This window comes from Polaribacter tangerinus (assembly GCF_038024095.1).
Classification (GTDB): Bacteria; Bacteroidota; Bacteroidia; order Flavobacteriales; family Flavobacteriaceae; genus Polaribacter; species Polaribacter tangerinus.
The window spans coordinates 1,441,787-1,499,457 of record NZ_CP150668.1; the positions used below are offsets into that span (position 1 = coordinate 1,441,787).

The 57,671-nt window shown below is 31.5% G+C and carries 57 protein-coding genes (2 of these 57 running past the window's edge); 20 read left to right on the forward strand and 37 right to left on the reverse strand.

Features of this window, described 5'->3' with window-relative positions:
• A protein-coding gene (gene tyrS, locus WHD54_RS06270) for a tyrosine--tRNA ligase (protein WP_088324258.1) crosses the window boundary here: on the forward strand, nucleotides 1–404 show its 3' portion. The gene continues 889 nt to the left of window position 1, outside the view; only the last 404 of its 1,293 coding nucleotides appear in the window; the start codon falls outside the window, past its left edge; the stop codon is at nucleotides 402–404.
• A 57-nt stretch (nucleotides 405–461) separates the two neighbouring features.
• Here tyrS and WHD54_RS06275 read toward each other — a convergent pair whose 3' ends face one another.
• From WHD54_RS06275 to WHD54_RS06285, 3 genes are read right to left on the reverse strand one after another with little or no spacing between them, the layout of a single operon-like run.
• Nucleotides 462–899, reverse strand: coding sequence for a YHS domain-containing (seleno)protein (locus tag WHD54_RS06275; RefSeq protein WP_088324257.1), 438 nt, complete (start codon nucleotides 897–899; stop codon nucleotides 462–464).
• 28 nt (nucleotides 900–927) lie between these two features.
• Complete coding sequence (locus WHD54_RS06280) at nucleotides 928–1,347, reverse strand: YHS domain-containing (seleno)protein (RefSeq protein WP_088324256.1); 420 nt, start codon at nucleotides 1,345–1,347, stop codon at nucleotides 928–930.
• Nucleotides 1,348–1,389: 42 nt separating this feature from the next.
• On the reverse strand, nucleotides 1,390–2,364 hold the full coding sequence (locus WHD54_RS06285; RefSeq protein WP_088324255.1) for an acyl transferase: 975 nt from the start codon (nucleotides 2,362–2,364) through the stop codon (nucleotides 1,390–1,392).
• Between the two features lie 153 nt (nucleotides 2,365–2,517).
• Between WHD54_RS06285 and WHD54_RS06290 the strand changes: the two genes are divergently transcribed.
• Entirely contained in the window at nucleotides 2,518–2,862 is a 345-nt protein-coding gene (locus WHD54_RS06290; protein WP_088324254.1) for a hypothetical protein, read from the forward strand.
• On the opposite strand, the gene WHD54_RS06295 is transcribed toward WHD54_RS06290, so the two are convergent.
• Entirely contained in the window at nucleotides 2,850–3,902 is a 1,053-nt protein-coding gene (locus WHD54_RS06295; RefSeq protein WP_088324253.1) for an isoaspartyl peptidase/L-asparaginase family protein, read from the reverse strand. The genes WHD54_RS06290 and WHD54_RS06295 overlap by 13 nt on opposite strands.
• A gap of 110 nt (nucleotides 3,903–4,012) precedes the next feature.
• On the opposite strand from WHD54_RS06295, the gene WHD54_RS06300 reads away from it, so the two are divergent.
• Nucleotides 4,013–5,554 (forward strand): aldehyde dehydrogenase family protein, encoded by a 1,542-nt coding sequence (locus tag WHD54_RS06300; RefSeq protein ID WP_088324252.1) that lies wholly within the window; start codon nucleotides 4,013–4,015, stop codon nucleotides 5,552–5,554.
• 362 nt (nucleotides 5,555–5,916) lie between these two features.
• Here the strand turns inward: WHD54_RS06300 and atpG are convergent, their stop codons facing one another.
• The 18 genes from atpG to trxA all read right to left on the reverse strand — a co-directional run bounded on the left by atpG (nucleotide 5,917) and on the right by trxA (nucleotide 20,439).
• Nucleotides 5,917–6,783 (reverse strand): ATP synthase F1 subunit gamma, encoded by an 867-nt coding sequence (atpG, locus tag WHD54_RS06305; RefSeq protein ID WP_088324251.1) that lies wholly within the window; start codon nucleotides 6,781–6,783, stop codon nucleotides 5,917–5,919.
• A 67-nt stretch (nucleotides 6,784–6,850) separates the two neighbouring features.
• On the reverse strand, nucleotides 6,851–8,428 hold the full coding sequence (atpA, locus tag WHD54_RS06310; protein ID WP_088324250.1) for a F0F1 ATP synthase subunit alpha: 1,578 nt from the start codon (nucleotides 8,426–8,428) through the stop codon (nucleotides 6,851–6,853).
• Between the two features lie 97 nt (nucleotides 8,429–8,525).
• A complete protein-coding gene (atpH, locus tag WHD54_RS06315) occupies nucleotides 8,526–9,083 on the reverse strand; it encodes an ATP synthase F1 subunit delta (protein ID WP_088324249.1) in 558 nt (185 codons plus the stop codon).
• A 6-nt stretch (nucleotides 9,084–9,089) separates the two neighbouring features.
• Nucleotides 9,090–9,590 (reverse strand): F0F1 ATP synthase subunit B, encoded by a 501-nt coding sequence (locus WHD54_RS06320; protein ID WP_088324248.1) that lies wholly within the window; start codon nucleotides 9,588–9,590, stop codon nucleotides 9,090–9,092.
• 84 nt (nucleotides 9,591–9,674) lie between these two features.
• Nucleotides 9,675–9,869, reverse strand: coding sequence for an ATP synthase F0 subunit C (gene atpE / locus WHD54_RS06325; protein WP_088324247.1), 195 nt, complete (start codon nucleotides 9,867–9,869; stop codon nucleotides 9,675–9,677).
• Between the two features lie 111 nt (nucleotides 9,870–9,980).
• Nucleotides 9,981–11,114, reverse strand: a complete 1,134-nt coding sequence (atpB, locus tag WHD54_RS06330) for a F0F1 ATP synthase subunit A (RefSeq protein WP_088324246.1) — start codon at nucleotides 11,112–11,114, stop codon at nucleotides 9,981–9,983.
• An 80-nt stretch (nucleotides 11,115–11,194) separates the two neighbouring features.
• Nucleotides 11,195–11,584, reverse strand: coding sequence for a DUF6168 family protein (locus WHD54_RS11870; protein WP_088324245.1), 390 nt, complete (start codon nucleotides 11,582–11,584; stop codon nucleotides 11,195–11,197).
• Nucleotides 11,577–11,795, reverse strand: coding sequence for an AtpZ/AtpI family protein (locus WHD54_RS06335; RefSeq protein ID WP_088324244.1), 219 nt, complete (start codon nucleotides 11,793–11,795; stop codon nucleotides 11,577–11,579). Before WHD54_RS06335 ends, WHD54_RS11870 begins: the two co-directional genes overlap by 8 nt.
• Complete coding sequence (locus tag WHD54_RS06340) at nucleotides 11,758–12,180, reverse strand: bactofilin family protein (protein ID WP_088324243.1); 423 nt, start codon at nucleotides 12,178–12,180, stop codon at nucleotides 11,758–11,760. The genes WHD54_RS06335 and WHD54_RS06340 overlap by 38 nt, the downstream gene beginning before the upstream one ends.
• A gap of 1 nt (nucleotide 12,181) precedes the next feature.
• Nucleotides 12,182–14,410, reverse strand: coding sequence for a tetratricopeptide repeat protein (locus tag WHD54_RS06345; protein ID WP_088324242.1), 2,229 nt, complete (start codon nucleotides 14,408–14,410; stop codon nucleotides 12,182–12,184).
• Between the two features lie 222 nt (nucleotides 14,411–14,632).
• Nucleotides 14,633–15,328, reverse strand: a complete 696-nt coding sequence (locus WHD54_RS06350) for an ABC transporter ATP-binding protein (protein ID WP_088324241.1) — start codon at nucleotides 15,326–15,328, stop codon at nucleotides 14,633–14,635.
• Between the two features lie 10 nt (nucleotides 15,329–15,338).
• Nucleotides 15,339–16,805 carry a DUF5687 family protein gene (locus tag WHD54_RS06355; RefSeq protein ID WP_088324240.1) on the reverse strand — a complete coding sequence of 489 codons (1,467 nt, stop codon included), beginning with the start codon at nucleotides 16,803–16,805 and terminating at the stop codon, nucleotides 15,339–15,341.
• A 51-nt stretch (nucleotides 16,806–16,856) separates the two neighbouring features.
• Complete coding sequence (locus tag WHD54_RS06360; RefSeq protein ID WP_088324239.1) at nucleotides 16,857–17,564, reverse strand: hypothetical protein; 708 nt, start codon at nucleotides 17,562–17,564, stop codon at nucleotides 16,857–16,859.
• 4 nt (nucleotides 17,565–17,568) lie between these two features.
• A complete protein-coding gene (locus tag WHD54_RS06365) occupies nucleotides 17,569–18,243 on the reverse strand; it encodes a hypothetical protein (RefSeq protein ID WP_088324238.1) in 675 nt (224 codons plus the stop codon).
• Nucleotides 18,234–18,893 carry a hypothetical protein gene (locus tag WHD54_RS06370; protein ID WP_088324237.1) on the reverse strand — a complete coding sequence of 220 codons (660 nt, stop codon included), beginning with the start codon at nucleotides 18,891–18,893 and terminating at the stop codon, nucleotides 18,234–18,236. Before WHD54_RS06370 ends, WHD54_RS06365 begins: the two co-directional genes overlap by 10 nt.
• Nucleotides 18,893–19,546, reverse strand: coding sequence for a hypothetical protein (locus tag WHD54_RS06375; protein ID WP_088324236.1), 654 nt, complete (start codon nucleotides 19,544–19,546; stop codon nucleotides 18,893–18,895). The genes WHD54_RS06370 and WHD54_RS06375 overlap by 1 nt, the downstream gene beginning before the upstream one ends.
• A 1-nt stretch (nucleotide 19,547) precedes the next feature.
• Nucleotides 19,548–19,886, reverse strand: coding sequence for a PadR family transcriptional regulator (locus tag WHD54_RS06380; protein WP_088324235.1), 339 nt, complete (start codon nucleotides 19,884–19,886; stop codon nucleotides 19,548–19,550).
• Between the two features lie 193 nt (nucleotides 19,887–20,079).
• Nucleotides 20,080–20,439 (reverse strand): thioredoxin, encoded by a 360-nt coding sequence (trxA, locus tag WHD54_RS06385; protein WP_088324234.1) that lies wholly within the window; start codon nucleotides 20,437–20,439, stop codon nucleotides 20,080–20,082.
• A gap of 176 nt (nucleotides 20,440–20,615) precedes the next feature.
• Between trxA and WHD54_RS06390 the strand changes: the two genes are divergently transcribed.
• Nucleotides 20,616–21,545 (forward strand): ABC transporter ATP-binding protein, encoded by a 930-nt coding sequence (locus WHD54_RS06390; protein ID WP_088324233.1) that lies wholly within the window; start codon nucleotides 20,616–20,618, stop codon nucleotides 21,543–21,545.
• Nucleotides 21,546–21,548: 3 nt separating this feature from the next.
• Here the strand turns inward: WHD54_RS06390 and WHD54_RS06395 are convergent, their stop codons facing one another.
• The 7 genes from WHD54_RS06395 to WHD54_RS06425 form a co-directional block, all read right to left on the reverse strand.
• Nucleotides 21,549–22,010, reverse strand: coding sequence for a 3-oxoacyl-ACP synthase (locus WHD54_RS06395; protein ID WP_198943161.1), 462 nt, complete (start codon nucleotides 22,008–22,010; stop codon nucleotides 21,549–21,551).
• Nucleotides 22,000–22,572, reverse strand: coding sequence for a 4'-phosphopantetheinyl transferase family protein (locus WHD54_RS06400; RefSeq protein ID WP_088324231.1), 573 nt, complete (start codon nucleotides 22,570–22,572; stop codon nucleotides 22,000–22,002). Before WHD54_RS06400 ends, WHD54_RS06395 begins: the two co-directional genes overlap by 11 nt.
• Nucleotides 22,565–22,816, reverse strand: coding sequence for an acyl carrier protein (locus tag WHD54_RS06405; RefSeq protein ID WP_088324230.1), 252 nt, complete (start codon nucleotides 22,814–22,816; stop codon nucleotides 22,565–22,567). The genes WHD54_RS06400 and WHD54_RS06405 overlap by 8 nt, the downstream gene beginning before the upstream one ends.
• Before the next feature lie 89 nt (nucleotides 22,817–22,905).
• Nucleotides 22,906–24,177 (reverse strand): beta-ketoacyl-[acyl-carrier-protein] synthase family protein, encoded by a 1,272-nt coding sequence (locus WHD54_RS06410; RefSeq protein WP_088324229.1) that lies wholly within the window; start codon nucleotides 24,175–24,177, stop codon nucleotides 22,906–22,908.
• 45 nt (nucleotides 24,178–24,222) lie between these two features.
• Entirely contained in the window at nucleotides 24,223–24,666 is a 444-nt protein-coding gene (locus WHD54_RS06415) for a 3-hydroxyacyl-ACP dehydratase FabZ family protein (RefSeq protein ID WP_088324228.1), read from the reverse strand.
• 129 nt (nucleotides 24,667–24,795) lie between these two features.
• Complete coding sequence (locus tag WHD54_RS06420) at nucleotides 24,796–26,343, reverse strand: G-D-S-L family lipolytic protein (protein WP_088324227.1); 1,548 nt, start codon at nucleotides 26,341–26,343, stop codon at nucleotides 24,796–24,798.
• A gap of 18 nt (nucleotides 26,344–26,361) precedes the next feature.
• Nucleotides 26,362–29,013, reverse strand: a complete 2,652-nt coding sequence (locus WHD54_RS06425) for a TonB-dependent receptor (RefSeq protein WP_088324226.1) — start codon at nucleotides 29,011–29,013, stop codon at nucleotides 26,362–26,364.
• 190 nt (nucleotides 29,014–29,203) lie between these two features.
• Here WHD54_RS06425 and WHD54_RS06430 point away from each other — a divergent pair, with 190 nt between their 5' ends.
• Together WHD54_RS06430 and serS are read left to right on the forward strand one after the other, a co-directional pair.
• On the forward strand, nucleotides 29,204–30,148 hold the full coding sequence (locus WHD54_RS06430; RefSeq protein ID WP_088324225.1) for a bifunctional riboflavin kinase/FAD synthetase: 945 nt from the start codon (nucleotides 29,204–29,206) through the stop codon (nucleotides 30,146–30,148).
• 122 nt (nucleotides 30,149–30,270) lie between these two features.
• Nucleotides 30,271–31,545: a serine--tRNA ligase gene (gene serS, locus WHD54_RS06435; protein ID WP_088324224.1), complete on the forward strand. Its 1,275-nt coding sequence runs from the start codon at nucleotides 30,271–30,273 to the stop codon at nucleotides 31,543–31,545.
• 7 nt (nucleotides 31,546–31,552) lie between these two features.
• Here the strand turns inward: serS and WHD54_RS06440 are convergent, their stop codons facing one another.
• Nucleotides 31,553–31,696 (reverse strand): hypothetical protein, encoded by a 144-nt coding sequence (locus WHD54_RS06440; protein ID WP_198943160.1) that lies wholly within the window; start codon nucleotides 31,694–31,696, stop codon nucleotides 31,553–31,555.
• Nucleotides 31,697–31,833: 137 nt separating this feature from the next.
• Here WHD54_RS06440 and WHD54_RS06445 point away from each other — a divergent pair, with 137 nt between their 5' ends.
• Genes WHD54_RS06445 through WHD54_RS06455 form a run of 3 tightly spaced genes read left to right on the forward strand, consistent with a single transcriptional unit; the run spans nucleotide 31,834 to nucleotide 34,197 of the window.
• Nucleotides 31,834–33,657 (forward strand): tetratricopeptide repeat protein, encoded by a 1,824-nt coding sequence (locus tag WHD54_RS06445; protein ID WP_088324223.1) that lies wholly within the window; start codon nucleotides 31,834–31,836, stop codon nucleotides 33,655–33,657.
• 17 nt (nucleotides 33,658–33,674) lie between these two features.
• The gene (locus WHD54_RS06450) at nucleotides 33,675–34,004 is read left to right on the forward strand and encodes a DUF4286 family protein (protein ID WP_088324222.1); all 330 of its coding nucleotides are present in this window, start codon (nucleotides 33,675–33,677) and stop codon (nucleotides 34,002–34,004) included.
• Nucleotides 33,982–34,197 carry a hypothetical protein gene (locus WHD54_RS06455; protein ID WP_088324221.1) on the forward strand — a complete coding sequence of 72 codons (216 nt, stop codon included), beginning with the start codon at nucleotides 33,982–33,984 and terminating at the stop codon, nucleotides 34,195–34,197. The genes WHD54_RS06450 and WHD54_RS06455 overlap by 23 nt, the downstream gene beginning before the upstream one ends.
• Here WHD54_RS06455 and WHD54_RS06460 read toward each other — a convergent pair.
• Nucleotides 34,187–35,038 (reverse strand): hypothetical protein, encoded by an 852-nt coding sequence (locus tag WHD54_RS06460; protein ID WP_088324220.1) that lies wholly within the window; start codon nucleotides 35,036–35,038, stop codon nucleotides 34,187–34,189. The genes WHD54_RS06455 and WHD54_RS06460 overlap by 11 nt on opposite strands.
• An 86-nt stretch (nucleotides 35,039–35,124) precedes the next feature.
• Between WHD54_RS06460 and rsmA the strand changes: the two genes are divergently transcribed.
• Both rsmA and mgtE read left to right on the forward strand, forming a co-directional pair.
• Entirely contained in the window at nucleotides 35,125–35,928 is an 804-nt protein-coding gene (gene rsmA / locus WHD54_RS06465; protein ID WP_088324219.1) for a 16S rRNA (adenine(1518)-N(6)/adenine(1519)-N(6))-dimethyltransferase RsmA, read from the forward strand.
• Nucleotides 35,918–37,267 carry a magnesium transporter gene (gene mgtE / locus WHD54_RS06470; protein ID WP_088324218.1) on the forward strand — a complete coding sequence of 450 codons (1,350 nt, stop codon included), beginning with the start codon at nucleotides 35,918–35,920 and terminating at the stop codon, nucleotides 37,265–37,267. The genes rsmA and mgtE overlap by 11 nt, the downstream gene beginning before the upstream one ends.
• Nucleotides 37,268–37,337: 70 nt before the next feature.
• Here the strand turns inward: mgtE and WHD54_RS06475 are convergent, their stop codons facing one another.
• Nucleotides 37,338–39,116, reverse strand: a complete 1,779-nt coding sequence (locus WHD54_RS06475; RefSeq protein ID WP_088324217.1) for a ribonucleoside-diphosphate reductase subunit alpha — start codon at nucleotides 39,114–39,116, stop codon at nucleotides 37,338–37,340.
• A 3-nt stretch (nucleotides 39,117–39,119) separates the two neighbouring features.
• On the reverse strand, nucleotides 39,120–40,394 hold the full coding sequence (locus WHD54_RS06480; protein ID WP_088324216.1) for a ribonucleotide-diphosphate reductase subunit beta: 1,275 nt from the start codon (nucleotides 40,392–40,394) through the stop codon (nucleotides 39,120–39,122).
• A gap of 360 nt (nucleotides 40,395–40,754) precedes the next feature.
• Between WHD54_RS06480 and WHD54_RS06485 the strand changes: the two genes are divergently transcribed.
• Complete coding sequence (locus WHD54_RS06485) at nucleotides 40,755–41,774, forward strand: COX15/CtaA family protein (RefSeq protein ID WP_088324215.1); 1,020 nt, start codon at nucleotides 40,755–40,757, stop codon at nucleotides 41,772–41,774.
• 25 nt (nucleotides 41,775–41,799) lie between these two features.
• On the opposite strand, the gene WHD54_RS06490 is transcribed toward WHD54_RS06485, so the two are convergent.
• On the reverse strand, nucleotides 41,800–42,222 hold the full coding sequence (locus tag WHD54_RS06490) for a molybdenum cofactor biosynthesis protein MoaE (protein WP_088324214.1): 423 nt from the start codon (nucleotides 42,220–42,222) through the stop codon (nucleotides 41,800–41,802).
• Nucleotides 42,223–42,307: 85 nt separating this feature from the next.
• Here WHD54_RS06490 and WHD54_RS06495 point away from each other — a divergent pair, with 85 nt between their 5' ends.
• Nucleotides 42,308–42,580, forward strand: coding sequence for a DUF3817 domain-containing protein (locus WHD54_RS06495; protein WP_088324213.1), 273 nt, complete (start codon nucleotides 42,308–42,310; stop codon nucleotides 42,578–42,580).
• Nucleotides 42,581–42,603: 23 nt separating this feature from the next.
• On the opposite strand, the gene moaD is transcribed toward WHD54_RS06495, so the two are convergent.
• The 3 genes from moaD to WHD54_RS06510 all read right to left on the reverse strand — a co-directional run bounded on the left by moaD (nucleotide 42,604) and on the right by WHD54_RS06510 (nucleotide 46,436).
• Nucleotides 42,604–42,846 carry a molybdopterin converting factor subunit 1 gene (gene moaD, locus WHD54_RS06500; RefSeq protein WP_088324212.1) on the reverse strand — a complete coding sequence of 81 codons (243 nt, stop codon included), beginning with the start codon at nucleotides 42,844–42,846 and terminating at the stop codon, nucleotides 42,604–42,606.
• A gap of 13 nt (nucleotides 42,847–42,859) precedes the next feature.
• Nucleotides 42,860–45,325 carry a DUF5686 and carboxypeptidase regulatory-like domain-containing protein gene (locus WHD54_RS06505; RefSeq protein WP_088324211.1) on the reverse strand — a complete coding sequence of 822 codons (2,466 nt, stop codon included), beginning with the start codon at nucleotides 45,323–45,325 and terminating at the stop codon, nucleotides 42,860–42,862.
• A 91-nt stretch (nucleotides 45,326–45,416) separates the two neighbouring features.
• Nucleotides 45,417–46,436 carry a LacI family DNA-binding transcriptional regulator gene (locus WHD54_RS06510; RefSeq protein WP_088324210.1) on the reverse strand — a complete coding sequence of 340 codons (1,020 nt, stop codon included), beginning with the start codon at nucleotides 46,434–46,436 and terminating at the stop codon, nucleotides 45,417–45,419.
• Between the two features lie 180 nt (nucleotides 46,437–46,616).
• Here WHD54_RS06510 and WHD54_RS06515 point away from each other — a divergent pair, with 180 nt between their 5' ends.
• The 7 genes from WHD54_RS06515 to sprA form a co-directional block, all read left to right on the forward strand.
• On the forward strand, nucleotides 46,617–49,235 hold the full coding sequence (locus WHD54_RS06515) for a TonB-dependent receptor (protein ID WP_088324209.1): 2,619 nt from the start codon (nucleotides 46,617–46,619) through the stop codon (nucleotides 49,233–49,235).
• Between the two features lie 85 nt (nucleotides 49,236–49,320).
• Complete coding sequence (locus tag WHD54_RS06520; protein WP_088324208.1) at nucleotides 49,321–50,619, forward strand: MFS transporter; 1,299 nt, start codon at nucleotides 49,321–49,323, stop codon at nucleotides 50,617–50,619.
• Nucleotides 50,620–50,645: 26 nt separating this feature from the next.
• Entirely contained in the window at nucleotides 50,646–51,584 is a 939-nt protein-coding gene (locus WHD54_RS06525; RefSeq protein ID WP_088324207.1) for a carbohydrate kinase family protein, read from the forward strand.
• A 9-nt stretch (nucleotides 51,585–51,593) separates the two neighbouring features.
• The gene (locus tag WHD54_RS06530) at nucleotides 51,594–53,330 is read left to right on the forward strand and encodes an alpha-amylase family glycosyl hydrolase (protein ID WP_088324206.1); all 1,737 of its coding nucleotides are present in this window, start codon (nucleotides 51,594–51,596) and stop codon (nucleotides 53,328–53,330) included.
• A 92-nt stretch (nucleotides 53,331–53,422) separates the two neighbouring features.
• The gene (locus tag WHD54_RS06535; protein ID WP_088324205.1) at nucleotides 53,423–55,714 is read left to right on the forward strand and encodes an NADP-dependent malic enzyme; all 2,292 of its coding nucleotides are present in this window, start codon (nucleotides 53,423–53,425) and stop codon (nucleotides 55,712–55,714) included.
• A gap of 165 nt (nucleotides 55,715–55,879) precedes the next feature.
• Entirely contained in the window at nucleotides 55,880–56,461 is a 582-nt protein-coding gene (gene ruvA, locus WHD54_RS06540; RefSeq protein ID WP_088324204.1) for a Holliday junction branch migration protein RuvA, read from the forward strand.
• 4 nt (nucleotides 56,462–56,465) lie between these two features.
• Nucleotides 56,466–57,671, forward strand: partial view of a cell surface protein SprA gene (gene sprA / locus WHD54_RS06545; protein ID WP_088324203.1) — the start only. 5,901 nt of this gene lie beyond the right edge of the window; the window shows 1,206 of its 7,107 coding nt (coding positions 1–1,206); its start codon is at nucleotides 56,466–56,468; the stop codon falls past the right edge of the window.

The window sequence follows — 57,671 nt, forward strand, 5'->3', positions numbered from 1 at the left end:
TACAAAAAAAATTGGGCGAAGAAGTTACCACTCTAACACATGGTAAAGATGCCTACGAAAATGCTTTAAAAGCATCTAATATTCTTTTTGGAAAATCTACAGCATCTGATTTAAAATCTATAGATGAACAAACTTTTTTAGATGTTTTTGACGGTGTGCCTCAGGCTAATGTTAGTATTACTGATGTAGAAAACGGCTTAGATATGATTGGTGCTTTAGCAGCAAAAACTAACTTTTTATCCTCTAATGGTGAAGCTAGAAGAGCACTAAAAGAAAATGCTATTTCTGTAAACAAAGAAAAAGTAAAAGAAAATTTTACCATTACTAAAACAGATTTAATTGCCAATAAATATGTATTGTTACAACGTGGTAAAAAAACATATTACTTGCTAGTAGTTCAGTAATTTTTTTTGAAATAATTAGAAAAGGGCTAAAGTTTGCTTTAGCCCTTTTTTGTTCTATTAATTTTCAACTATTTTTTGCCAGTTAATAACTGCTTGTTTTTGAAGTTGTTCAGGACCTTCTTTCTTCCATAATTTATAAGTATTTGTACCCCAAGAATTGTAAAACAAATACAATTTACCATTTCTAACTTCAAAAGTTTTGGGGTTAATACTAACCTTATCGCCATTTTTACCAATAGCATATGCACAATATCCACCAAACTGAGGGAAATATTTATTAGGGTTTTCTTTAAATAACTTTAAATTTTTTTCTGATGAAAACTTTAATTTTACACCATTATAATTGGTTGTAAATTTTTTATTTCCTTCTACTGCTTTATTCGAAAAATAGGCAACTAGATCGTAACCTTCTGCAATAAATCCTTTTTTTAAATTATAATTTTTTTGTGAAAAGACGCTGCTAGAAATTAGCAATAATACTAGTAATTTTTTCATATTAGGGTTATTTGTTTATTAATTTAGTTCAGTTTTCAGTTGCTTTTATTTTTAATAAATCTGGCTTTTCATCTAACCAACTTTCTAGCTTGTTAAAAAACCATTTGTTATAAAATAAATACAATTTACCATCTCTTATCTCAAAAGTAGTTGGGTTTATTTCTTTTCGTTCGCTGCGAGTGGCAATCGCATATGCACAAAACCCACCACACTGTGGAAAATATTTTTTGGGGTTTTCTTTAAAAAGCTTTAAATTTTTTTCTGATGAAAATTTTAATTTTACACCGTTATAACTTGTTAAAAACGAATTGTTTCCCTCTTTAGGCTTACCATCAGTAAAATAAGAAACTACATCATAGCCATTTGCTATAAAGCCTTTTTCTAAATTATACTCTTGCCCAACCAAAGATATGTTACAGAAAAATAGCAAAAAAAGTAACTGTTTCATATAAAAAGATTTTTTAAAATAGACGCAACAGCTTTCAAGAACTTACAAAACCATCAAATTACAGCCTCTAATATCTGAGGCATCAAAACGCCCTATCACTTCAAAAGAGCCATCATTATATACTTTGCCTAAGTCTTGAGTTGCTATAAAAGAGCAGGAATTATAATTTGCTAAATCTATAATATTAATTCCGCCATTTTTACCAAAACTATTTATAGTAAGAGCATCTTCGGTATCTCTTGTTAAAACTTTCATCCATGGTGGTGTTGTAAAAATACCGTTTCCTTTAGAATAAGCCTGACTTAATAACTCTGTCATTCCGTATTCTGAATGAATTTTTTCTACACCAAATCCGCTTTTTAAAATATCATGTAATTCTTGTCTAACCAACTCTTTTCTTCTCCCTTTCATGCCTCCAGTTTCCATAACTATGGTGTTTTTTAACTGAAATTTTTGGAGTTCTATTAAGTCTAATAAGGCAAAAGAAACTCCTATTAAAAGTATTTTCTTTCCCAATTTTTCAAATGCTAATAACTTTGTAGCTAATTCTTTGTAGTTATTTAAATAAAATCCGCTTTCTTCATTTTTAGATTTTCGAATTAAATCATCCACCATAAATACTAAAGAAGAGCCTTTTCTTTCTAAATAATTTGGCAACAATGCCAATACTATATACTCTTCTATATTTCCATAAAAATGGGTAAATCCTTTTAAATAACTATCTCTATAAAGTTGAATATCTGTAACAAAATGTTTACTTGTAATTGAACTAGTTGTTCCCGAACTTGTAAAAATTTCTTGTACTTCGTCTTTAGAAGATACAATTTGTCGAGACTTAAAAAACTGAATTGGTAAAAAAGGAATTTCAGAAAGCTGGGTAACGTCTGAAGGGTGTACATATAACAAATCACAAAAAGAACGATACACCTTATTGGTATTAAATTGATGTTTAAAAGTTGCTAAAGCCTTATTTTTAAACTCGTATTCGTTGCTAATAGTAAATATTTCGTCTCTCATAAATTGTTACAAAAATAAGATATATTCATTCAGTTTATTAATTATTCTTTCAGTTTAAAATTTAATTTAACGACAATTTTTAAGTCTTTACCGAAAAAAAATTAATACTTTTTTTGTTATGAGTAATTTTGAAAAAAATTAATTTCTTATTCTATGACTTTTGTAGAAAGTACTTACAGAACCTTTAGTGGTCTTAAAAAAATAGTTGAACCTAAAGTTAAAAAATACTACCAAAAAGTTATTTATAAGGATAAAAAACCAGCCTACTTTATAGATTATTACAACCTAGAAATAGAGTCGAACGCAATGATGAATAGTTTGGTGCTTTGTACTGATCAAAGTTTAGAAGAGGTTTTAAAAATTATCAGTAAAAAGAATAATGTACAACTATCTGTTCCTAAAATTTCTAGAATTGGATTTCAAAAAAGAATTAGTTCAGAAAGTACAGACCTTCGTTTGCCACCAATTCCCACAAAATGGCTTCGTTATTCTTTGTAAATTTTAACCACTAAATTTCCTTTATCATCCATTGAAGCTCGGTACATTCCGGCTGTGTTAAACTCGAAACTCATATGTCCGTTTTTATCTAAAGCCACAACACCTCCTGTGCCTCCTAACTTTGTTAATTTTTCTTGAATTACATTTTGTGTAGCATCTTTTAAGGTTTTTTGTTGATACTCCATTTGTGCAGAAATATCATAAGCCACCTGACTTCTAATAAAATATTCTCCCCAGCCAGTAGATGAAACTCCGCAAGTTTTATTGTTTGCATAAGTTCCTGAACCAATAATGGGAGCATCTCCAATTCTTCCCCATCGTTTATTTGTCATTCCTCCGGTAGAAGTACCCGCAGCAATATTTCCATTTTTATCTAATGCAACGCAACCTACAGTACCAAACTTAGCATTTTTAATATCTGCATCATAAAAAGCTACTTTTTTTGCATCGTGATCTAAGGCTGTTTGTTGCTTATGCTTAATTCTTTGCAAAGTTTTAAATCTATTTTCTGTGAAAAAATAACTTGGATCTACTATTTCTAAGCCCTTTTCTTTTGCAAAAGTAGAAGCACCATCACCAGAAAGCATTACATGATCTGAATCTGTCATAACTTTTATAGCTAATTCAATAGGACTTTTTACATCTTTTACTCCTGCTACAGCACCAGCATTTAACGTTTTCCCATCCATAAATGATGCATCTAGCTCATTGGTCTCGTCGTGTGTAAAAACGGCTCCTTTACCTGCATTAAATAATGGAGACTCTTCCATTACCTGAATTGTTTTCATAACAGCTGCAGTGCTAGTTCCTCCATTTTTTAAAATTTCATATCCTGTTTTTATTGCTTCGGTTAATTTTTCTTTATAGGCAGCCTCTTTTTCTGCCGACATATTTTTCTTCAAAATAGTTCCTGCTCCTCCATGAATAATAATAGCAAACTCATTTATTGATTTTGTAATTGCCTTATTTTGCTTGTCTGCTTGAGAGGTACAAGCAACCGAAACCCACAAAATTGAAATAATTATAAGTAGTTTTTTCATGATATTTGTTTAAAATAAAACAATATTGATTGTTTTTGTTAAATTTTTTATTAGTGAAATTATTCGTAATTTAGAGCCACTAAGTTAAACAACTAAAACAGCATTACAAAATGACAAATTTTGGAATAACAGAAACCTTAGCCGAACTAGGTTTAAAGGAAATAAATAATGGAACCTCTACAGGTTCTAATCACTTTTCTAACGGAGAAATTATAGAAAGTTACTCTCCTGTAGATGGTAAACTAATTGGCAAAGTAAAAACGACCACTAAACAAGACTATGAAAAAGTAATTAATGCTGCCACAAAAGCATTTTTATATTTTAGAGAAATGCCAGCTCCTCAAAGAGGTGAAATTGTAAGGCAGTTTGGCAATAAACTTAGACAAAAAAAAGAAGCTTTAGGAAAATTAGTTTCCTATGAAATGGGAAAATCTTACCAAGAAGGATTGGGAGAGGTACAAGAAATGATAGACATTTGCGATTTTGCTGTAGGGTTATCAAGACAATTAAATGGTCAAACAATTCCTTCAGAAAGACCTGGCCATGTTATGAGAGAGCAATGGCATCCTGTAGGAATTGTAGGCATTATTTCTGCCTTTAATTTTCCGGTTGCTGTTTGGGCATGGAACACTGCTTTAGCATGGATTTGTGGTGATGTTTGTATTTGGAAAGGCTCTGAAAAAGCACCTTTGTGCACAGTTGCTTGTCAGCAAATTATTGCACAAGTTTTAAAAGAAAATAACTTACCTGAAGGAATTTCTTGTATTATTAACGGAGATTACAAAGTAGGTGAAATGATGACAGAAGATATCAGAATTCCTCTTATTTCTGCCACCGGATCTACCAAAATGGGAAGAATTGTAGGCGCAAAAGTTGCACAACGTTTTGGTAAATCTTTATTAGAGTTAGGAGGTAATAACGCCATTATTATTACACCAACAGCCGATTTAAAAGTAGTTGTTCCGGGAGCAGTATTTGGCGCCGTAGGAACTTGCGGACAACGCTGTACCTCAACCAGAAGGTTAATTATTCATGAATCTGTATATGATAAAGTAAAAGATGCAATTGTGGGTGCTTACCAACAAATTAAAATAGGAAACCCTTTAGATGAAAACAATCACGTTGGTCCGTTAATAGACAAAGATGCCGTAAACACCTATTTAAACGCCATAGAAAAGGCAAAAAAAGAAGGTGGAAATGTATTGGTTGAAGGTGGCGTTTTAAAAGGAAAAGGATACGAGTCTGGTTGTTATGTAAAACCAGCAATTATTGAAGCCGAAAATCATTTTGAAATTGTACAACACGAAACTTTTGCACCTATTTTATACTTGATGAAATATACGGGAAGTATAGAAAATGCAATTGAAAAGCAAAATGGTGTTGCGCAAGGTTTGTCATCTGCAATAATGACGAATGAAATGAAAGAAGCTGAAAAATTCTTGTCATATGCTGGTTCAGATTGTGGTATTGCCAATGTAAATATTGGAACTTCTGGTGCAGAAATTGGTGGCGCTTTTGGTGGTGAAAAAGAAACTGGTGGCGGACGAGAATCTGGCTCTGATGCTTGGAAAGTGTATATGAGAAGGCAAACAAACACCATAAATTATTCAGATGAATTGCCTTTGGCACAAGGTATTAAATTTAACTTGTAAGAAGTTTTTAGTTATACTTGTAATTATACATCACTTATTTAAAATATAATTTTATCAACCCAACTTTAAAAAGTTGGGTTGTTTGCTTTTAAACTCAATTTAAAAACTCTCTTTTCTTTTAAATGCACTAAAAAGTGAACCTATGTTAGTATAATATCCTCATACAAAAAAGTGGCACGAAATTCTTCAAAAAAATAAAACCCAACTTAAAAAAGTTGGGTTTATTATAAATATTAACTTCGCTTACGCTGCGTTTAATTGTTCAATGCCTCAGCTGTTTTGATCATTTAACTTCGCTTACGCTGCGTTTAATTGTTCAATGCCTCAGCTGTTTTGATCATTTAACTTCGCTTACGCTGCGTTTAATTGTTCAATGCCTCCGCACCACCAACAATTTCTAAAATTTCGTTTGTAATTGCAGCCTGACGTGCTTTGTTATACGTTAATAACAACTCATCTCTTAATTCTGTTGCGTTATCTGTGGCTTTATGCATTGCAGTCATACGAGCACCATGTTCAGAAGCAAAACTATCTCTTAACGCTTTATAAAGTTGCATTTTTAAAGACTTAGGAATTAAATCTAAAATAATTTCTTCTTTAGATGGCTCAAAAATGTAATCTGAATTTACGGTACTTACTTCAGAAGTTTCGATTGGCTTTATTGGCAAATACTGTTCTACTTGCGGAATTTGAGTGGCAGCATTTTTAAATTGATTGTAGATAATTTCAATTTTATCATACGTTCCCTCTTCATACTTTCTCATTAAATCTTCTGCAATTACAGCTACATTATCAAAAGTTAAATCATCATAAATGTCGTTATTTTTTGAAACAACATTATACTCTTTTGATAGAAGATCTCCACCTTTTTTTCCAATAGATAAAATATCTACAGATGTATTGGCATATTTTTGACCTATTACTTTAATGGTTTCTTTTGTAATTGAAGAGTTAAAACCCCCACATAATCCTCTATTTGAAGTTACTACAACTAACAATACTTTAGATACATCTCTTTGGGTAGAAAAAGTCCCGCCCACATCACTATCTAAGGTAGCGCTTAAATTTTGTAATAATTCTGTAAGCTTAGACGAATACGGTCTCATAGCCGTAATTGCATCTTGCGCTTTTTTCAACTTTGCAGCAGACACCATTTTCATGGCAGATGTAATCTGCATTGTCGATTTTATAGAGGTTATTCTATTACGTATTTCCTTTAAATTTGCCATATTTTAGTTATTAGTTGTTTGTCATTAGTTAAGAGAAACACAATTACTTCTCTAAAAACACTAACTACTAATTAAAATGCTTTGAAATTTCTGCAGCTGCTTCTTCTAGTACTGTAATCGCTTCTGGAGTTAACTTACCAGACTTAAGTACATCTAAAGTATCTCTGTGCTTTGCATTTAAATAATCTATATAATCTTTTTCAAACTTTTTTACCATTTCTACTGGCACATCTTTTAACAAGTTTTTAGAACCTGCATAGATAATAGCAATTTGGTCTTCTACAGAAAAAGGATCGTTTTGTGCTTGTTTTAAAATTTCAACATTTCGCTGTCCTTTAGAAATTACACTCATTGTAGCAGCATCTAAATCTGAACCAAATTTAGCAAATGCTTCTAATTCTCTAAACTGAGCTTGATCTAACTTCAAAGTTCCAGATACTTTTTTCATGGCTTTAATCTGAGCATTTCCTCCAACACGAGATACCGAAATACCTACGTTAATTGCCGGACGAACACCAGAGTTAAATAAATCTCCATCTAAGAAAATCTGACCATCGGTAATAGAAATTACGTTGGTAGGAATATATGCAGATACATCTCCTGCTTGTGTTTCTATAATTGGTAATGCTGTTAAAGAACCTCCACCTTTTACAATTCCTTTTAAGGAAGCTGGTAAGTCGTTCATTTCGCTAGCAATTTTATCGTCATTAATAACTTTTGCTGCTCTTTCTAACAATCTAGAGTGTAAGTAAAATACATCTCCTGGGTATGCTTCACGTCCTGGTGGTCTTCTTAACAATAAAGAAATTTCACGGTAAGCAACTGCTTGTTTCGATAAATCGTCATAAATAATTAAAGCTGGCCTTCCAGAATCTCTAAAATACTCTCCAATAGCGGCTCCTGCAAAAGGTGCATAAACTTGCATTGCTGCAGGGTCAGATGCATTTGCAGCAACAATTGTTGTATATGCCAAAGCACCTTTTTCTTCTAAAGTATTTGCAATAGCAGCAACTGTAGAGGCTTTCTGACCAATAGCAACATATATACAATATACTGGCGCACCAGCATCGTAAAATTCTTTTTGATTTAAAATAGTATCTATAGCTACAGTAGATTTACCCGTTTGACGGTCTCCAATAATCAACTCACGCTGACCTCTACCAACTGGTATCATTGCGTCGATAGACTTAATACCTGTTTGTAATGGCTCTGTTACTGGCTCTCTATAAATAACTCCTGGTGCTCTTCTTTCTAAAGGCATTTCATAGGTTTCTCCAGAAATTGGTCCTTTACCATCAATAGGATTTCCTAAAGTATCTACCACTCTCCCAACAATTCCTTCACCAGCCTTTAAAGAAGCAATACGTTCTGTACGTTTTACAGTAGATCCTTCTTTAATAGAAGTAGAAGCTCCTAATAATACAACCCCTGCGTTATCTTCTTCTAAGTTCAAAACAATACCTTCCAATCCGTTTTCGAATTCTACTAGTTCACCGTATTGAACATTAGATAAACCGTACACACGTGCTATACCGTCACCTACTTGTAAAACAGTTCCTACTTCATTTAAAGTAGCTTTTGCTTCAAAATTTGTTAATTGTTCCTTTAAAATTGCTGATACTTCAGCTGGTTTAATACTTGCCATCTTATTTTAGTTTTTAGCGTAAGCTTTTGGCTTTTAACTATTTACTTTTATTTTAATTTTGCTTTTACTACTAAATGCTATCGTTGTAAAAAGCTGACTATATTTTTGGAATGTAATGACTATTGTCAAATTCCTTTTTCAATTCGTTTAAATAATTAGAAATACTAGCATCGTACTGTAAATCTCCAACACGTAAAATAAATCCGCCTAAAATAGTGGCATCAATCTCATTTACAAGTTTTGCCTTATCTCCGGTTAAAGCTTCAATTTTTGCTAGAACATCTTTTTCTACAGCTGGTGTTAAAGGGACAGCTGTTGTAACTTTTGCTTCTTTTATATGCTTATCGAAATCATAAATAATTGCAAACTGCTTTGCAATAGATGGTAACATTGCTATTCTTTTATTGTCTTTTAATAAATGAAATAAACCTAATGTTACATTACTTACTTTACCTTCAAATAAAGCATATAAGACCTTTATTTTTTCTGATGATTTAACAATTGGACTTTTTAACATCACCTCAAAAACATCATTTTCTGAAATAATTGTAGAAATAAATAACATATCATTATTTACATCAGTCTCTACCTTAGTATCTTTTGCAAGGTTTAAAATTGCTTTTGCGTAACGTAATGCTGCTCTTGCGTCTTTCATTGATACCTAGTTTAAAGTAACATCTTTTAAAATACCTTCTACTAATTGTAGCTGATCTTCTTTGTTAGATAACTCTTTTTTAATTACAGTTTCTGCAATTCCAATAGACAATTCTGCAACACTTTTCTTAATTTCTGCTAATGCAGCTTGCTTTTCTTGCTCTATAGAAGCGTGTGCTTTTTCTATTAAAGCGGCCGTTACTTCTTTTGCTTCTTCTTTTGCTTCTGCAATCATTGCTTCTCTAATGTCTCTCGCCTCTTTCATCATTGCATCTCTCTCGGCTCTTGCTTCTTTAAGCATTTGCTGATTGTCTGACTGAAGATTTTGCATTTCTTTACGTGCATTTTCTGCAGATTTTAATGCCTCTTCTATACCAGATTCTCTTTCTTCTAAAGAATTTAAAATTGGTTTCCAAGCAAATTTACCTAATACTACTATTAATACTATTAAGATAAATACTAGCATAAAAAACAACCCAGGTGAAAAATCGTTTAATAAAGTGTTCATTTTGTTACTTAATTATTTTGTTGTTGTTTAATTTAAAAACACTTTCTGTAACCAACCGTTACAGAAAAGTGTTTTTTCTTTGTTTTAAGCAGGGTTTCCTAAGATTAAAGCACCAAATGCTAAACCTTCTAATAAAGCTCCGATGATAATCATTGCTGTTTGAATTTTTCCAGCTGCTTCTGGCTGACGAGCAATACCTTCCATTGCTTTACCACCAATTTGACCTAGTCCGATTCCTCCACCGATTACGATTAATCCTGCTCCAATTAAATTGTACATACTATTGATTTTTATATATTAATTAAACAAACTCTATTTTTTATTTTATACTCTTACGAGTTTTTCAGGCTGCTCCCGAAACAAAAAAAAGCAATACTTTTAAAAGCTTTTCTAATGGTGTTCATGTTCTTCTACAGCCATACCTATAAATAGTGATGACAACATTGTAAAAATAAACGCTTGTAAAAAAGCTACTAATAACTCAATTACAAATATAAACAACGATAACACTAAAGACATTCCTGTAGATGCTACCGGACCAAAAGCTTCTTTCATAGTTACCATTAATGCAATTAAACTCATTAACACAAAGTGCCCTGCTGTAATGTTTGCAAACAAACGCACCAATAAAGAAAATGGCTTAATAATTACAAAACCAACCAATTCTATAACTGCTAAAATTGGCCTTAGTAAATAAGGTACTCCAGGCATCCAGAGTGTGTGCGCCCAAAAATCTTTACTTGCGCTAAATATGTAAATAATAGCGGTAAAAATTGCCAAACAAGCAGTAACTGCTATTTGCCCTGTTACGTTAAACCCTAAAGGCGTTAAACCTAATAAATTTAAAACCCAAATAAAGAAAAACACAGTTAATAAAAAGCCCATGAACTTTTTATATTTTTTCTCTCCAATGTTTGGTCTTGCAATTTCGTCTCTTACATATAATACCAAAGGCTCTAAAACTCTTCCAAAACCTTTAGGAATATCTCTAACCTTGTACTGTTTTGCCAAACGAGTAAAACCAAAAAGAAGTAACAAACCTGCTAATAAAATACCAACTACACTTTTTGTTATCGAAAAGTCGATTACTTTTGATGCATTAGCAGCATGATGATCTTCATCGAAAGAAACCGCTGTTTCGTTAGCATTTAATTCGTAAATTTTTGAGTGAATTTTAGCAAATTTTAAACCTTCTTTTTCTACCACCACATGACCATCATCGTTATGATGAAATTCAGAAGACATAAAGGTAACTAATCCTTTAGAAGACCAGATAATTACAGGCAATGGAAAGCCAAAGTGTTTTCTTTCTCCAGCGTTTGAGGTATATGAAAATAGTGCAAAATCATGAGAATCTTTCAAGTGATGCTTTATGTAAGCCTTTACTTCTTCCTTTGTATTTACCTGACCGCCTTCTTCTTGGGAAGAGCTTTTCTTATCGGATTCTAATGCAAAAGTTGTACTTGTAATAAGTGCTATTACTGCTATTGTAAGAAACTTGATTGTTTTTTGTGCAATCTTCATTATAATAATACGCTTTCTAAATTCGGCGCAAAGGTAAGGAATAATTCAAAACTACAAATGTTTTTTTTAAAATTAAAATTTTAGGAATTCCTCTTTAAAATGAAAATTACAAACAGCAACTCTACAAACAGAAAAATAATAGTGGTAGCTACTATAGAAAGTTTAAAGTTAGGGGCTAAATTAGTAGCTTTTACAAATGGTTGATAAAACACTGCAGTAAACACAATAATTTTTAACATGAGAGCTCCAAGATAAATAAAACCAAGCTGACCTACTAACTTTTGAACACTCTTTAAAAACAATAAATTAATACAGATTAATATTGAAAAGCCTGAGTGAAAAAGATATATTTTCTGAAGAATTTCTGCTGTATTTTTTGACACATTAGAAAACAGCATTTTGTGCGCTTCTAGGCCCAAAAAATAAAGCAAAATAAATGCTATAAGTAGTCGAACAAGTATTTTAATCATTAATTTTATTTGCTTGTTTTATAAGCGCATAGGTTGCTATAAATACCGCCAACAAGGTTACCAAACCTTTTAAAAAGGTTGTTTCAAGTAAGTTATCTAACCATTTACCAAGTAAAAAGCCTAAATAAATGGTTATACCCATTTGTAAACCTGCACCAGAAAGTGCAATGGCTTTATGATGCGTTTTTTTCGGCTTGTTGTTTTTTGTCATTATTCTGACTTAATTCTTTTAAGGCTCCTTTCATTGCACAAGTTGCATTAAAAGTAGCTCCTGGCTCTATAGATAGTTTCCCAATAGTTACATCTCCAGAAATATTAGCAGTAGCTTTAATGGTTAAAGTTTTAGATACCAATAATTGTCCGGAAAATTTTCCTTCTATATCTGCATTACCGGCTTCTACAGTGCCTTTTATAGCGCCATCTGTACCAATTATTACTCTACCAACGGTCTTTAAAGTTCCTTCTAAAATTCCGTCTATACGAAAATCTCCTTCAGAAGTAATATCTCCTATAAATGAAGAATTTTTTGCAATTACATTTCGTTCCATAGTTTTTTGATGCTGTTTTTCGCTGTTTTTGTCTTTATTATTAAACATGTTAATTATCTAATTTTTTTAAAATTATTAGGGCTTGCTTTCCTTGTGCTGTGGTAGGGTAATTAACCGCTACAAACTCCAAGGATTTTTTGTAGTTTTCTTTGGTGTCACTTTTTCCTATAGCATAGGCTTTTATCAATTGTAACTTAGGAACCAATTTCGAGTTTTTTACAAATGGTAAAATGTTAATTACCCTGTCTATTACTTCGCTATAATTCTCTTTTTTGTACAAATAATAAATGTCTTTATATAATTTTTCTGTGGCCGTTTCTTCTTTAGCATCAGTAATTTTTTTCTCAGGATTTTTTATAATCTGAGCAAAAACTGTTGTTGGATACTCTGTAAGAATTACATTTTTATAAATTGCCGCTTTCTCCTTATTGTTTAGTTCTTTATAAATTTCATATAAATGCCAATTTGCAGGCAGTATTAATTCTTTTGAACTAGCAAACTTTAAAACACTCTCCAACCTATCTATGGCTAACTTTTTATTGTTAAACTGGGTTTTATAAATCAATCCTAATTCGAACAAGCCCTTGTTTCTGTCTTGTATTAATGTGTCTATTTTTTTTGCTGATGTTGGTATGGATGCCAAATAACTCTCTAAATTATAACGTTCGTTTTTCTGTGCGACGATAGCCGAATCTTTTGTGGTTTTAGATAATTTTGCTTGAAAAGACCAACGCCAATCATCTGCCAATTGTCTTTTTCCCCATATTTTTTGAAATTCTGTTTTCCCAAAACCTAAAGATTTGATATTGTAAAAATACCATTTTCCTTTATTTATTGATTGTAAAGAATTGGTGTTTCCTGCAAACGCAATTTGGTTTAACCTTAATTGAGCTGCTTCGGCATCCTTTTTCTTTAAAGTTGCTATAAAATCTTCAAAATACTCTTTTTGTGCTTCTTTTGGCATTGCAGCAATTTTTAAAATACTGTCATTTTTAGCCACCAATTTTTCATATTTTATAAGTGATGCCAAGTTTTTATGCTTTCTTTTTACTTTTCTAACACGCAAGTTTAAACTATCGGTAGAAGTTTTTACAACACTATCATAATAACTACTTGCTAACATATAATCTGAATTTTTAAAGTAGATATTTCCTAGTTTTTCAAAAGTAAGAACTTGCTGCTTTTCTTCGGTATTTTTTGCTCTTAAAGATTTATTGTAAGTAGCAATTGCGAGAGAAATTGAGTCTTGTTTCTCATATAAATTTGCTAGTTGATAATACAATTTATTCAAATAAGGCCTATTTTCTCTTTTCTTAATTAACTTTTGAAGAGATGCTACATATGTTTCCGATATAGAATCATTATTTGCAATAGTACTTGCCAAAGCAATATTTGCATGAATTTTGTATTTGTATGGCGCCTTTTTAAATGATATTAGTTTTTGAAAAACCAAAGCTGCTGAATCTTTTTTATTTTCTTTGGCATACATTTGCCCCAAAATAAACATGTTTCTTGCTGTTTGCTCTTTATTTTTTTGTGTTCTAATAGCTAATTGTAAATGCTTTTTTACTTTTTGTAGGCTATCTGCTTTCTGATAAGCCATCGCCAAAGCGGTGTGCCCTTGTTCTTTAATTTTGTCTGGTAAATTAGACTCTAAACTATCTCTTACCTCTAGTAAAAGTTTTAATGTTTCTATAGCAAATTGCTCGTTATCCATTCTAATATTTGCCTTTGCTCTCCAGATTTTTGTTTCTGCAATTAAACTAGCATTCGGGTAGTTTGCAATTACATAATTAAATGCCTCTACTGCAGGCACAAATCTTTGGGTGTAATAACGGGCTTTACCGAGTAATAAATAAGCATCATCTATTTGACGGTTTCTTTCTAAACCATCAATATTCATGGCATGTTTTTGAATAGCTTTTACTGCTTTTTCTTCTGCTCTGTCAAAAGGAGTCGCTGGTTTTTGAGCATCTGTTGCTGTTTGTGAATTACCAAAACCTGCACCAGGTCCGCTATTTTTAAAGCTGGGCGCAACAATTTTTCGGTCATCAAAAGTAATGGGTTCTATGGGTAATTGCTCAAACCAATCATCTTTAAAACCGTCTGCTATGCCTTGTAAACCTTCTTCGAAAGCCTCTTCTCCATTAAATAATATGTTATATTTAGTTGTTAAAACATGATAATTTCTATTGATAACAGTATCTTTTTTTGTACTACATGCGTACAAAGCAACTGAAACAATAGTAACTAATAATATTTTTAAAGTATATTTCATAAATTTAATAACCTCTTTACTAAAACTAAATTCTTATGAAAATAGTATATAGTAAGGGCGTAAAAATACTAATAAAATAAGAATAGGCTAATGGTACGTATTTTTTATTAAATAGCAACGAAATAATACACACAAAAACAATACTGTAAAAGTGTGCACAAAAATAATTTTACAACAAATTACTATTATTAAAGTTAGTTTCTGTGAAGTAGTAACCGCTTTTTAAACAGAAAAATAGGCCTCTAACTCTTTTAAAGTTTCTGCAGAAGTTGCTATGTCTTTTACTAAATTTCCTTTATCTAATACCACAATTCGCTCACAAACTTCGGTAACATGGGTTAAATCATGACTAGAAATAAGCACTGTTACTTCTTTGTTATCGGTTAGTGTTTTAATAATATTTTTTAATCTTATTTGGGTAGTCGGATCTAAATTTGCAAAAGGCTCGTCTAAAATTACTACTTGCGGATTTCCCATCATTGCTGCTACAATGCCAACTTTTTTCTGATTTCCTTTACTTAAATCTCTTAAATATTTTTTCTTCCCAAGAATTTCATCATTAAAAAAATCTGAAAAATCTGCTAGAAAAGTAGTAATATCGGCATTGTTCATTCCTCGTAAATCGCCAATAAACTCAAAATACTCTTCTGGTGTTAAATAACCAATTAAAAAAGATTCATCTATAAAAGAGCCTGTAAAAGATTTCCAAGTTTCGTTTTCGCTTACTAAAATATCATTGTTTGTAATGCTACCCGTTGTTGGTCTAATTAAGTCTAATAATATATTAAAATAAGTTGTTTTTCCTGCACCGTTGTTTCCTACTAACCCGAAACTTTGTCCTTTAGGAATTTCTAAAGAGGCAATATTTAAAACAGTGGTTTGTCTGTATTTTTTTGAAAGTTCTGTAGTCTTTATCATAATGTAATCGTTAGTTATTTTGATTAAAAGCGTGTATCATTTTGTATTTAGTAGCGATGTACCTTTTGGTAATTAATTTCATAAAAACCTTATGAAAAGCTAGTCCAATAAAGCCTAAAGCTGCAATGGTGAGTGTAGCAATTTCGAAACTTACCCACCAATTTATAAGTGCAAAAAGTGCCATTGGAAAAGCCATAAGCGGTATTCCTATAAGCCACTGAACGGCTCCAGTGCCTTGATAATTAAAAGCTGCTTTTTGATCTAAATCTATTTTTTTTCTATTAAAAGACCCTCCTAAAAGCAACACGTAAGTATTTACACCTATGTTATAAATCATTGCTGCAAAATGCACTACTAAAATTTTCCATCCGAAGTATACATAAGGAATGCCAAGTAAAAACAGTACAATAACACTTATTGTCATTAATGTAAATTTAGATTTTAAATAGCGTTCGTACTTAAAATTCTGACTCATCAGCATGTTAAAATATCCACTATCCCAAGCAGGAATAAATTGTCCGAAGTTGATTAAAAAAGCACCCGTAGAAAAAACGCCAATAAAAATAAAAAAGGACTCTTTGTCGGCATAAATAGGGTTTGGATAAAATATTAACCCATATAAAAGTGCCATTATTAGCATCCAAACCGAAGATTTTGTTCTCTTGTTTCGCCACATTAAACGCAAATCGTTTTTTATAAATGGCGCTACATCACCTAGTTTGTCTGTCCAAGATAAATCGGATGCGTTTACTTGTTTTACTTTTTTAGAAACAACTTCATCTAAATAAAATAAACCTAAAAGTTGTTTAAAATTTAAACGATATAAAAACATCAACACAAGAATAGCTATCGTGGCATAAATGGGGTTTTCGTATATATAGTAAAACCATTTACCTACATAGGCAGGCAAATTAAATATTTGGTAATATTGTACTAAAAACCCACCAATTAAAAGGACTAATAAGAAGCCAAAAGCACTATTATTTTTATTGATAAGAAAGTTTAAATAATTTACAATTTGTATGAGTAAAATCATAAAAAATAACCACCCCAAAACTCCTTCTACATCATATCCTTCCTTTATGAGAACTATGGCAAAAGGAATATAAAAAAAGAGCGACATTATATTGAAAAAAGAGGCTGCAGATTTTATTAAAATATAATGAACTATCGTACTTTTTTTAATGTTTAAAGTAAGCAGTGGCTGCACATTCATTAAAGGTAGTTTTTGCATTAAAAACCTAAAAATTAAATCGCCGATTACCGCATATAATAAAAATGAGTTTACCACTACAAAAGGGTCTTGTGTTGGGTACATTTCTTTTAAGCCAAAGTATGCACCAATTCCCATTAATAAAAACATAACAACAAAATACAGTGCAAAAAAGCCAATTAGTATTTTTAAACCTATGCTTTTACCAAAAGAGGCTGCTCTGTAAAACTGTTTCCATTCTAATTTTAAAAAATGTGAAATCATAATGTTAGTATATAATTTAGTTATTTATAAGTAGTAAATATATTGTTTTTGTTACAACCCTTTTACCAATTTGTATTCTGGATACGTTTCTAACAACAATGCTTCTGCCTTTTTTGGAATTACATAGGCAGAAACATAAAAGAAAATAAGTAATAAAGTAGTACAAAATGACGTAAGTAGCAACCAGTTATTGTCTAAACTACTAAAATTAAATTTCATCATGTTTACAATATTAAATATGTTTACAAAAGCAAGGCTAGAAAACGTTTGCCTTGTGGTGCCAATCATAGCCTCTAATAAAAATACTTTTTCGTTTTCTATTTTTTTATTTTTTTGATGTTTTCTTTCGCTGTGTTGCTTTATTAAATCTGTAATACAAATAATTAAAAGTGAACCTAACACTATATATTCGGAATATGGAATTTTTAAAACCAAATAAAGACCAACAAAAATTGCTATTGTTAGAAGTAGCTTAGGCATGGTAAACCATACCTTAAAAAAACGCCATAAAATTTTACGATATCTTTTGTTCATCTGCTTTTGTTTGGCGTCTACTACATCCATAAAACCAAAAACACCAAATTTTTTAAAAGATGTATCTCTTGCTTCTTCAAAAGATAAATTGGGTTGTGTTGCCCAAATTTGCTCAATATCATTTGCCAAATGATCTACCAATTCTGTTTGAATATCGTAATGATATACATAATGTTGCCTGGTAAACTTATAGAGACTTTGTATTTCTGTTGCTGATAATTTCATGTGTTTAAACTACTATATTAGGGTATTGTTTCTGAACCTCTTTCTTGTTTTTTTGATACACAATAGCACAAGACCAATAACATAAAATTAACAATACCAAAATAACTAAGTGTATATTGTTGTGTGTAGCATTTGCATAACTTTCTTGGTTTCTAAAAGTGGTAGATTGTGCAAAAAATGAAGCTGATAAATTAACAAACTGAAAAAGAGAATTGTTCATGTTTATTTTTAAAAAAAGTGTATTAGTTTGTCTGTTTATGAGTAAACGGATTAACAGTGCAATTACAAATATTACATAGAGGTAAATAATAAGTCCGAAAAAATCTTCTGAACTACTAAACCAATTCATAATTAAATACAAAACATAAAATAATGCACCAGAGATTATAATTTTAGGTAATTTAAAAAATTGCCAAAAATGTTTTAAAGACATTTTAAAAAATTGCTTTTGTACATTGTTTGTCTTTTCTTTTAAAAGTTTACTAAAACCATTTTTTGAAAAGTTTTTATGAATATGCCGAATCTCACTTTTAAAATCTAATGTTGGATTCTCGTCTAGTTTGTTTTCTAAAATATTGGCAAAATGATCTACAATTTCTGCTCTAACATCGTAATACTTTATGCCAGAAACATAAATATAGTTATCTATTTGCAATAGCTGTTCTTTGGTTAATTGCATTTCCCTAAAAGTTTATAGTTTCTAATTACTCTTTGATGTTTTTTGTAGAAAATATAATAATTACATACAGAAAATAAATAAGCAGAAAACATACTAATATGTATTGCATTTATTTCTTTAGGGTTGCTAAGAAATACCATAGCTACTAATAAACCAAGAAATACATTTAAACTTTGTGTTTTTAAAACAAAACTAAATGTTGTTTTATGTGTGTTTGTCTTTGTAAAAAAAAGATAAAAGAAAGTAAAAAGTGCACTAATTATAACAGCTTTAAAAACTACTACAGGAAAAAATTCTATCGTGCTTTTAACTGAATAATTAAAAGAAGATAACGTAATTAATGGAAAAAAGTACGAAAATAGTAACGTGAAAAAATATTTCTTATAAATTTTTTTGGCTTTGTTAATTATAATTCTGGGTGCAGAAAAGTGTAGGCCGAAGTACAAACTAGAAGATTCATCTAATTGATGATTCCATAACTTTTTAACTTGACAAAAAGCAACTGAAAAGTCTATATTTTTATTTTCAATCTTTTCTTCAATATCTGAAATAATATGATCTAATATTTCAGACCTGATATCTAAATAATTAAAGTTTTTAACCTCTAAATATTTTTCTACTAAATAAGTTTGCCTAGCTGTTAATTGCATTATTTGTATAGTTTTTTTAGTGAATTTAACTTAATAATTGTTTTTTTATACAATCTATAACCAGAGTAAAAGGCAACATAATGAATCATCAAAAGAAAAAACCAACCTACCTTCTGAATGGTTTCTGGTAAATGACTAAAAAAAGTTGGAAAGACATTTAATATCAAAAAACTCAATACCAAATATATAGTACTGTAATCTAAATTTACAGACCGACCATACTTTTTGTTTGATGATTTAATAAACTCAATTAACACAAGTGTTAAAGGAGTGACAAATAGAGTAAAGCACACTACTTCAAATTGCTGAAAAGTAATATTTTCAGATAAAATATAAAGTAACATAGTTGCACTTAAAAAAAGAATAACATTTTTAACACACTTAAAAAAATTCAAAAACCCTTTGTGATACTCTCTTCTAAACCAAGTATTTACATTTTTCCACCCTAAGGCATTTAAGTAGGCTAAATTTCCTAACCAACCTATCTCTACCAAAGAATTCTTAAAAGCACTTTTGAAATTAATAGATTTAGAATCATGCTCAATAATAGACACAATATGGTCTATCATCTCAATTCTTAGATCCCAATATTTTATTCCTTTCTTTTTAAGGTACTCATCTATAAATACTATTTCTTTTTCACTAATATCCATCTTATTCTAAACTAAATTTCGGATTTACCAAGTGTTGCATCGTTCTTAAAAACTCTTGCATTTCGGCTAATTTATGTACCGTTTCTTTTGTGCCACTATCTGTTAACTTATAATACTTTCTTAATCTATTACCTACTTTTGCAACCTCTACCTCTAACAAACCATCGGCCTCTAATTTATGTAATGCTGGGTACAAAGCGCCCTCGGTAATTTTTAATTCTCCTTTAGTTATTTCTTTTACATGTTGTGTAATTTCATAACCATACATTTTACTATTGCTAGCCAATAATTTTAATATAATAGTTTGTAAAGAACCTTTGTATAATTTTTGATTTCCCATAGTATGGTTTGTACTTTTTAATGGCTACTATTTTTAAGTTAAAATGTAGTTTTTTACTTCTAGATTAATAATGATAAAACAAATATACATAATTTTCTTATGTATAAAACTCTTAGGTATGTTGTTTTTTTGAAAAAAAAATCCTGAAAAAATTTTTTTCAGGATTAAATAATGTTTAAAAAATGGGTAAAAACTATTTTTCTACCTTTAATACTTCTGCAATAATTTTTTCTAATTCTGCTTTCGGTAGCGCTCCATTTGCCATTTGCGGTTCTCCGTTCATAGGGCAAAATAACATAGAAGGAATGCTTCTTATTGCAAATGCAGCTGCCAACTCTTGTTCTGCCTCTGTATCTACTTTATAAATATCTATTTTACCTTCATACTCTTTAGACAACACTTCTAATACTGGGGCCAAGGCTTTGCATGGGCCACACCAATCTGCATAAAAGTCAATTAAAACTGGTCGTTTTCCTTCAAACTTCCATGTTTTATTTTGTTCGTAGTTAAATACTTTCTCTAAAAATGTTGCTTTTGTTAAGTTTTCTGTCATTTTACTTTCTTTTCTTCGGCATTTCCGAAATTCGTATAAATTGTACTTTTACAAAAATAGTCGTTTTTAATAGACTTCAATTACAAACTAATAAGTATAATTAAATTAACGCCTTTTAAGCAGGTTAATAGCATACAAAAAAGCTATGATTCCTATAAAATTATTATTTTTACAATATGCTAAAGGTTACCAATGTTAGTTTTTCTTATTCAAAGAACAAACCTGTTTTAAAAGACTTTAATTTCTCTCTAAAAAAAGGGGAACATTTGTGTGTTATGGGAGAAAGTGGTTGTGGAAAATCTACACTTTTAAAAGTAATTTATGGTTTGTTAGATTTAGAAAAAGGAAGCATTTTTTGGAACGAAAATCGCGTTTTAGGGCCCGAACATTACCTAGTTCCCGGAATGGATTTCTTTAAATATGTAGCACAAGATTTTGACTTGATGCCTTATATCTCTGTAACGGAAAATATAAAAAAATTCCTATCGAGGTTTTACCCAGAAGAAAGTGAAAAACGAACTCAAGAGCTTTTAGAAGTAATAGAAATGAAGGCTTATGAAAACACTAAAGTTAAAAATTTAAGTGGAGGCCAAAAACAACGGGTTGCCATTGCAAGAGCTTTGGCCAAAGAACCAGAACTATTGCTGCTAGATGAACCTTTTGGTCAAATAGATAATTTTAAAAAAAATACCTTAAGAAGAAATTTATTTTCTTACCTAAAAGAAAAAAATATTACTTGTATTGTAGCTACGCACGATAAAAATGACGCTCTTTCTTTTGCAGATAAATTGTTAATTATTAGAAATAATAGCATGCTAGAACATGCTAGTCCGAAAGAGATTTACCAACACCCAAAAAATAGGTATATAGCCTCTTTATTTGATGATGTAAATGCTATTTTTTGGAATAACAAAAAGGTTTTGTTATACCCAAATCAACTAAAAATAATTGAAAAATCTAAGCATAAAGCAATTGTTAAAAACGCCTACTATAAAGGTGCTTATTGGCTTTTAGAAGTAGATTATAATCAACAAAAAATATTTGTAAATCACCCAAAAAACATTTCAGTTAACGAGCAAATTTACCTTCAACTTACAGAGGTTTAATGCTTAATAAATACCTTTAATTTTTATCTGCTTTCCGTTTATATTTATAACCTCATTTTGTTGCTTTCCTAACAATAATTTACCTAATGGTGATGCCGCAGAAATTGCATAAAATTCTTGATTATCTACTACTAATTTACCTGCAGAAATTAAAAGAAAATAAGTATGTAAATCTGTATAAATAATACTTCCTAAATGCACATTTTTAGCATTTTTATTATGGTTTCCTGCAGCAGAAAACCGTTCTAGAACAAGCTTCATTTTTTGAACATTAGCAAGCTGTAACCCTGCCTTTTCCATTTCTAACTGCAACATAGCCCTTCCTGTTTCATGCTTATCTCCGGCAGAGCTTTTTGTTTCTGATAATAATGCCTTTCTGTTAGAAGTAATAATAGCGTTTATTGTTTGTAATTGGGTATTTACAAAAGTGGCACAAAGAGCAAAAAGTTGTTCTTTAACTTGCATAATTTCCTTTTAAAATAGCATAAGCAGCAAAATTACCGTGGTGTGATTTAGAAATAGAAATTGTGTTTTCTGTTGAAGCTAGATAAAGTTTTGGTACCCCTAATGTAGATTTTTTAATAAATGATTTGTTAGAAAAGTTGGCTGAAATTTTAGCATTTAAAAACTCAGAAGAGTTTGTGCCTTTTTCCAAGCTACAAATGGCAAATTTTACATTGTCTAGAATATTATTTGATGCTATTGTATGAATATATGCTGATGTTATTTTCGAAGAGGTAAAATAAGTGTAAGTGTCTATAGAAACCACCCCTGTTCTTTTGGTTAGCATTTTGCTAACAAATTTTTTAGGAGCAAAAAACCTTTTTTCCACTTTTTGAGTATAGCATTTATAGGCTGCTTCTTTCATGCTCCAATACAATAATACTTGTAAAAAAGGTCTTTCATGCATCAAAATACTATGAATTTCTTTGGGTGTAAATTGTTTTTCTAAAAAGCCTTTTCGCATCCAGTTTGTTTGCGACTTTGCTAACTTTATATCAACAATATCATTGCCTACATTACTCATGTAACTTTTGCTTAATTACCGCTATTGTTTCTTTTACAGATAGCATTTTTTCCATAGAATCGTTATCTATTTGTATATTAAAAGCATCTTCTACATCTAAAATAATATCAACTAAATTGGCAGAATTTATTTCTAAATCATTTATAAAATCGGTGTTTTCGTTTATGTTTTTTAAAGCTTCTTCATTCTGAACATATGGTGTTACTATAGCCGTTAGCTTTGTGGTAATTTCTTTATTTGTCATTTTTAAAATTTTCTATTGTTCCTGCAAAAAAGGAAAAAATATTATCTACTAATTTAATAATTAAAAATAACCTTTTTAAAATAAAGAAGCTATGAATACTTTTTAAAAATAACACAGGCATTTACATCTCCAAAACCAAAGCTTGCTTTTGCAACAATCTGTAACTCTTTTTTTAACATCGCTGTCGGTATTTTGCTAGGAGAAATAAGCTTGGTGATTTCAGGATGAATGTCGTCGCAATTTATATTAGGAAACACAAATTGTTCTTTAATTTGCAAAACTGAAGCCACAGACTCTATAGCGCCAGAGGCCGCTAAACAATGACCAATCATTGATTTTAATGAGTTAATTAACGGAAAATTATCTTCATTTCTTTGCAAAGCTTTTGTCCAATTTTCTATTTCCAAAGCATCTTTAGTTGTAGCAGTTAAATGCCCATTTATAAGATCTATATCATTGGCAGCTATTTTAGCATCTGCAATTGCATTTGTAATACATTTTTGAACCGCTAAAGCATTTGGTGCCGTTAATGTACCTCCATTTCTTTGCCCACCAGAATTTATATTTCCACCTAAAACCTCTGCATAAATAGGTGCGTTTCTCTCTAAAGCACTCTCTAAAGACTCTAAAACTAGCGCACCGGCACCGCTTCCTGGTACAAAGCCAGCCGCTGTTTTACTCATTGGTCTTGAACCTTTTTCTGGATTTTCGTTATATTTATAACTCATTACTCTCATAGCATCGAAACCTCCCCAAGTGTACAAACTACTATCACTAGAACTACCCACTAACATTCTTTTTGCTTTGCCTGCTTGTATTCTTTCAAAACCTAATAGTAGTGCTTCTGTACCAGTAGTACATGCCGACGAGTTGGTGGTTACAATGTTTCCAAGACCTAGAATTCCACCTAAATAAGCAGATACTCCGCTTGCCATTGTTTGTACGACAGACGTGCTACCTAAACGTCTTACATTTAGGTCGTCAATCTTGTAAATAGCCTCTCTAAACTTTTCTATCCCAGAGGTTCCTGTTCCAAAGATTAGGCCCGTATCATAATCTAAATCTGATTTTTCATCAACTATAAAACCGGCATCTTTCCATGCATCTATACCTGCCATACACCCATACAAAATAGAGGTGCTATGAAAACCTCGTAATTGTAAAGGAGTTAAATATGCTGCTTTTTGGGTTTCGGAAACACTCGGAATTCCACCAATACAACAAGAAAAACCTTTGTCTTTTAAATGCTGATGAAATGCAATGCCCGAAACACCTTTTTTTAAAGAATCTGTAAAGTTTTTTAAACCCACTCCGTTCGGTGCCACCACACCTAACCCAGTAATTACTACTCTATTTTTCATCATGCAACATCGTTTTTAAAATTTATACAGATTTTTTAAATCCATTTATTCTACTATAACCATTCCAGCTATTTCACCTTTACAAACTAGTTTACCTTTTTCATTTTTCATTTTTACATGGCATTTTAATTTATTGAATCTAAAATATTCTTTTTCTGAAACTACCGTTATTTTTTCATTCGGATAAACTGGTAAAAAAAAATCTATTTTACTTGATGTAAGGGCTATTTTTGGCAATTTTTTTTCCGATAGGATTGCTTCTTTTAGAAGAAAAATACCCAAACAAACAAGCCCTATCTGCGCCATTGTTTCGGTTAAAATTACGCCAGGTGTAACAGGATTATTTTTAAAATGACCTTTGTAAAAATAACTGTTCTCGTGAAATGTATAATTGCCAGTAACTCCATTTTCTGAAACTTCTGTAAGCTCATCTACAAATAAAAAAGGCTTTTGATAAGGTAATTTGGCAAAAATCTGCTTGGTAGTCATTTATTCTCTATTATAATCAATTTCGTTAAAGTTATAAAAATAAACAATTAAAATTAGGACTATATAAAAAATAGCTGAGCAGTTATTAACTACTCAGCTATTTTATAACTATTTAAAAATAAAAAGTTTTTATCTTAAGGCAGCAGAATATATTGCTGGATAATCATCTGCCTTTGCCAAACCATTGGTAGCTGTGGTAAAATTAGAACCAAATTTAATATCTATCGCTTCTAAAATTTTGTTAGCCATTAAAGCATAACCTCTACCTGTTAAGTGAATTCCGTCTAAACTAACCAAACCACCGGTTACTAAACCAGTTGTCATATTATAGTTATCGAATTTAATTCCGTTTGTTGCTTCTCTTAAAATAGCATTTAAATCTACCAAAGCAACATTATCATTGGCGCCTGCAACAGATACTATTGTTTCATTATAAGCAGTAGTTGCTTTTTGAATACTTGCTAGTTCTGTAGCAGTAATCACCCACTTGTCTTCTAGTGGTAATGCAACACCATTAACACTCAAAGGATTGTTAGGATTTGCTAAAGTTCCTATAAAAGAAGAGCTTGGCAACACTAATAAATCATCTGCAGTGGCTTGTCTGTACTGTGGTAGCATTGCAAAAGCAGGATTAATAGCTCCTAAATTTGTTAAATCTTCATCTACAATAACCACCGCATTTTGTCCTGCAGCGAAAGATATTGTTCGTTTTGCAACCTCTGCATCTGCTTGTTCTTTAGTAAAAACACCTGCTTGTACCAATGCTCCGAATGCTTGTTGAATTCCTCCATTATACTGTGCATAGGCTCCATTTACAGCTGCAGCTGTTGCTGCATCTAAAGGCACAGGATTGTATGGCACTGTGGTAAAATAAGGCAATAAAGTAATGTCTGGTACTGTGGCAATAACTCCTTTTGCACCTCCGGCAGTCATGGCATCTACCATGCCAGTAAATACTTGGTTAAATACTAACGGATTTGTAATATCGTTTGGCCCGTAAGTTGCAGGATTTAAATTCCCTGTAGGGTTGGCTGCTGTTGGAGATTGATCTACACCAACTCCTCCTGAAGTTGCATAACCTAAAACATCATTTCCACCAACTTCCGAAAGGGTAAAAAATGTTGGTTGTTGCGTCATTGCGTCTGCTATAACACTTGTAGATGCGCTAGATGCCATTCTTCCGAAATAAGGATTTAAAGTACCATAACCAGCAAAAGTTAAGTGAAAACTTTTTGCTCCAGGAACTCCAAAATTATTAAAAGAAGTACCTGCTGCTCTTTGACCAATAACAGTTGTTGGTGTTGCGTTTAATCTTGCAGGTCCTGCACCATTAAAAAACAATCTTGGTTCTTGTGCTACGTTTCCTGCTAACACTAAACCACCAATATTATCATTCATTAAAGGTTGATTAAAATCGCCACCACCTGCCATTGCAAACTTCTTAGCAAGTGTATTTGGAAAAGAGTTTTCTTGTGCTTTAATAAAAAGTGCACCATCTGTAAAACCTGCGGTAAATGAAGCACCTACAGCCACATATTTAGAAAAGTCTAATCCGTTTGCATTTAATGCTACTACCGGAGGTGTTTCTTCTAAAATTGGGTCTAGTTCATTGTTTACATCACAAGAAGCAACACCAATTGATAAAAGAAATAATCCTATATATTTATAATTTTTCATAAAGTTGTCTGTTTATTTTTAGTTATTAATTGTCCAAGAAAGGTAATATTGAGAACCTATTGCACCAACACCAGGAGCACTTAAATACTCTTGTCCTGTTAAGTTAGAACCTCCTAACTTAAATACCGATTTCATAGAAGGAACTGCGTAATTTATTTGTGCATCTAACACAATTCTTTCTTCTATAGTACCATCTATAAAAGTAGATTCCCATCGGTACTCATCTTGCCATCTTGCATTAAAGTTAAAGCCGAAGTTTTTAAATAAATTAGTTTTACCAAACTGAAACTTTAGTTTATGTTCTGGTGTGTTAAAACCTGCCTCAAAATCTGGGTTTGCAGCTTGGTCGAAATCAAATTTTGCGTAGGTATAATTTAATCCAACATCAAAACCATTAAATATTTTTGTATTTAAACCAATTGTTGCACCATAAGAACTTATATCTGCAGTTGAGTTTGTATATAATTGAAATATTTTTGCTCCACCAGTAGTATTGTAAGGCACAATTACGTTGGTATTGGCAATAAAATCTTCGTATTGATTATAGTAAACACTTAAATCTATAACCAATCTTTTGGTGTTTACTGTGTTTACCAAACCTCTATACCCAACTTCGAAAGCGGTTACTTTTTCTGGTTTTACAAAATCTACATTTGCTTTTTGAGTACCTCCACTAGCAACCGTAAATGCATTGTTGTATGCATCTCTACCAGTAATTGTGTATGTTTGACCGTCTGTATTATCTGTAAATGTTGTACTATATCTATCTAAATTGTCTTCTACACCACCTAATAAAATAGCGTTTCCTACATCTAATCCAATATATTGATCTTGTGTTGTTGGGTTTCTAAAACCTGTTTGAAAAGAAGCTCTAAAGTTCTGATTCTTATTTTCTCCACCTGCATAAGCAAAAGAGATTCTTGGCGAAAAGTTTCCTTTAAAGTTTTGTGCTTTGTCATAACGAATAGAAGCAGTAACTTTTAAACGATCTTCTTCTAAGAAATTCTTTTGTGCTTGCGTATAAATTCCATATTCATCGTAGTTAATTGGCCCGTCTGCATCAGTAAAAATGTTACCGAAAGAGTTTAGCGAATAACGTCTGTAAGAACCACCAACCTGAATTTCTGCAAATTCTATTTGGTCCTGAAAATTGTAGTTTGCATCTGCATGGTACAATTTAGTTTCATCTCTAAACTTTGCCCCAGTAATTAAGTCTGGGTCTGAAGTTATTTTGTTAAATGCTTGTTCAAAAGCTGCTGTACCAGGTATTAATCGGTTTCTGTCTGCAAAAGCTCTTGCTGCTGTATGAGAACCAGAAGATAAATATGCACCTGCATATTCGGTAAACCAGTTTTGGTCTGAGCTCCATGCTCTGTTAATGTTTAATGCAGCAAACAAAGTGTTGTAAGAGTCACCAGCATTTTCGCTAGTTGTATATCCTCTTACAAAGAAGTTTTTACCTTTTACTTCTAATTTGTGTTGTTGCATTAAAAAGTTTTGAATGCTATACTTTTGTCCTCCTAAATACTGTGTATCTCCAGTACCAATTTTAGAGTTCCAGATAACTTCTAAACGATCGTCTCCGAAAGGACGATAGTTAAGAGAACCACCAAATTTAACACTGCTTACGCCATAATCCATTAAATCTCTTTCGTTGTAACCGGTTCTACTTATTCTACCAATTGTACCTCCTAAGTCTGTTGCGGCAACATCACCATAAACATTCACACCATTGTAATCATTATCTGTTTCTCTGGTTCCTGCTATGTATTCATCTCCGTTGGTATTTCTGTAATCTGTTGCAAACCAATCCGTACCTTCTAAGACAGATAAAGTTGCTTTTGCTGCAAATTTGTCTGAAAAAGCATATGCCATTCTAATATTAAAATCGGTAAACTCGTTGTTTCCACCAGCTTCCTGACTTGTAATTCCTCCTTTTAAAGAAACACTTATTCCTTGATCGTTAAAAGGATTTTTACTCGTCATAAACATAATACCATTAAATGCGTTTGCACCATATAATGCCGAAGAAGCACCTGGTAATAATTCTACTGTATTTACATCTAATTCAGACATTCCTAATAAGTTTCCTAAAGCAAAGTTTAATGCTGGAGAAGAGTTGTCCATACCATCTACTAACTGCATAAAACGCGTGTTAGAAAAGGTGGCAAAACCTCTAGTGTTTACAGACTTAAATGTTAAACTGTTTGTGTTTACATCAACTCCTTTTAAATTTTCTAAGCCATCATAAAAAGACGGAGCAGAGGTGTTTTTAATTGCTCTAGAATCCATTCTTTCTATGGTAACTGGAGACTCCATAATTCGTTCTGGAGTTCTAGAAGCAGAAACTACAATTTCATCTAAAGAAGTTTCGTTTTCTGTTAATGAAACTACTAACTTTTGGTTGTTTTTTGTAATCGCTACTTTTTCCATTTTATATCCTAAAACAGATATTTCTATGTTAAAAGGTGGGGTATCTGAAACTTTCAGAACAAAATTTCCATCAAAATCTGTTGTTGTTCCTACTGCTTTGTTTTCAATTTTAATGTTGGCTCCCGGAAGCGTTTCGCCTGTTTTTGCATCTTTAACTGTACCAGTAACAGTGGTTTGCGCAACCATTGTAAAACTACTGAACGCAATAAATGCAAGTAATAAAATCTTTTTTATCATAATTTGAATTAATTTGTTAACTATATGCAAAATACAATTTTTTTTCAAATGTCAATTATTTCATGTTTTATTTTGAACTTTAAGTAAAATAAGCTGTGCTAAAAAACAAATACTACAATAGATAGAATGTTGTTTTTTTAATAAAAAAAGGTTTAGTTGTTGTACATTTGTAGTTAAAAAGTCTGTTTTTTTGAAACGTATAAATTCTATTTCAAACTTTTCTACTACAGAAAAAACATTTGTAACCATTGGTACTTTTGATGGTGTTCATTTTGGGCATCAACAAATACTAAAAAAACTTGTTGCTGAAGCCAAAAATGCAGGAAAAAAAAGTGTTCTTCTAACGTTTTTTCCACACCCAAGAATGGTTTTACAAAAAAACGCCAAAATTGCTTTAATAAATACTATTGATGAACGTGCAAACTTGTTAGAAAAAATAGGTTTGGATTATTTAATCATTCATCCTTTTAGTGAAGAGTTTTCTAAAACAACAGCCTTAGAATTTGTCGAAAATATACTGGTTAAAAAATTTCATATTTCTAAATTGATTATTGGTTACGACCATCATTTTGGTAAAAATAGAGAAGGAAATATTGCGCAATTAACCGCTTATAGCAAACAATATAATTTTACTGTAGAAGAAATTCCGGCGCAAGATATTGATAATGTTTCTGTAAGTTCTACTAAAATTAGAACTGCTTTAAATAACGGTAATCTTGCAACTGCAAATCATTTTTTAGGGTATCCTTTTATGCTTAATGGAAAGGTAGAAAATGGTAAACAATTAGGAGGTAAAATTGGCTTTCCTACTGCAAATATCGCTATTAAAGAAAGCTATAAATTAATTCCTAAAACAGGCGTTTATGTTGTAAAAGCGAACATAAATAATAAGGTGGTTTTTGGAATGATGAATATTGGTTACCGACCAACAATAAATGGTAATCATCAAACTATTGAAGTTCACTTTTTTGATTTTGATAAAAACATTTATCAGAAACACATTACAGTACAATTGCTTTATTTTTTAAGAGATGAACAAAAATTTAATAGTATCGAAGCGCTTACTCTTCAACTAAAAAAAGATGAGCAACTTGCAAGAAATTACATTTCTAAAAAACTAGAAATTAGCAATTAAACAACTATTTAATTGAGTAAAATTTGATTGTTTTAAAAGAATATTGATTGTTTTTTTATTCTATAAAATTTTATTAAAAACACGTCTAAAACTATATATTTGCAGTTCATAATTTTTTAAATATGTTACAAGTACAATTTATTAGAGAGCACAAAGAAGCCGTTTTAGAAGGCTTGAAAAAACGTAATTTTCAAGAAGCAGAAGTTTTGGTTGAAAAAGTGTTAACTACAGATGAAAATAGAAGAGCAACCCAAGTTTTTCTTGATGATATTTTAGCAGAATCTAACAAATTGTCTAAAGAAATTGGCGGGCTTTTTAAAAGTGGAGAAGTGCAAAAAGCAACTCTTTTGAAACAAAAAACAACCGCCCTAAAAGAACAATCTAAAGAGCTCTCTGAAAAGTTATCTGGTTTTTCAGACGCACTTCAAAACTTACTATATCAAATACCAAACATACCTCACAGTTCTGTAAAAGAGGGAAACTCTGATGAAGATAACGAAATTGTTTTCTCTGAAGGCAATATTCCTAACTTAGCAAAAGATGCTTTGCCACATTGGGAATTAGCAAAAAAATATGACATTATAGATTTTGAGCTAGGAACTAAAATTACAGGCGCTGGTTTTCCTGTTTATAAAGGAAAAGGTGCTCGATTACAACGCGCCTTAATCAACTATTTTTTAGACAAAAATATTGCTGCAGGCTACAAAGAATATCAAGTTCCACATCTTGTAAATGCAGCATCTGCAACAGCAACAGGACAACTACCAGATAAGGAAGGGCAAATGTACCACGCCGCCCTAGACGATTTATATTTAATACCTACAGCAGAGGTACCAATTACCAATATGTTTCGTGATAACTTATTACAAGAATCTGACTTTCCTATAACTGCTACCGGATACACACCTTGTTTTCGAAGAGAAGCTGGTAGTTACGGTGCGCATGTAAGAGGTTTAAATAGATTGCATCAGTTCGATAAAGTAGAAATAGTAAGAATTGAACATCCAAAAAATTCTTACAATGCACTAAATGATATGGTGGAACATATTAAAGGAATTTTACGTGAACTAAAATTACCTTACAGAATTTTACGCCTTTGCGGTGGAGATACTGGCTTTACATCTGCTTTAACTTTCGATTTTGAACTATTTTCTACAGCCCAAAACCGTTGGTTAGAAATTAGTTCTGCCTCTAATTTTGAAACATTTCAAGCAAACAGGCTAAAGTTACGTTTTAAAAATAGTGATGGTAAAAGTGAACTTGCTCACACTTTAAACGGTAGCTCTTTAGCGCTACCTAGAGTTTTGGCAGGAATTTTAGAAAACTACCAAACAGAAAACGGAATTAAAATACCCGATGTTTTAGTACCTTATTGTGGCTTTGAATACATCAACTAAATAATGGTTAATTAGCTATTACTGCTAACATTAATTTTTTGTATTTATTCATTTCTAAAAGCGCATTTAAATAAGCACTTATTTGTCCGTTTTTCATAAAAGAAATAGCCTTTCTTTTGGCGTTTTGATGTTTTTTATAAAGTGAATTCATACGGTAAAAATTTGGTTAATTTTTGTCATCTATATAAACAATAGACAATTTTTATGCCAAAATGTTACTGTTAATTCTAAAAAAAGAGATTGGTTTAATAATTATTTAACAAAATTGTTAATTATCTTTGATTTTATATGAAAAAACTGCTCATTCTTATCGTTACCCTATGTAGCTTTTTTTTACATGCTCAAAGCAATCCTAAAGGGACTCAAAACGAATATCTTTTAGCAGAAAACTATTACCGAGAAGGCGCCTATGAGAAGGCGGCACAATTTTATAGGAAACTTTATAACAAAAGTCCTTTTAATACTTCTTATCTCTCTCGATTATTATCTTGCTACCAAGAAACTGAAAATTATAACTTGGCAGAGAAATTACTAAAAGAGAAAATTTCTACCAATAGCAATCAGGTCTTTTTACATGTTTATCTAGGGTATAATTATCAAAAACAGCAGTTGTTAGATAAAGCCAATGAAAACTATGAAATAGCTCTAAACTCACTTAAAGAAAATGCTCCAAATAATAATTATGGCGGACTTATTGGAAGGATTTTTAAAGAATATAATTTATTAGACAAGGCAATTTTGGCGTACGAAAAAGCTATGCTTATTAATAAAAATGCCAACTATAGTTTTCAAATTGCTCAAATTTACGGAGAACAAGGAAACTATAAAAAAATGTTCGAATCTTATATTAATTTAGTAGATAACAACAATGAATATGTAAACCTTTTACAAAGATATACTAGTAAATATATAACAGATGATGCCGAAAACGAAGCTAATATTTTGTTTCGTAAAACCTTATTAAAAGCATCTGTAAGCAAACCAAAACCTGTTTGGAATCTTTTACTAAGCTGGTTGTTTACCCAACAAAAAGAGTATGATAAAGCATTGGTTCAAGAAAAAGCACTGTTTCAAAGAAAACCAGAAGATTTAAGTGCCATTTTTATGCTTGGTAAAATAGCTTTTGAAAATAAAGAATATGAAACAGCAAACAGTTGCTTTGAGTTTGTAATAGAAAAATCGCCATACAGAGAAGATAAAATAGCAGGTAATTTATTTAAAACAAAAATTGCAATTGCTAATAATAATACTGATACAAATACGCTATTTTTAAGGTTATTTAAAGAATATGGCATTAATCAAGAAACATTAAAATTGCAAATTGCCTATGCCGACTTTTTAACTTTTACAGAAAATAAACCAGAAAAAGGAAGGGAAATATTAGAAGATGCCATACGCTTTGCCAATTCTAAATTTGATAAAGCAAGAATAAAGCTAAAATTAGGAGATATTTTAGTTTTTACAGGCAACTATAATAAAGCACTTATTTATTTTTCGCAAGTGCAAACGCAACTAAAAAATGATGAACTGGCACAAGAAGCTCGTTTTAAAGTAGCACAAACTAGCTATTTTAAAGGAGATTTTAGTTGGGCTAAAGCACAACTAAAAGTGCTTAAAGGCGCTACAACACAACTTATTGCCAATGATGCAGTAGCTTTATTTTTAAAAATTACAGACAATGAACCTGTAGATAGTATTCCGTCTGGCTTAAAAAAGTTAGCAAATGCAGAACTATTGGCTTTTCAAAACAAAAACAAAGAAGCTTTAGATGAAATTGAAAAATTATTTAAACCCAATGATATCTTTAAAAATGGTTTAGATGCTAGCAAAGTAATTTACGATGATGTACTTTATTTTATGGCAAAAATTCTTTTAGAAGAAAAGAAATATGATTTGGCAATTAAAAACTTACAAGAAATTATAAATACTAATCCAGAGGGCTATTTAGCAGATGATTGTTATTTTATGATTGCAGAAATACATCACTATAATTTAAAAAATTTAGAAGAAGCAAAAAATAATTATCAGAAAATACTATTTGATTTTCCTGCTAGCATTTACTTAGTAGATGCCAGAAAGAAATACAGAAAATTAAGAGGAGACGCACTTTAAACTTAAATAATAAAATTATGTACATCTACAATGTAACAATGAATATAGATGAAAATATTCACAAAGAATGGCTTTTATGGATAGAATCTCATATTACAGCAGTTTTAGATACCGGTAAATTTACAGCCGCAAAATTAACCCAAGTTTTAGTTGATGAAGATATGGGAGGCACTACATACTCTGTTCAATACTCTGCAAACTCAAGAGAAGATTTAGACAATTATTATAAATTGCATGCAGATGATTTACGACAAGAAGCGGCTCAAAAATTTGGCAACAAAATGCTTGCTTTTAGAACAGAATTAAAAATTGTAAATAACTATTATGCCACTGCGAAAAAACAATAAAAGCATCACTTTTCTAGCAAAAAACAGTAAAATCATAAATTTTATAGGGCTTTTGCTAATTGTTTTAGGCGCCGTAATAAGCTACTTCAATTGGAATGTAGAGCCAGAAGAAACTATTGGTGGTTTTTGTTGCGGATTAGGTTTTGGTTTGCTAATTATAGGCCTTACAGCAAACGAAAAAACTAAAAACTAGCTTCTAAACCAATAGAAAAAGCTTCTATTTTTGGTTTGCCAAGTTTAAAACCTTCATACCCAACAGCTATTCGATAATTTTTTATATGATATTTTAACAGTAATTTTGTAGTATTTACTGGTAAATTATTCATTGTTGCCCATTTATGAGAGGCAACCATACTTATGGGTTTTGTAACAAAAAGTTCTCCTCCAAAACCAAATAAAGCTCTCGTTTTATTTACAGAACTAAAAACTCTGGTAAAGCCAATACCAAACCACGCATCGAAACGCTGAGTTCTAACTCTATGATATTTTAATAATGAAGAAAACATTTCGAAATTTGTTTTATCAGTAGCCAACTTTTCTCTAAAAACAACATAATTCGCATCGAGTGCAAAGCGTTTTAAAAACCGAAAATTTACACCTAAATTATTACCATATAATTGTTTGTTTTCGACCAAAAAACGATTGTAAATATCAAATCTAGTAATATTATAATCGGTTGTATTTGTGTAAATAAAATTACCGTAACTTGGTTTTTTATAAGGATAATTAGCAATTTCTGCATCACTCATTCTTTTGCCTTTTTCCCAAGGAGACTCTACAAATACGGCAAAAACAGTATACCCAAAAACATACCAAACAGCTCTTAAAAAAGGATTTTCTATATCGTCTGCAAACCTATTATTATTTGAAACAATTGTAGTATTTCTAGAGGTTGTAATAGAAACACTAGTGTTTGCAGTAGTATTTGAGCTGTTTAAACTTTTTTTTGCGCTATTTAATTTTCCGTTTTGCGAAGTAAGTTGAAAGCAATATAAGAGGGTTACAAAAACAGTTAATACACATTTCTTTTTCATAAAATAGATTTTTAAAAAAAATACTAATCCAAAAATTATGCCGAATTTAACTGTACCTTTGTAACTAAAGTATAAATAGAAGTATTTTGTCTGTAAAAGCAAAAAAACATTTAGGTCAGCATTTTTTAACCGATGAGGGTATTGCAAAAGATATTGCAAACACCTTAACAGAAAATGGATACGAAAATATTTTAGAAATAGGTCCAGGTATGGGCGTATTAACAAAATACCTTTTACAAAGAAAGTCGAAAACAACAGTAATAGAATTAGACCGAGAATCTATTGCTTACTTAAATGATGTTTTTCCGGTAGAACAATTAAACCTAGTTACTTCAAAAGACAAGTTTGAAGTAATAGAAGGAGATTTTTTAAAGAAAGACTTACTTCAATTATTTCCAAACAAACAGGTAGCAATTATTGGTAATTTCCCTTACAATATTTCTACTCAAATTGTTTTTAAAGCAATTGAAAATAGAGATTTTGTACCAGAATTTGCCGGAATGTTTCAAAAAGAAGTAGCCCAAAGAATTGCAGAAAAACAAGGCAGTAAAATATATGGTATTTTATCTGTTTTAACACAAGCTTTCTACGATGTAGAATACCTTTTTACGGTTCCGCCAAGCGTCTTTAACCCACCGCCTAAAGTAGATTCTGGCGTTATAAGACTTATTAGAAAAAAAGATTACTCGCTTCCAGTAGATGAAAAACTATTTTTTAGAGTTGTTAAAACAGCTTTTAATCAACGAAGAAAAATGTTGCGTTCTAGCCTAAAATCTTTTAATCTTTCCGATTCTTTAAAAGAAGCTACTATATTTGCAAAAAGACCGGAACAATTATCGGTAGAAGAATTTATAGAATTGACTAAAAAAATTGCAAAGGATGGCATTTGAAATTACAGCAGATTTTCTAGAAAAAATTGTCGGACTCATCTATGAGAAAAATGATTCAGCAATAAAAAAATTATTTGCAGAGGTTCACTTTGCAGATATTGCAGAGGTTTTAGACGAAGTAAATTTCGAAGAAGCAATTTATATCATTAAGCTTTTAGACAGTGAAAAAACATCTGAAATTCTTACAGAATTAGATGAAGATATTCGAGAAAAAATATTAGAAAACTTGTCTGCACAAGAAATTGCAGATGAAGTTGGCGAAATGGATACCGATGATGCCGCAGATATTATTGGAGAACTGTCTGAAGAACGTCAGAAAAAAGTAATAAATGCACTAGAAGATGATGATTTAGCTGCCGATATTAAAGAACTTCTGTCTTACGAAGAAAATACCGCCGGTGCTTTAATGGCTAAAGAATTGGTAAAAGTGTATGAAACATGGACTGTTGCTGGATGTATGCGTAGAATACGCGGACAAGCAAAAGAAGTAACCAGAGTACACTCAATTTATGTCGTAAATAAAGAAGATAAACTAGTTGGTAGACTTTCTTTAAAAGATTTAATTATTGCAAAATCCGACCAAAAAATTGCCGACATTGCTAAAGACACTGTAGATTTTGTAATGGTAGATGAAGAGGATGAAACGGTAGCAAAAATTATGGCAAAGTACGATTTAGAAGCCATACCCGTTGTAGATAAAAACCATGTTTTATTAGGTAGAATTACTATTGATGATATTGTTGATGTTTTAAAAGAAGAAGCCGATAAAGATTACCAAATGGCAGCTGGTTTAACTCAAGATGTAGACTCTGATGATAGTATTTTACAACTTACTAAAGCACGTTTACCGTGGCTTTTTCTTGGCTTAATTGGAGGGGTTGGTGCTTTTATTATTATGGAAGGCTTTCAAAGTGTTTTTGCAAAATATGCAACACTGTTTTTCTTTACACCACTTATTGCTGCTATGGCAGGAAATGTTGGGGTACAATCTTCTGCAATTATTGTACAAGGCTTGGCAAATGATGATGTAAAAGGAAGTATTAATAGTAGACTTTTTAAAGAAATGCTATTAGCTGCATTAAACGGTATTATTTTAGCCTTATTTTTATTTCTTTTTGTTTGGGCTTATCAAGGTAAACTAGACCTTGCAATGGCAATTTCTGTATCTTTAGTAGTTGTTATTATTATTGCAGGTCTTATTGGTACTTTTGTGCCTTTATTTTTAAATAAAAGAGGTATAGATCCTGCAATTGCAACAGGACCATTTATAACAACCTCGAATGATATTTTCGGAATTTTAATCTATTTTATGATTGCTAAATTAATTTTAGGAATATAAAATTCACAAAAGTATATAAAACAAAAAAAGTCCTTTAAAAAGGACTTTTTTGTTTTACTGTATAGAACCATTATCCTTCACAACTTGCACATTCTTTCTTTTGTTTAAATTTCTGTGCTGCATTCATACTGTGTTGATAATACATCGATTTTACACCTAATTTCCATGCTGTAATATATACATCATTCACTTCTTTAATTGGCATATCTGGATGCACCATAATGTTGATAGACTGACCTTGATCGATATGATTTTGTCTGTTCGCTGCCTGATATACAATTACTTTTTGGTCTATTTCAGAATAAGTTCTAAACACATCTTTTTCTGCTTCAGTTAAAAAGTCTAAATGTAGTACAGAACCATCGTTGTCTCTAATACTTCTCCAAACGTCTTTTGTGTTCATCCCCTTTTCTTCTAAAACTTTTTCTAAAATAGGGTTTTTAATAGTCGTTTTAATTTTAGCAATATCTTTTACATAAATATTAGACCATATTGGCTCAATTCCTTGAGAAACTTGACCTAAAATAAAAGCAGATGATGTTGTTGGTGCAACAGCATTTAAAGTAGTGTTTCTTCTACCATAACCCTTTAAAATTGCTGGCTCACCATATTTAACTGCCATTTCTTCAGATGCTTTGTACGACTTTTCTTTAATCAATTTAAAGATTTCGCTATTGAGTTCGTAAGCTTCTGGGCTATCAAAAGCCAACATTTTAGACTGTAATAAAGAATGCCAACCCAAAGCGCCCAAACCTAAAGCTCTGTTGTCTTTAGCAAAGTTGTAAGCTTTCTCCATAAAACGGAATGTAAACTGGTCATCTCTATTATCAGAATCTTTATAAACCTCTAACTTAGTAATAAACTCTTCCATTACAGCGTCTAAGAAATACGTTAGTGTTTCTACAGCGTCAGTATCTTTCCACTTATCATAATGTAATAAGTTTATTGATGATAAGCAGCAAACAAAAGACCAATCGTCATTAGATGGTAACATAATCTCTGTACACAAGTTACTTGCATAAATTTCATGCTTTTTGTCTTTGTAAACATCTACCGTACCATTGTTTGCGTTATCTCTAAATAAAATATATGGATATCCTATTTCTCCTCTACGCTGTAAAATTTTTGCCCAAATACTTCTTTTTTCTACATCTCCAGAAATCATTTCTTCCATCCATTGGTTACCAACAGTTACACCATGAGTTAACTCTTGAATAGGGTTTCCTTCTGTTCCAATTTCTAAAAACTCTTTAATATCTGGATGATCTACTGGTAAATATGGGGAAAAACGACCTCTTCTAACAGAACCTTGACTTACAACATCTACCATTTTTTCGAAGAGTTGCATAATATGTACTGATCCAGAAGACGAACCATTGTTTTTTACTTCAGCTCCTCTTTCGCGAAGTTTACCAAAATAACCCGAAGTACCTCCACCTAGTTTAGACATCATTCCTACTTCTGATTGAGAGAATAAAATATCTCCCATATCATCTGCTACATGAGAACCAAAACAACTAATTGGCAAACCTCTTTTTTTACCAAAGTTAGACCAAACCGGAGACGCCAACGAATAATAACCCGCTGCCATGTACTTGTAAAATTTATCTGAAAATCCGTCTATTTTTAAAATACGTTCTGCATTATCTGCAATTTCGCGTATTCTTTGCTCTGGTGTTGTATCTTTAGTTAAATAACCCGATTCTAAAAATTTACGGCTATTTTCTGTTAACCAAGTAATTTCTGGGTCTTCATTGTTTTTCAGCATCTCTTTTCTAGCGGCGTTTCTTGCTTGAATTAATTGTTCGTGTGCTGTAAGTTCTGTTGTTTTTGTATCGTTCTGGTTCATAGTCTAAAATAAATCGTCGCTAGTTATACTTTTTGTTCTTTTACTGTAGTTAATAGATCTTTTTACAAAGAAATCTCCGTGCTTGGTTCCTATAATCTCATCATCAAACCAATCTGTTTGAGCCAATAATTCTTCATCAACATCAAATATTTTCGGAATACCAATACTTCCTAAAGAGTTGTTAAATCTATTTTTTATAAATTCTTTAATAACATTTTTAGGTAAAAAGTCTAATTCTCCATTTTCAAAAATCCAGTCAATAATTTTACTTTCAGACAAATATGCTTCTTTACAAGTTTCTTGTACAATTAAACTGTGGTCTTCATCAAACCATTCTGGATTTTCTTCTTTGATAATTTTAATTAAGTCGATACCAAAATCTCCATGAATTTGCTCTTCTTTAGAGGTTGCTTCTACAACATTAGAAATTCCTTTAAGCACATTTTTATGCTTGTTAAATGCCATGATAATTAAAAACTGAGAAAACAATGATACATGCTCTATAAATAAAGAAAACAATATTATAGACTCTGAAAACTCTTTGTTATCCTCGCTATTTACATTTTTTAATGCACGTTCTAAATAGTTTACGCGGCGCATCATTACAGGGTTTTTCTTTAAGTTTTTAAACTCATTGTTTAAACCCAAAATTTCTAATAAATGAGAATATGCGTCATGATGACGAACTTCACTTTCTGAAAAAGTAGAACCAACGGCACCAATTTCTGGTTTTGGCATTTTTTTATAAATGTCTCCCCAAAAAGTTTTTACTGCAACTTCTATTTGAGAAATTGCTAACATCGTATTTTTTATAGCACTTCTTTCTACTTCTGTTAGTGTAGCTTTAAAATCTTGAATATCGCTTGTGTAATTAAATTCTGTGTGAATCCAGTATGAGTGTCTAATAGCATCTACATACTCATTTAAGGCTGGATAGTCGTATGGCTTTAAGTTTAAGCGCTTTTCGAAAATATTACTTTTTCTAATACGGCTTTGTTCGTTTCTGTATAAGATGTAGGCTTTAGCAACATCATGAAACGGACTATCCATTAACTTAAATTCTACAATATCTTGTACCTGTTCTACCGTGGGCGTGTAATCGGGTTCTTTTAACTTCCTTTCCAATAAAGTTCCGTTTACAATGTTTGCGATGGCTACTGCATCTCTTCTTGTACCATTATTTACAGAAAGCATCGCTTTTTCGATGGCTTTTGTAATTTTTTCTAATTCGAAAATACTCGTTTCAGAATCTCTTTTGATAATTTGTGTAATTTCCACGACAGACAGGGGTATTAAATGATTAATATAAGCTTGTAACAAAGATTAGAATTTTTGCTCCAAAATGAAAGTCATAGTTATTCACATTTGCCTTGAAGTTTTTAACAAAAAGCACTTTTTTTCGAAGATTATAAAATTTTAACATTTTTTTAATTAATTGCAAATCAATTGATTAATTCGTTAAAAAATGACCATTTGTTGCTATAGCTTACAATGCACAAACTTACTTTTTGAATGATAATAAAGGATCCTTTTTATTTAAAAAAAGAACCTATTTAGATTTTGTAAACATAACCAAGAAACCAGAAAATTATTTTTGTTGATTTATTTTTGAAGTATCTTTGTAACAAATTATTTATAATGAAAAGTAGGTTTCCAAAAATTGTTCAAGTTGCTATAATTTCGGTGTATTTAATTTTTTTAGCAGGTTCTGTCGTACGGATGACAGGCTCGGGAATGGGATGCCCAGATTGGCCAAAATGTTTTGGCTATTACATTCCTCCAACCTCTGAAGATCAAATTACCTGGAAACCCAATACCTCTTATAAAAAAGGTATTATCATTATAAGAGAGGAAACCTTATATGTAGCAGATCACGCCATAGAGTCTGGCGCAAATTTTAATCCCGAAAACTGGTCGGCATATACAAAGCACGACTACAATAAGTTTAACAAGTTTCATACTTGGACAGAATATATAAATAGACTTGTTTCTGTATTAGCTGGTTTTGTGTTTCTTTTTTTAATATACGGTGCTTTTAAAAATAGAAAAAAAGATACAAGAATTCCAATATTAGCTTCCTTAGCATTTTTGTTAATGCTTTTCGAGGCATGGTTAGGAAAAACAGTAGTAGACAGCAACTTAAACCCAACTACTATTACTATTCATATGGTGGTGGGTCTTATAATTATTGCTCTTTTACTTGCCCTAAAGTTTATTGTTTCTAACAAAAAAACCTTCAAATACAACAAAACTTTTAACACCTTACTTATTGTGTCGGTTGTTTTTTCTTTAATTCAAATTGCTATGGGAACTCAAGTTCGGCAGTTTATAGATGAGCAGGTAAAATTATTTGGTTTCGAAAACAAAAACCATAGTTTAATGAATCCTAGTTTTAAATTCTACTTCCACAGATCTTTTACAATTGCTATTGTACTTGTCAATTTAGGGTTATTTTATCTTAATCAAGTTAAAAATCTAGGCTATAAGTTGGTTAATTGGATTGTATTCTTAATCTTTTTAGAAACAATTACAGGAATTTTAATGTATTATGCCGCAATTCCTATTGGTACACAAGCTATTCATTTAATGGCTGGAGCACTAATGTTTGGAATGCAATTTTATCTATGGATGCAAAATAGATTTGGAAAAGTAGCGTAAACTACCCTAAAAAGATTTTTAGGAATTATGGGTGTGCATTTACCCACACATCACCATCAGAAAAATACTCCTTTTTCCAGATTGGAACTGTTTCCTTTAAAGTGCCTATAGCAAATTCACAGGCTTCAAAAGCGGCCTTTCTATGTTTGGCAGAAACCGTAATAATTACGGGAATTTCTCCAATAAACAAGGTGCCTTCTGCATGATGAATAGCAATTTTATGAATGGAAAATTTTTCTAATGCTAGCGTAGCAATTTTTTGCATTTCTTTTATTGCCATTGGTTTATATGTAGAAAACGCTAACTTTTTAACTTCCTTACCATGGGTGTCGTTTCTAACAGTGCCAACAAAGGCTACAATTCCTCCACATGTTGCATCATCTACAAAACGATAGCAAGCCTGTAAATCTAATTTATTTAACGTTATTTTAATGGAAGTTCGCTGCATATAACAACAAAAATAGCAAAACAAATTTGTATTTTTGTCTTCTTGTTAACTACATCTTGTAATTACTATTTTTTATCTAAAAATTATGAAAAACATATTTAGAATTGTAAGTTTCTTAGAGGGCATTTCGTACTTATTGCTTTTGTTTGTTGCTGTACCAATAAAATATTTTCAAGGAAACGACTCTTATGTAAAAATGTTAGGAATGCCACACGGAATTCTTTTTATGTTATACATTGTATTGGCAATTGTTATCCAAAAACAAATGAAATGGAATTTTAAGGATATGGTAATTGTTCTTTTAGCGTCTATTTTGCCTTTTGGAACTTTTTATGTTGATAAAAAATACTTACAGTAACAATTTACTATATAAAAAAGTATCTATCCTCCGCTAACTGGCGGAATTACAGCAACAACATCACCATCGGCTAGTAAAATACTATCTGTTGCATACGCTTCATTTACGGCAATTGCATAGGTTGTAAGGTTGGTGAGATTTGGGTATTTTTCTATTAAGAGTTGTTTAAAATCTTTTACAGTAACTTTTTTATCTAAAGAGAAAACAGTTTCTGAAGTTTCTACCAAATCTGTGGTTATTCCAAAAAACAAAACAGTTACATTCATACATCAAAAATAATTAAAAGAGATTTATTCTAAAAACAAATCCATTTTCTGTGAAAGTACCATAAGTAGCTTTTACATATTCTACTCGCAAAAAACGCCATTTTCCAAAACCTACATTTGCAAGACCTACAGAATACTCTGTATACGGTTTTTTATCTGCCATAAATAAGGCTTTTCCTCCTGCTACTAGGTGAAAATTTAACTTGTTTAACAGTGGTATTTTTCCTAAAAAAGCCCCTCTAAAGTTATGTTCTACATGCATTTCTGCATATTTATCATTGGTATAAAACTTGTAATATTCTAACAGATTAAAACTATTTAATGTTCTATCTATCGGAAATAACAGTTGGTTTCCGTTTGCTTGAAGCTTATCCATAAAAGCAATATCTTTCTTCTCTAAAAAAGCACCTCCTCTTAAGTGATAAGAAAAGTTACCATATATTCCTGTGTTGATATCTTGACGAATATTAGCTACCAGTAAATCGGAATTTAAATTAGTATTTTCTGCACCAAATGTTTTTCTATAATTTAAAGATAGTGTTGGGTATTTACTATTTCCTTCACGTTGTTTTCTGTCTGGATACGAAATATATTTTTGTGAAAAAATAATGGTAGTACCTACATTTAAGGTAGCAATTGTGTGCTCGTTAAAAGCAGGATTGGTAAAATCTGAAACAGCCAACGGATTGTTAGATGTGTAGCCATTAACGCTTTGTTTGGCAAAAGAATAATTTGAAGTATTAAAAAGTGGCGTTCTTTTGGCATATTCTAATGATGACGAAAGATAAACTCCGTTTCTAATTTCTTCGGAGTAGCCAATTCTTGCAAAGGTTTTTTCATAAATTTTTAAAAAGTTTAACCTGTAAAACAAAGACGCTATTGTATTATTTAAGTTCATTATTGGCTCTCTGCTATTAAACTGTTCTGTAGTAATTCCTCCAGAAATTGCCAATCTTGGTTTCGACAAATTATCCCATTTCTTGTTAAAATAAAAAGTGGGTCTTACTTTTTTTTCTGAAAAACCATAATTTACATCAACACTAGCATTCCACCATTTTCCTTTTTTGTTTAATTGCTTAAAATAGCTAAATCCTGCAGAAGAATAAAATCCTTGTACGGTGTTAAAACCTGAATTAAATAAAGGTCCGTTGTAAGAAAACGTTTTATTTTCATAAGAATTTCTATGAGAATATCCTGTAATAGGATCTGACCAACCAAACTTATTTCCTTTGGCGTCTATCGAGTCTAAATACTTTTTAGACTTTCTTAGTGTTTTTATACTATCTTTTATTTTGTAGTCTTCAACCTCTTCTTGTGTTAAAGCCACTGGCCTTAATTTGTTCCAAAAAACACTGTCTTTTTCTGTAGCATTCTTTTCAAAAGAAAGTACTTCATTAGTAAAAGTACCTTCTAAAAAATTTGGCTTAAAATTATAATCGGAATAAGTGTAAGAAAACTTTCCGTTAGGCTTAAATCCGAAAATTGAGATATCAAAATCTATTACCTGACTAATTAAAACCCATGCGTTTATTTTATCGGAATAATTATACCCTTGTTTAAGCTTTAACGAATTTACAATCGGAATGTTTACTTGTGCGCCAGTGGTAGATAAATCGGCTCCATAAAGTGCCCAATCGTCTTCTACAATATAAACAAATCCTTCAAAAACACGGGCTCCTTTTCGTTTAGGAATTAACTGTATTTTATTAATTAACTTGCCATTCTTATCGTAAAAAGTTCCTACTAATTTATATTTATAATATGAAAAAGCATTGATAGAAATAGGTGAAATTATATCGTTAAAAACAGCTATTGTATTTTGGTATAAATCTATATTTGAATCTTCTGCTCTGTTAAAACTTACACCATTGTCTTGCCCAGAAACCTTAGAAGCTACAATTCTTTCTTTAAATCTTTTTGGTTTTTTTTGATACGATATTTCAGAAAAAGTTTCCGATAAATAAATAATTCCACTTCTTGTAGAATCTAAACCTCCACCAAAATCTCCCGTAGACTGTCCGAAAAATTTTTCTGGAGCATCTTTTATTCTTGTTAAACCTCTCGAATAAAACTTTGCAGTATAATTGGCATATTTGTTTGTGTTAATATCTTTATTTGCAATGGTATTTCTTATAATTCTATTTGCAGGATTGTCTTTAGTAGAAATAGTAATTTCATTTAACTGTACGTTTTCTTCTTTTAAAACGGCATCTAAATTAAAAGGAAATTTAGTAATTACTATCTCTTTCTTTAAAGTTGTATATCCTAAAAACTGAAAAACAACTGTGTATTTTCCTGCTTTTTGTAGTTTTAAAATATAGTCTCCATTATCATTTGTAGTCGTTCCGGTAATTGTATTGTTTAAATAAACACTTACAAATGGTAGTGGTTCTCCTTTAATATCTGTAACTGTCCCCTGAACTTGAGCATTAAAAACGCCCGTTATAAGTAAGGTAAATAATAAAATATGTTTTTTCATATTAGGTATTTCTTTAATGCAAACATAAAGTTTCCATTTCAATCTTATGTTTAAAAACTGTTAAACCACTGTTTTATACGCTATACAAAAGTTACTGTTTGGTGGAGTCTCTAATTATTAAATCTGTCTCTAAAATATGCTCTTTATAAGTAATTCCTTTATTTTTTTTCTTGTCTTTAATTTGCTTGTATAAAATTTTAAACGCTTTTTTTCCCATTTGAAAACCAGGCTGATTTATAGTGGTTAATGAGGGCGATATAACCGAAGACATAAACCAATTACTAAAGCCTACGACATTTATTTGGTCTGGAATTTTAATGCCCATTTGAGTGAGTGCCGAAATGGCACCAATAGCCACTAAATCAGTATTGATAAAAATTCCGTCTACATCATTATGATCTTTTAAAAGCTGCTTTGCATAAAAAGCACCTTCTTCAAAACTCATATCTTTTAATAGGTATACCAGAGATGCATCATAGGTAATATTGTGGTCGGTTAGCGCTTGTTTATATCCCAAAAACCGGTCTATAGAGTTTTGAGGTAATAAAGGACCTCTAAAATGTGCAATTCTAGTACAACCAATACTTATTAGGTGAGCTGTTGCTTTGTATGCAGCCTTTCTATCATCTATAATTACCTTAGAACACTTTACTACTTTGGCAATTTTATCGAACATTACCAATGGCGTTTCTTGTTCTGTAATTTCGGTTAAGTGTTTAAAGTCTGCCGTTTCATTTGCAAGAGAAATTAAAATACCATCCACTCTTTTACTTAACAATAAGTTTAACTGCTTTTTTTCTAATTCATAAGATTCGTTAGATTGTAAAGTAATTACTAAATATCCTTTTTTTTCTGCCTGAGAAATAATTCCTTTAATAACACTTGAAAAAAAGTGATGAACAATTTCAGGAATAATCAACCCAATAGTTTTAGATTCTTTAGTTCTTAAATTTACCGCAAAAGCATTGGGTTTGTAATTTAATAAAGAAGCGGTTTCTCTAACGAGCTTTCTTGTCTTCTTACTAACATCCGGATATTCTTTTAACGCCTTTGAAACCGTGGTTATAGATATGCCTAATTCTTCTGCTATTTGCTTGAGTGTTACCAATATAAAATGAATTATTTAAAAAAATTGTACTTATTTTACTGGCTAAATATACACATTTTTATTTTTCGAAAACGTTTTCGGTAAATCGAAAACGTTTTCGATTTATTTATATGATAAAAAATTGGTTCATAAAAATACATTTGACAAGAAAACTATTAACTTTTTATTAAATTCACAGTTAAAATGAAAAAACAACCACACTTTAAACTTGCTGTACTGATAGTCTTTTTACTATCGACTACCGTTTTTGTTGCACAATCAACAATTTCTGGAACAGTAAAAGATCAAAATGGAGACTTGATTCCTGGAGTGAATGTCTTATTAAAAGGAACTTCTAAAGGAGCTACCACAGATTTTGATGGAAACTATGAAATTAAAAATGTAACCGACGGCACTTACACCATTATTGCCTCTTACATTGGTTACGATAATTTTAAAAAAGAAATAACTGTAGCCGGTAATTTAAACCTAAATATTGTTATTAAAGAAAATGCAGAATCTTTAGACGAAATTATTATTACAGGAGTTACAAACCCAAGGTCTAAAATAGAGTCTAGTATTTCAATAACTACAATTAAACCAAATGTTGTAGCACAATCTGCACCAAGAACAACTGCAGAAATATTTAGAACAATTCCGGGTATTCGTTCAGAATCTTCTGGTGGAGAAGGAAACTCTAACATTGCCGTAAGAGGTGTGCCAGTATCTTCTGGTGGTTCTAAATATGTACAACTTCAAGAAGACGGGTTACCAGTACTTTTATTTGGTGATATGTCTTTCGCTACCGCAGATATTTTTACTAGATTCGACAACAGTATTGGAAGAATTGAAGCAATAAGAGGTGGTTCTGCATCTACAGCATCTTCAAACGCTCCGGGTGCAATCATTAACTTAATTAGTAAAACAGGAAAAATTGAAGGCGGTGCCATCGGTACTACTTTTGGTTTAGATTACGACTCTTTTAGAACAGACTTTAACTATGGCGCACCAATTGCAGAAGGTTTGTACTTTCATGTTGGTGGGTTTTATAGAGTTGGTGAAGGAATAAGAGAAACTGGCTTTACAGCAAACAATGGCGGACAATTTAAATTTAACTTAACCAAAGAGTTTAAAGACGGATATATACGTTTAAATGCTAAATTTTTAAATGATAGAACTGCTGCATTTTTACCTATGCCAATAGCTGTTTCTGGCACAAATAGTAACCCTACTTGGGAAAACGCTGCCAATTTTAGCGCAACAAGAGGAACTTCTCACACACCTTACTTAACCCAAAATGTTGGTTTAGGTGCAGACGGACAATTAAGAAGATCAGACGTTTCCGACGGTATGAACCCTGTTTCTAAATCTATCGGGCTAGAAGCTTCTTTTAATTTAGCCGAAGGATGGAAAATTAAAAACAATGGTCGTTTTTCTATTAACAACGGTAACTTCGTATCTCCATTTCCTGCTCAAGTAGCAAGCGCAAGTGATATTGCAGCTTCTTTTGGAGCAGGCACAACACTGCAATTTGCCAACAATGGTGCAGCTGTTGCAGCAAATAGTTTAGTTTCTAGAATTCATATGTTCGATGTTGAATTAAACAACTTTAATAACTTTATGAATGACTTTAAATTATCTAAATCTTTCGATAAAGTAAACGTAACACTTGGATATTTTAAATCGATACAAAACGTTTCTATGTCTTGGTTATGGAACTCTTACCTGCAAGAGGTATCAGACAGTAATGCACGTTTAATTAACGCTTTTGATTCTGCAAACAATGCATTAAGTGAAAATGGACTATATGCCTACGGAACACCTTTTTGGGGTAATTTACACAGAAACTACGACACCAAATACAATGTTTCTGCTCCTTATGCTAATATTGCTATCGAAGCATCAGAAAAACTAAACATAGATGCAAGTTTACGTTACGATATAGGGAATGTAGACGGTTCTTTTGCAGGAGGTACTTCTAGAGCTTTTGATGTAAATAATGATGGCGTAATTTCTGTACCAGAGCAAAATGTGTTTGCTGTAGATAATGCCAATGCAACCACTGTAAACTACAACTACAACTACCTTTCTTACTCTTTTGGTGTAAACTATAAAATAGAAGATAGACAAGCCGTTTTTGCAAGGTTAAGTAAAGGTGCAGCCGCTAAAGCGGATAGAATTTTATTCTCTGGTTTAGAATACACAAATAGTAGTCGTATTAACGCATTAGACTTTATTACACAAGCAGAATTTGGATATAAAAGAGGTTTTGAAAACGGAACCTTAAATGCAACAGTGTTTTTTGCAAACACCAAAGAAGAAGGAGGCTTCGAAGCAACTTCTAACAGCATTATAGAAAATGATTATAAATCTATCGGTATCGAATTAGACGGAGCTTACAGGTTTTCTGATAGGTTTAGTGCAAGAGGTGGCTTAACGTATACAAATGCTACCATAGAATCTGGTGCAAATGAAGGTAATACTCCAAGAAGACAACCAGACTTTATTTACAGCCTTGTACCAACCTATAACTTCGGTAAAGAAAACAATAATTCTTTCGGAGTAAGTTTTATTGGGCAATCAAAAGCTTATGCACAAGACAACAATAGCTTAGTAATGCCAGGCTTTGTAATTGTAAATAGTTTTGTAAACTTAGCAATTACCAAAAAATTAAGCGCAAACTTAGCTGCAAACAATTTATTTGACTCTTTAGGAATCACAGAATCTGAAGAAGGAAGTATTACCGAAAATCAAGTAAATATTGTAAGAGCTAGACCTGTACCAGGTAGATCTATTTCTCTTGGATTAAAGTACACCTTTTAACAATTATTAAATGTAAGTTTGAATTACGAAAATGGAGTCAATGTGTTTTTCATTGACTCTATTTTACTTTTAAACACAAAAAACCATGTTTAAAAAACCAACATTAAGCTTCTGGCAAATACTAAATATGAATGTTGGATTCTTCGGAATTCAATATAGTTTTGGTTTGCAACAAAGTGCGGTAACTCCCATTTACGATTTTTTAGGAGCTAGCCCAGACCAAATTCCTTTATTACACCTTGCAGGACCCGTTACTGGCTTATTAGTACAACCTATTGTAGGTGCTTTAAGTGATAAAACTTGGAGTCCGACTTTTGGTAGGCGAAAACCTTACTTTTTAATTGGTGCAATATTGTGTAGTTTAACTTTGCTTGCATTTCCTTTTAGTAGTTCTTTATGGATGGCTGCTGGCTTATTATGGATTTTAGATGCCGGTAATAATACCGCTATGGAACCTTACAGAGCTTTAATTGCAGACAAACTAAATGACGAGCAACAACCCCTTGGTTTTCAAATGCAAAGCTTTTTTACGGGACTAGGTCAAGTTTTGGCAAATGTATCCCTTTTTATTTTTCCGTTATTGTTTGTAGGCACCACTGGCTCTTTACCAACATGGGTATACGCTTCCTTCTTTTTAGGTGCAATTTGCTCTATTGGAACAGTTTTATGGAGTATGAAAAAGACAAAAGAAATTCCGCCTACTCCAGAAGAACTAGCAAAATTAAAAAGTGAAAAAAGAAGCGTACTTGGTCCGCTAGTAGAAATATTTTCTGCAATAGCAGATATGCCCAAAGTAATGTGGCAACTAGCATTGGTTTACTTATTTCAGTGGTACGCCTTATTTTGCTATTGGCAAAACTCATCTAAAAGTGTTGCCCTTTCTGTATTTAAAACAACTCCTGCAAATAAAGAATTGTATAGCGAAGCGGTAAGTTGGACGGGGCTTGTAAATGGCTGGTACAACATTGTTACCTTTTTAGTGGCATTTGCCCTTGTTGGTTTTGCTAAAAAATACAGTGCTAAAAAAGTACATGCATTCTGTTTAATTATTGCTGCCATTGGTTTTTTAGCCTTTCCAAACATAGAAAATAAAAATATATTATTCTTTGCAATTTCTGGTTTTGGAATTGGTTGGGCTAGTATGATGGGAATACCCTATTTAATGATTGTTAGCGATATTCCAAAAGAAAGATATGGAGTTTATATGGGAATTATTAATATGATGATAGTTGTACCAATGATATTGCAAACACTATCTTTTGGTTATATCTTAAAAAACTTCCTAAACAACGATCCTAGAAACGCCATAACTTTTGCAGGTATTTTGTTGGTAATAAGTGCTGTTTGTACACTTTTTATAAAAAGTAAGAAATCAACTGAATAACATTTACAATCCTAAGAAACCCCATTTTGAAAAAAGAAAATAATCATATAGACATTTTATGTGTTGGTGAAGTTTTAATAGACTTTATTGGTCATCAAGACAATGTTCTTATCAATGAAACTAGAGATTACCACCGTTACTTAGGTGGCTCTCCAGCAAACGTTGCTATGAACAGTAAACGGTTGGGTTTAAACTCTGTAATGGTATCGGCTATCGGAAACGATGGTTTTGGTGAATATATATTAAAACGATTAAACACTATTGGTATAGATGCTAAGCATGTAAAAAAAGTACCACACAAAGCTACTAGTGTAATTTTTGTTTCTAAATCTAACGGAACACCCGATTTTATTCCTTACAGAAGTGCTGACTTTGAAATTACAGAAAATCAAATTACAGCAGAAATGCTATCAAAAACAACTATTTATCATACCACTTGTTTTGCTTTAAGTAAAAAACCCGCACAAACTACCATTCTTAAAAAAGCAGCAGAGGCATTTCAAAACAACTGTAAACTAAGTATCGACTTAAATTATGCAAAAGAACTTTGGCCAAATAAAGAAGAAGCACTAAAAGTTATAAAAGCATACTGTAAATTTAATCCGCTATTAAAAATAAGTGATGATGACATGTTTCGGTTTTTTGAAAAAAAATTACCCCATGAAGAGATTTTTAATTTTTTTCACGAATTAGGAGTCGATACAGTTTGCTTAACATTAGGTAGTAAAGGCGTAAAGTTATCTGAAAAAGAAAAAAAACAAATACAACTACCTGCAATAAAAATAGATAATGTGATGGATACGACAGGCGCTGGAGATGCCTTTTGGTCTGGTTTTCTATTTGCATACATCAAAAATAAACCAACAAAAGAATGCCTTAAAGTTGCCCTAAATTTAGCCGCTTTAAAATTGCAAAACGTTGGCAGATTGCCAGACAACATAAATATTGTTTCGAAACTATTATAAAATTACCGTATGCCTTTAAAAGAAAATCAAATTTTAAACGGAGTAATGCTAAATGCATATCCAGATAGTATTGGTAAAAACCTAGGAGACGCAATAAAAATGCTTCAAAATGAAGCGTTTAAAAACACTTTCTCTTTTTTTTATATTTTACCTACCTTTTTTAATAGCGATTTAGATAGGGGATTTTCTATAATTGATTACAACTTAAATAAAGAATTGGTTTCTGCAAAGGACCTAAAAGAGTTAAAAAAATTAAATATTCAACTAAAGTTTGATATTGTTTTAAATCACTTATCGGTAAATTCTCCTCAGTTTAAAGACTTACTAAAAAATGGAGAAAACTCTAAATACAAAGACTTTTTTATTAACTGGAACGAGTTCTGGAAAGAAAATGGAACACTAAATGACAACGGTGTTGTGGTGCCTCAAGAAAAGTATTTAGAAAAGCTTTTTATGAGAAAAATAGGTCTTCCTGTTTTAAAAGTACCTTTTCCAGACGGAACAGAAAAACCATATTGGAACACTTTTTATCAAGAAGTAAAACATAAAAAAATTAGCGTAGAAACACTCGCCAGCCTTAAAGAAGTTGCTGTAACAGAAAAAAAAGAAATCGTTAAAAAAGTAAATGAAATTATTGAAAACAATCAACCCATCTCTTCATTTAAGCTTGAAAAAAAGGAACATCTTACAAAAAAAATTAAACAAATAGTACAACAAAACAGCACTTTTTTGGGTCAAATGGATGTAAATGCAAATTCAGAATTACTCTGGGAATTCTATGAAAAAACACTTGCAAAACTAAAAGAGTATGGCTGTAAAATTTTACGTTTAGACGCTTTTGCATATTTACATAAAGAAGTGGGAAAATCTAATTTTTTTAATAAACCTGGCACTTGGCAGCATTTAAATAAAATTGAAGAAATAGCCCAAAAAAATAACCTCATATTGCTCCCCGAAATTCATGCAGAATATGGCGCCAATCTTCATGATGAAGTGGCAGAAAATGGATATCAAATTTACGACTTCTTTTTGCCTGGGTTAATAATTCATGCATTAGAAAAAAACACGAATCAAGCTCTTTATAATTGGATAAATGAAATTATAAATAAAGGATACAAAACAGTAAATATGTTAGGCTGCCACGACGGAATTCCCTTTTTAGACTTAAAAGGAAAAACAGTTAACAATAAATACTACAAAGGGCTACTTGAAGATGATGAAATAGAAGCCGTTATGGAAACTGTAATAGAAAGAGGTGGTCGTGTAAAAAACCTATACGATCCTTCTGGAAAAAAAATATCTTACTACCAAGTAAATGCAACCTATTTTAGTGCTTTAGGAGAACACGAACAAAAACTATTGTTGGCTAGAGCTATTCAATTATTTGTACCCGGAATTGCACAAATTTGGTATTTAGATTTGTTTGCTGGTAGAAACAATTACAACGCAGTTAAAAAAGGAGGAACAGGCGCACATAAAGAAATAAACAGAACTTCGCTTAGTAATAAAGATATTGAAGAAGGATTAAAAAAACCAATTGTAAAAAATCAATTAAAATTAATTCGTTTAAGAAACACTTCAAATGCTTTTAATGGCAAAATAATAGTAGAAAATAGTGCAAAAAACGAACTACACATAAAATGGCAAAATAACGATGACTATGCTATACTTCGTGCAAACCTTACAAACTTTTCTTTTTCGGTAAAGTTTACAGAAAATAAAATAGAAAAAAAGATTACTTTTTAACCCCATTTTACTATCGTTTTATTCTTTTCAAATTTCAATTTAACTTTCAATGAAAACCATATCTTTGTAAATTCAAACAAAGATTAAAACTTATGAGCGATTCTAGAAAAAGACATGAAGCTTTGGTATATCACGCAAAACCAAAACCCGGTAAAATTGAAGTGATACCCACTAAAAAATATGCTACACAGCACGATTTAGCTTTGGCATATTCACCTGGTGTTGCAGAGCCTTGTTTAGAAATAGCAAAAGACAAAAACAACGTTTACAAATATACTTCTAAAGGAAATTTAGTTGCAGTAATTACCAATGGAACTGCGGTTTTAGGATTAGGTGATATTGGCCCTGAAGCCTCTAAACCTGTAATGGAGGGAAAAGGATTACTATTTAAAATTTTTGCCGATATTGATGTTTTTGATATTGAGGTAGATGCCACAGATGTAGAACAATTTATTTCTACTGTAAAAGCAATTGCACCAACATTTGGAGGCATAAATTTAGAAGATATTAAGGCTCCTGAAGCTTTTGAAATAGAAAGAAGATTAAAAGAAGAGCTTGATATTCCGGTAATGCACGACGACCAGCACGGAACAGCAATTATTTCTGCTGCAGCACTAAAAAATGCTGTTGATATTTCAAACAAAAAAATGTCTGAGATAAAAATAGTTGTAAATGGTGCCGGTGCAGCAGCAATTTCTTGTACTAGATTATACCTAAAATTAGGTGTAAAAAGAGAAAATGTAGTAATGTGCGATAGCAAAGGAGTTATCAGAAAAGATAGAGACAACCTAAGCTCTCAAAAAGCAGAATTTGCAACTTCTAGAGACCTAGAAACTTTGGAAGAAGCAATGCAAAATTCAGATGTTTTTATAGGGCTTTCTACAGGAAATATTGTAACGCCTAAAATGCTTTTATCAATGGGAAAAAACCCTATTGTTTTTGCAATGGCAAACCCTGTTCCAGAAATAGAATATGACGTTGCAGTAGCTACCAGAGAAGATATTATTATGGCAACAGGTAGGTCTGACCACCCAAACCAAGTAAACAATGTTCTTGGTTTTCCTTTTATTTTTAGAGGAGCGTTAGATGTAAGAGCTACAAAAATTAACGAAGAAATGAAAATGGCGGCCGTTCATGCTTTAGCAGATTTGGCAAAAAAATCGGTGCCTGAACAAGTTAATATTGTATATGATGAGGTAAGCCTAACTTATGGTAAAGAATACATTATTCCAAAACCTTTCGACCCAAGATTAATATACGAAATACCACCAGCAATAGCAAAAGCAGCTATGGATTCTGGAGTTGCACTTGAGCCAATTTCAGACTGGAACAGGTACACCGAAGAGCTAATGGAACGATCTGGTTCTGGTAGTAAAGAAATTAGACTTTTACACAACCGAGCAAAAAGCAATCCGAAACGTATTGTTTTTGCAGAAGCAGACCATCTAGATGTATTAAAAGCAGCTCAAAGGGTTCATGAAGAAAAATTAGGTTCTGTAATTTTACTAGGAAGAAAAGAAGTTATTTTAGCATTAAAAGAAGAAATTGGCTTTACAGACAATGTAACTATTATCGATCCTAAAACAGACGAAGAAAAAGAAAGAAGACATCACTTCGGAAAAGTATATTGGGAAAACAGACAACGAAAAGGACGTACCTATTCTGAGGCCAAGAAATTGATGCGAGAACGCAACTATTTTGCAGCAATGATGGTAAATGAAGGCCATGCAGATGCTTTAATAACAGGGTATTCTAGACCTTACCCAACTGTGGTAAAACCAATGTTAGAGTTAATTGAAAAAGACAAAGATGTTACCAGAATAGCAGCTTGTAATTTAATGTTAACAAAACAAGGACCATTGTTTTTGGCAGATACAACTATTAACGAAAATCCGTCTGCTAAAGATTTAGCAAAAATTGCTCAAATGACAGGTAATTTTGCCAGTATGTTTGGAATGAAACCAAATATTGCCATGCTATCTTTCTCTAACTTCGGATCATCTAGTTCCGAAACTTCAAAAAAAATTAGAGAAGCGGTAGCCTACATACATCGTTATTTTCCGAACACTGTTATTGATGGCGAAATACAAGCAGACTTTGCCTTAAATCCAGAAATGCTAGCAAAAGAGTTTCCGTTTTCTAAGTTGAACGGAAAAAAAGTGAATGTTTTAATATTTCCTAACTTAGAGTCTGCAAACATTACTTATAAATTATTAAAACAAGTACAAGGAGCAGAATCTATTGGTCCTGTAATTTTAGGTTTTAATAAGCCTGTACACATTTTACAACTTGGTGCAAGTGTAGATGAAATGGTAAATATGGCTGCTTTAGCAGTTGTAGATGCTCAACAAAAAGAGAAAAGAAAAAAAGGTAAAAAGCAGTAAAATAAGCTACTAAGTAACACTTAAAAGAATAGACGCACTATTATAAATAATAAGGCGTCTATTTTTGTGTTTTTAACCTGTTTTTGAATAGTAAAAACATGAAAATTAGAACGCTGTAAGGAAACAACAAATAAATTAGTTACTTTAGAAGCCTAAAAAAAGGATATGATTACACAAATAAGAGGAAGGTTAGTAGAAAAAACACCTACAGAAGCTGTAATAGATTGTAATGGTGTGGGTTATTTATTACATATTTCTTTAAACACTTTTAGTGCTTTACCAGCAGATGAAAACGTAATTTTATATACACACCTTTCCATCAGAGAAGACGCACACACCTTATATGGTTTTATTAATAAAACAGAAAGAGAAGTATTTAAGCTTTTAATTTCTGTTTCTGGGGTTGGCCCTAGCATTGCAAGAACCATGTGTTCTTCTATGACTTCTGAAGAAATACAGCATGCAATAGCCTCTGAAGATGTAAAACTAATTCAATCTGTTAAAGGAATTGGAGCAAAAACAGCGCAAAGAGTTATTGTAGATTTAAAAGATAAAATCTTAAAAACGTTTGATATTGATGAGATTTCTGTAAGCACAAGCAATACAAACAAAGATGAAGCGTTATCTGCTTTAGAAGTGTTGGGTTTCCAAAGAAAGCAGTCCGAAAAAATAATTACGGCTATTTTAAAAGAAAACCCAGACGCTACAGTAGAAAAAATAATAAAATTAGCATTAAAAAGCTTATAATCAATTGACCACTTTTATTAAAAAAACGTTACTATTTATAGCCATTACACTTGCTGTAAACATAACTTCCTACGCGCAAAATAATTCAACAAAAGACTCTTTAAATCTTAGGTATAAATTTAAAAGCAATCAAAAAGGAGGCTTGTTTTTAGACGATTTAGCGACCAAAGAAATTGTTTATGACAAAGCCTTGAACAGTTACGTAATAGTAGAAAAAATTGTTGGTTACGCTACCAAAACACCCATTTATCTTACGCAAAAAGAATACGAAAAATATCGATTAAAACGCGATATGATGCAGTATTTTAAAGACAAAGTAAGTGCTACTAATAGTAAGAAAAAAGGAGCTAAAGAAGCACAAAAAGACCTACTACCTACATATTACGTAAACAGTAAGTTTTTTGAAACAATTTTTGGCGGAACCGAAGTAAAAGTAACGCCTACCGGAAACCTAAACCTAAAGCTTGGCTTTATATATCAAAATACAGACAACCCACAAATTTCTGAAGAAAATCGTAGTAATTTTACCTTCGACTTCGATCAACAAATAAATGCTAGTATACGTGCTAAAGTTGGTGAAAGATTAGAGTTTACGGCAAATTATGATACACAAGCATCGTTTGACTTTCAAAATTTAGTAAAAATAGACTTTACGCCTACCGAGGACGACATTTTACAAGGTTTTGAAGCAGGAAATGTATCTATGCCCATAAAAAACTCTTTAATTAATGGTGCACAAAGTCTATTTGGTGTAAAAACAGACTTAAAATTTGGAAACACTAATATTACCGCGGTGTTTTCACAGCAAAACTCAGAAAGTAAAACGGTCGTTTCTGAGGCAGGTGCATCTATTCAGCCTTTCGAATTAAGAACTACAGACTACGATAATGACAGGCATTTTTTCTTGTCACAGTATTTTTTTGATAATTATGCCAACTCCCTAAAAAATTATCCTCTAATAAATAGCCCCATAAACATTACAAGAGTAGAGGTTTGGATAACCAATAGAAACGCAAGTACAGATGATTTTAGAAGCATTGTTGCTTTTGCAGATATTGGAGAATCTAACACAGCAGTAATGGTAGATAATAGTGGTACTATTTTAGATGCCTCTATAACACAAGCATTGGTTGCCGGAAAAAAAATACCTTTTAATGGAGCTAACAAAATTGGAACAGAAATTATACCGAACGGTGGTATTCGAGATGTT

What these genes read in the sequence shown, in the direction of transcription:
- WHD54_RS06275 (WP_088324257.1), bottom strand. Translation starts at nt 899, where the DNA reads ATGAAAAAATTACTAGTATTATTGCTAATTTCTAGCAGCGTCTTTTCA.
- WHD54_RS06280 (WP_088324256.1), bottom strand. Translation starts at nt 1,347, where the DNA reads ATGAAACAGTTACTTTTTTTGCTATTTTTCTGTAACATATCTTTGGTT.
- WHD54_RS06285 (WP_088324255.1), bottom strand. Translation starts at nt 2,364, where the DNA reads ATGAGAGACGAAATATTTACTATTAGCAACGAATACGAGTTTAAAAAT.
- WHD54_RS06290 (WP_088324254.1), top strand. Translation starts at nt 2,518, where the DNA reads ATGACTTTTGTAGAAAGTACTTACAGAACCTTTAGTGGTCTTAAAAAA.
- WHD54_RS06295 (WP_088324253.1), bottom strand. Translation starts at nt 3,902, where the DNA reads ATGAAAAAACTACTTATAATTATTTCAATTTTGTGGGTTTCGGTTGCT.
- WHD54_RS06300 (WP_088324252.1), top strand. Translation starts at nt 4,013, where the DNA reads ATGACAAATTTTGGAATAACAGAAACCTTAGCCGAACTAGGTTTAAAG.
- atpG (WP_088324251.1), bottom strand. Translation starts at nt 6,783, where the DNA reads ATGGCAAATTTAAAGGAAATACGTAATAGAATAACCTCTATAAAATCG.
- atpA (WP_088324250.1), bottom strand. Translation starts at nt 8,428, where the DNA reads ATGGCAAGTATTAAACCAGCTGAAGTATCAGCAATTTTAAAGGAACAA.
- atpH (WP_088324249.1), bottom strand. Translation starts at nt 9,083, where the DNA reads ATGAAAGACGCAAGAGCAGCATTACGTTACGCAAAAGCAATTTTAAAC.
- WHD54_RS06320 (WP_088324248.1), bottom strand. Translation starts at nt 9,590, where the DNA reads ATGAACACTTTATTAAACGATTTTTCACCTGGGTTGTTTTTTATGCTA.
- atpE (WP_088324247.1), bottom strand. Translation starts at nt 9,869, where the DNA reads ATGTACAATTTAATTGGAGCAGGATTAATCGTAATCGGTGGAGGAATC.
- atpB (WP_088324246.1), bottom strand. Translation starts at nt 11,114, where the DNA reads ATGAAGATTGCACAAAAAACAATCAAGTTTCTTACAATAGCAGTAATA.
- WHD54_RS11870 (WP_088324245.1), bottom strand. Translation starts at nt 11,584, where the DNA reads ATGATTAAAATACTTGTTCGACTACTTATAGCATTTATTTTGCTTTAT.
- WHD54_RS06335 (WP_088324244.1), bottom strand. Translation starts at nt 11,795, where the DNA reads ATGACAAAAAACAACAAGCCGAAAAAAACGCATCATAAAGCCATTGCA.
- WHD54_RS06340 (WP_088324243.1), bottom strand. Translation starts at nt 12,180, where the DNA reads ATGTTTAATAATAAAGACAAAAACAGCGAAAAACAGCATCAAAAAACT.
- WHD54_RS06345 (WP_088324242.1), bottom strand. Translation starts at nt 14,410, where the DNA reads ATGAAATATACTTTAAAAATATTATTAGTTACTATTGTTTCAGTTGCT.
- WHD54_RS06350 (WP_088324241.1), bottom strand. Translation starts at nt 15,328, where the DNA reads ATGATAAAGACTACAGAACTTTCAAAAAAATACAGACAAACCACTGTT.
- WHD54_RS06355 (WP_088324240.1), bottom strand. Translation starts at nt 16,805, where the DNA reads ATGATTTCACATTTTTTAAAATTAGAATGGAAACAGTTTTACAGAGCA.
- WHD54_RS06360 (WP_088324239.1), bottom strand. Translation starts at nt 17,564, where the DNA reads ATGAAATTATCAGCAACAGAAATACAAAGTCTCTATAAGTTTACCAGG.
- WHD54_RS06365 (WP_088324238.1), bottom strand. Translation starts at nt 18,243, where the DNA reads ATGCAATTAACCAAAGAACAGCTATTGCAAATAGATAACTATATTTAT.
- WHD54_RS06370 (WP_088324237.1), bottom strand. Translation starts at nt 18,893, where the DNA reads ATGCAATTAACAGCTAGGCAAACTTATTTAGTAGAAAAATATTTAGAG.
- WHD54_RS06375 (WP_088324236.1), bottom strand. Translation starts at nt 19,546, where the DNA reads ATGGATATTAGTGAAAAAGAAATAGTATTTATAGATGAGTACCTTAAA.
- WHD54_RS06380 (WP_088324235.1), bottom strand. Translation starts at nt 19,886, where the DNA reads ATGGGAAATCAAAAATTATACAAAGGTTCTTTACAAACTATTATATTA.
- trxA (WP_088324234.1), bottom strand. Translation starts at nt 20,439, where the DNA reads ATGACAGAAAACTTAACAAAAGCAACATTTTTAGAGAAAGTATTTAAC.
- WHD54_RS06390 (WP_088324233.1), top strand. Translation starts at nt 20,616, where the DNA reads ATGCTAAAGGTTACCAATGTTAGTTTTTCTTATTCAAAGAACAAACCT.
- WHD54_RS06395 (WP_198943161.1), bottom strand. Translation starts at nt 22,010, where the DNA reads ATGCAAGTTAAAGAACAACTTTTTGCTCTTTGTGCCACTTTTGTAAAT.
- WHD54_RS06400 (WP_088324231.1), bottom strand. Translation starts at nt 22,572, where the DNA reads ATGAGTAATGTAGGCAATGATATTGTTGATATAAAGTTAGCAAAGTCG.
- WHD54_RS06405 (WP_088324230.1), bottom strand. Translation starts at nt 22,816, where the DNA reads ATGACAAATAAAGAAATTACCACAAAGCTAACGGCTATAGTAACACCA.
- WHD54_RS06410 (WP_088324229.1), bottom strand. Translation starts at nt 24,177, where the DNA reads ATGAAAAATAGAGTAGTAATTACTGGGTTAGGTGTGGTGGCACCGAAC.
- WHD54_RS06415 (WP_088324228.1), bottom strand. Translation starts at nt 24,666, where the DNA reads ATGACTACCAAGCAGATTTTTGCCAAATTACCTTATCAAAAGCCTTTT.
- WHD54_RS06420 (WP_088324227.1), bottom strand. Translation starts at nt 26,343, where the DNA reads ATGAAAAATTATAAATATATAGGATTATTTCTTTTATCAATTGGTGTT.
- WHD54_RS06425 (WP_088324226.1), bottom strand. Translation starts at nt 29,013, where the DNA reads ATGATAAAAAAGATTTTATTACTTGCATTTATTGCGTTCAGTAGTTTT.
- serS (WP_088324224.1), top strand. Translation starts at nt 30,271, where the DNA reads ATGTTACAAGTACAATTTATTAGAGAGCACAAAGAAGCCGTTTTAGAA.
- WHD54_RS06440 (WP_198943160.1), bottom strand. Translation starts at nt 31,696, where the DNA reads ATGAATTCACTTTATAAAAAACATCAAAACGCCAAAAGAAAGGCTATT.
- WHD54_RS06445 (WP_088324223.1), top strand. Translation starts at nt 31,834, where the DNA reads ATGAAAAAACTGCTCATTCTTATCGTTACCCTATGTAGCTTTTTTTTA.
- WHD54_RS06450 (WP_088324222.1), top strand. Translation starts at nt 33,675, where the DNA reads ATGTACATCTACAATGTAACAATGAATATAGATGAAAATATTCACAAA.
- WHD54_RS06455 (WP_088324221.1), top strand. Translation starts at nt 33,982, where the DNA reads ATGCCACTGCGAAAAAACAATAAAAGCATCACTTTTCTAGCAAAAAAC.
- WHD54_RS06460 (WP_088324220.1), bottom strand. Translation starts at nt 35,038, where the DNA reads ATGAAAAAGAAATGTGTATTAACTGTTTTTGTAACCCTCTTATATTGC.
- mgtE (WP_088324218.1), top strand. Translation starts at nt 35,918, where the DNA reads ATGGCATTTGAAATTACAGCAGATTTTCTAGAAAAAATTGTCGGACTC.
- WHD54_RS06475 (WP_088324217.1), bottom strand. Translation starts at nt 39,116, where the DNA reads ATGAACCAGAACGATACAAAAACAACAGAACTTACAGCACACGAACAA.
- WHD54_RS06485 (WP_088324215.1), top strand. Translation starts at nt 40,755, where the DNA reads ATGAAAAGTAGGTTTCCAAAAATTGTTCAAGTTGCTATAATTTCGGTG.
- WHD54_RS06490 (WP_088324214.1), bottom strand. Translation starts at nt 42,222, where the DNA reads ATGCAGCGAACTTCCATTAAAATAACGTTAAATAAATTAGATTTACAG.
- WHD54_RS06495 (WP_088324213.1), top strand. Translation starts at nt 42,308, where the DNA reads ATGAAAAACATATTTAGAATTGTAAGTTTCTTAGAGGGCATTTCGTAC.
- moaD (WP_088324212.1), bottom strand. Translation starts at nt 42,846, where the DNA reads ATGAATGTAACTGTTTTGTTTTTTGGAATAACCACAGATTTGGTAGAA.
- WHD54_RS06505 (WP_088324211.1), bottom strand. Translation starts at nt 45,325, where the DNA reads ATGAAAAAACATATTTTATTATTTACCTTACTTATAACGGGCGTTTTT.
- WHD54_RS06515 (WP_088324209.1), top strand. Translation starts at nt 46,617, where the DNA reads ATGAAAAAACAACCACACTTTAAACTTGCTGTACTGATAGTCTTTTTA.
- WHD54_RS06520 (WP_088324208.1), top strand. Translation starts at nt 49,321, where the DNA reads ATGTTTAAAAAACCAACATTAAGCTTCTGGCAAATACTAAATATGAAT.
- WHD54_RS06530 (WP_088324206.1), top strand. Translation starts at nt 51,594, where the DNA reads ATGCCTTTAAAAGAAAATCAAATTTTAAACGGAGTAATGCTAAATGCA.
- WHD54_RS06535 (WP_088324205.1), top strand. Translation starts at nt 53,423, where the DNA reads ATGAGCGATTCTAGAAAAAGACATGAAGCTTTGGTATATCACGCAAAA.
- ruvA (WP_088324204.1), top strand. Translation starts at nt 55,880, where the DNA reads ATGATTACACAAATAAGAGGAAGGTTAGTAGAAAAAACACCTACAGAA.